At 62.0% G+C, this 55,721-nt stretch carries 53 protein-coding genes and 1 other RNA gene (2 of these 54 running past the window's edge); 24 read left to right on the top strand and 30 right to left on the bottom strand.

Going from position 1 to position 55,721, the window contains the following annotated elements; all coding sequences use genetic code 11:
* The 5 genes in view from LVD10_RS16655 to mnhG are tightly spaced (at most 19 nt apart) and all read left to right on the top strand, a layout consistent with a single transcriptional unit that may run on beyond the window.
* On the top strand, nt 1-190 hold the 3' portion of the coding sequence (locus LVD10_RS16655) for a Na+/H+ antiporter subunit C (RefSeq protein ID WP_237064356.1). Its footprint begins 179 nt before the window's first position; only the last 190 of its 369 coding nucleotides appear in the window; its start codon lies beyond the left edge, outside the window; the stop codon is at nt 188-190.
* A gap of 1 nt (nt 191) precedes the next feature.
* Complete coding sequence (locus tag LVD10_RS16650) at nt 192-1,697, top strand: Na+/H+ antiporter subunit D (RefSeq protein WP_233005833.1); 1,506 nt, start codon at nt 192-194, stop codon at nt 1,695-1,697.
* Nucleotides 1,698-1,716: 19 nt separating this feature from the next.
* Nucleotides 1,717-2,190: a Na+/H+ antiporter subunit E gene (locus tag LVD10_RS16645; protein WP_233005832.1), complete on the top strand. Its 474-nt coding sequence runs from the start codon at nt 1,717-1,719 to the stop codon at nt 2,188-2,190.
* Nucleotides 2,190-2,531: an MrpF/PhaF family protein gene (locus LVD10_RS16640; RefSeq protein WP_233005831.1), complete on the top strand. Its 342-nt coding sequence runs from the start codon at nt 2,190-2,192 to the stop codon at nt 2,529-2,531. The genes LVD10_RS16645 and LVD10_RS16640 overlap by 1 nt, the downstream gene beginning before the upstream one ends.
* A complete protein-coding gene (mnhG, locus tag LVD10_RS16635) occupies nt 2,518-2,865 on the top strand; it encodes a monovalent cation/H(+) antiporter subunit G (protein ID WP_233005830.1) in 348 nt (115 codons plus the stop codon). Before LVD10_RS16640 ends, mnhG begins: the two co-directional genes overlap by 14 nt.
* Before the next feature lie 36 nt (nt 2,866-2,901).
* On the opposite strand, the gene LVD10_RS16630 is transcribed toward mnhG, so the two are convergent.
* The 4 genes from LVD10_RS16630 to LVD10_RS16615 are packed head-to-tail and all read right to left on the bottom strand — an operon-like array spanning nt 2,902 to nt 5,692.
* Entirely contained in the window at nt 2,902-4,026 is a 1,125-nt protein-coding gene (locus LVD10_RS16630) for a 5-(carboxyamino)imidazole ribonucleotide synthase (protein ID WP_237064355.1), read from the bottom strand.
* Between the two features lie 2 nt (nt 4,027-4,028).
* Entirely contained in the window at nt 4,029-4,493 is a 465-nt protein-coding gene (gene purE, locus LVD10_RS16625) for a 5-(carboxyamino)imidazole ribonucleotide mutase (RefSeq protein ID WP_255774794.1), read from the bottom strand.
* A gap of 33 nt (nt 4,494-4,526) precedes the next feature.
* On the bottom strand, nt 4,527-5,477 hold the full coding sequence (locus tag LVD10_RS16620) for a sodium-dependent bicarbonate transport family permease (protein WP_237064353.1): 951 nt from the start codon (nt 5,475-5,477) through the stop codon (nt 4,527-4,529).
* Between the two features lie 2 nt (nt 5,478-5,479).
* Complete coding sequence (locus tag LVD10_RS16615) at nt 5,480-5,692, bottom strand: hypothetical protein (protein WP_233005826.1); 213 nt, start codon at nt 5,690-5,692, stop codon at nt 5,480-5,482.
* 112 nt (nt 5,693-5,804) lie between these two features.
* Here LVD10_RS16615 and LVD10_RS16610 point away from each other — a divergent pair, with 112 nt between their 5' ends.
* Entirely contained in the window at nt 5,805-6,752 is a 948-nt protein-coding gene (locus LVD10_RS16610) for a LysR family transcriptional regulator (RefSeq protein WP_237064351.1), read from the top strand.
* Between the two features lie 41 nt (nt 6,753-6,793).
* Here the strand turns inward: LVD10_RS16610 and LVD10_RS16605 are convergent, their stop codons facing one another.
* The 3 genes from LVD10_RS16605 to LVD10_RS16595 all read right to left on the bottom strand — a co-directional run bounded on the left by LVD10_RS16605 (nt 6,794) and on the right by LVD10_RS16595 (nt 8,234).
* On the bottom strand, nt 6,794-7,117 hold the full coding sequence (locus LVD10_RS16605) for a hypothetical protein (RefSeq protein WP_237064350.1): 324 nt from the start codon (nt 7,115-7,117) through the stop codon (nt 6,794-6,796).
* Nucleotides 7,118-7,359: 242 nt separating this feature from the next.
* Nucleotides 7,360-7,638 (bottom strand): PepSY domain-containing protein, encoded by a 279-nt coding sequence (locus LVD10_RS16600; protein WP_233005823.1) that lies wholly within the window; start codon nt 7,636-7,638, stop codon nt 7,360-7,362.
* Between the two features lie 89 nt (nt 7,639-7,727).
* Nucleotides 7,728-8,234, bottom strand: coding sequence for a hypothetical protein (locus LVD10_RS16595; protein ID WP_233005822.1), 507 nt, complete (start codon nt 8,232-8,234; stop codon nt 7,728-7,730).
* Nucleotides 8,235-8,431: 197 nt separating this feature from the next.
* Between LVD10_RS16595 and LVD10_RS16590 the strand changes: the two genes are divergently transcribed.
* Nucleotides 8,432-9,463: a Fe(3+) ABC transporter substrate-binding protein gene (locus LVD10_RS16590; protein ID WP_237064348.1), complete on the top strand. Its 1,032-nt coding sequence runs from the start codon at nt 8,432-8,434 to the stop codon at nt 9,461-9,463.
* A 94-nt stretch (nt 9,464-9,557) separates the two neighbouring features.
* Nucleotides 9,558-11,258, top strand: coding sequence for an ABC transporter permease (locus tag LVD10_RS16585; protein WP_233005820.1), 1,701 nt, complete (start codon nt 9,558-9,560; stop codon nt 11,256-11,258).
* Nucleotides 11,259-11,274: 16 nt separating this feature from the next.
* Here LVD10_RS16585 and LVD10_RS16580 read toward each other — a convergent pair whose 3' ends face one another.
* The 4 genes from LVD10_RS16580 to LVD10_RS16565 form a co-directional block, all read right to left on the bottom strand.
* Complete coding sequence (locus tag LVD10_RS16580) at nt 11,275-12,327, bottom strand: ABC transporter ATP-binding protein (RefSeq protein ID WP_237064347.1); 1,053 nt, start codon at nt 12,325-12,327, stop codon at nt 11,275-11,277.
* An 89-nt stretch (nt 12,328-12,416) separates the two neighbouring features.
* Nucleotides 12,417-13,691 carry an adenosylmethionine--8-amino-7-oxononanoate transaminase gene (bioA, locus tag LVD10_RS16575; RefSeq protein ID WP_237064346.1) on the bottom strand — a complete coding sequence of 425 codons (1,275 nt, stop codon included), beginning with the start codon at nt 13,689-13,691 and terminating at the stop codon, nt 12,417-12,419.
* Nucleotides 13,692-13,857: 166 nt separating this feature from the next.
* Nucleotides 13,858-16,323: an ABC transporter permease gene (locus tag LVD10_RS16570; RefSeq protein ID WP_237064345.1), complete on the bottom strand. Its 2,466-nt coding sequence runs from the start codon at nt 16,321-16,323 to the stop codon at nt 13,858-13,860.
* The gene (locus LVD10_RS16565; RefSeq protein WP_233005816.1) at nt 16,323-17,048 is read right to left on the bottom strand and encodes an ABC transporter ATP-binding protein; all 726 of its coding nucleotides are present in this window, start codon (nt 17,046-17,048) and stop codon (nt 16,323-16,325) included. Before LVD10_RS16565 ends, LVD10_RS16570 begins: the two co-directional genes overlap by 1 nt.
* A 79-nt stretch (nt 17,049-17,127) precedes the next feature.
* Here LVD10_RS16565 and LVD10_RS16560 point away from each other — a divergent pair, with 79 nt between their 5' ends.
* Together LVD10_RS16560 and ttcA are read left to right on the top strand one after the other, a co-directional pair.
* Nucleotides 17,128-17,802 (top strand): arylesterase, encoded by a 675-nt coding sequence (locus tag LVD10_RS16560; RefSeq protein ID WP_233005815.1) that lies wholly within the window; start codon nt 17,128-17,130, stop codon nt 17,800-17,802.
* Between the two features lie 122 nt (nt 17,803-17,924).
* Nucleotides 17,925-18,857, top strand: coding sequence for a tRNA 2-thiocytidine(32) synthetase TtcA (gene ttcA / locus LVD10_RS16555; RefSeq protein WP_233005814.1), 933 nt, complete (start codon nt 17,925-17,927; stop codon nt 18,855-18,857).
* Here ttcA and LVD10_RS16550 read toward each other — a convergent pair.
* Nucleotides 18,739-19,257, bottom strand: a complete 519-nt coding sequence (locus LVD10_RS16550; protein ID WP_233005813.1) for a hypothetical protein — start codon at nt 19,255-19,257, stop codon at nt 18,739-18,741. The two genes, ttcA and LVD10_RS16550, sit on opposite strands and share 119 nt — an antisense overlap.
* A 279-nt stretch (nt 19,258-19,536) precedes the next feature.
* Here LVD10_RS16550 and putP point away from each other — a divergent pair, with 279 nt between their 5' ends.
* The 3 genes from putP (at nt 19,537) to LVD10_RS16535 (ending at nt 22,259) form a co-directional block, all read left to right on the top strand.
* Nucleotides 19,537-21,006 (top strand): sodium/proline symporter PutP, encoded by a 1,470-nt coding sequence (gene putP, locus LVD10_RS16545; protein WP_233005812.1) that lies wholly within the window; start codon nt 19,537-19,539, stop codon nt 21,004-21,006.
* Between the two features lie 174 nt (nt 21,007-21,180).
* Nucleotides 21,181-21,693 (top strand): O-acetyl-ADP-ribose deacetylase, encoded by a 513-nt coding sequence (locus LVD10_RS16540; RefSeq protein WP_233005811.1) that lies wholly within the window; start codon nt 21,181-21,183, stop codon nt 21,691-21,693.
* A 101-nt stretch (nt 21,694-21,794) separates the two neighbouring features.
* On the top strand, nt 21,795-22,259 hold the full coding sequence (locus LVD10_RS16535; protein ID WP_233005810.1) for an Mpo1 family 2-hydroxy fatty acid dioxygenase: 465 nt from the start codon (nt 21,795-21,797) through the stop codon (nt 22,257-22,259).
* 70 nt (nt 22,260-22,329) lie between these two features.
* On the opposite strand, the gene LVD10_RS16530 is transcribed toward LVD10_RS16535, so the two are convergent.
* Entirely contained in the window at nt 22,330-22,815 is a 486-nt protein-coding gene (locus LVD10_RS16530; protein ID WP_233005809.1) for an Lrp/AsnC ligand binding domain-containing protein, read from the bottom strand.
* Between the two features lie 202 nt (nt 22,816-23,017).
* Here LVD10_RS16530 and ald point away from each other — a divergent pair, with 202 nt between their 5' ends.
* Nucleotides 23,018-24,163, top strand: a complete 1,146-nt coding sequence (gene ald, locus LVD10_RS16525) for an alanine dehydrogenase (RefSeq protein WP_233005808.1) — start codon at nt 23,018-23,020, stop codon at nt 24,161-24,163.
* 234 nt (nt 24,164-24,397) lie between these two features.
* On the opposite strand, the gene LVD10_RS16520 is transcribed toward ald, so the two are convergent.
* The gene (locus LVD10_RS16520) at nt 24,398-25,120 is read right to left on the bottom strand and encodes a 16S rRNA (uracil(1498)-N(3))-methyltransferase (RefSeq protein ID WP_237064344.1); all 723 of its coding nucleotides are present in this window, start codon (nt 25,118-25,120) and stop codon (nt 24,398-24,400) included.
* 46 nt (nt 25,121-25,166) lie between these two features.
* Nucleotides 25,167-26,012 (bottom strand): 6-carboxytetrahydropterin synthase, encoded by an 846-nt coding sequence (locus LVD10_RS16515; RefSeq protein WP_237064343.1) that lies wholly within the window; start codon nt 26,010-26,012, stop codon nt 25,167-25,169.
* A 143-nt stretch (nt 26,013-26,155) separates the two neighbouring features.
* Between LVD10_RS16515 and ffs the strand changes: the two genes are divergently transcribed.
* Both ffs and LVD10_RS16505 read left to right on the top strand, forming a co-directional pair.
* An RNA gene (ffs, locus tag LVD10_RS16510) (signal recognition particle sRNA small type) lies at nt 26,156-26,253 on the top strand.
* A 220-nt stretch (nt 26,254-26,473) separates the two neighbouring features.
* On the top strand, nt 26,474-28,393 hold the full coding sequence (locus LVD10_RS16505; RefSeq protein WP_237064342.1) for a M2 family metallopeptidase: 1,920 nt from the start codon (nt 26,474-26,476) through the stop codon (nt 28,391-28,393).
* Nucleotides 28,394-28,645: 252 nt separating this feature from the next.
* On the opposite strand, the gene LVD10_RS16500 is transcribed toward LVD10_RS16505, so the two are convergent.
* The 8 genes from LVD10_RS16500 to purM all read right to left on the bottom strand — a co-directional run bounded on the left by LVD10_RS16500 (nt 28,646) and on the right by purM (nt 38,292).
* Complete coding sequence (locus LVD10_RS16500; protein ID WP_237064341.1) at nt 28,646-29,869, bottom strand: alginate export family protein; 1,224 nt, start codon at nt 29,867-29,869, stop codon at nt 28,646-28,648.
* 141 nt (nt 29,870-30,010) lie between these two features.
* Nucleotides 30,011-30,889: an ABC transporter ATP-binding protein gene (locus LVD10_RS16495; protein ID WP_233005803.1), complete on the bottom strand. Its 879-nt coding sequence runs from the start codon at nt 30,887-30,889 to the stop codon at nt 30,011-30,013.
* Between the two features lie 65 nt (nt 30,890-30,954).
* On the bottom strand, nt 30,955-31,950 hold the full coding sequence (locus LVD10_RS16490; protein WP_233005802.1) for an ABC transporter permease: 996 nt from the start codon (nt 31,948-31,950) through the stop codon (nt 30,955-30,957).
* 71 nt (nt 31,951-32,021) lie between these two features.
* Entirely contained in the window at nt 32,022-33,341 is a 1,320-nt protein-coding gene (locus LVD10_RS16485; RefSeq protein ID WP_237064365.1) for a CmpA/NrtA family ABC transporter substrate-binding protein, read from the bottom strand.
* A 687-nt stretch (nt 33,342-34,028) separates the two neighbouring features.
* A complete protein-coding gene (locus LVD10_RS16480) occupies nt 34,029-35,480 on the bottom strand; it encodes an OmpP1/FadL family transporter (protein WP_233005801.1) in 1,452 nt (483 codons plus the stop codon).
* A 249-nt stretch (nt 35,481-35,729) separates the two neighbouring features.
* Entirely contained in the window at nt 35,730-36,428 is a 699-nt protein-coding gene (locus LVD10_RS16475) for a DUF3108 domain-containing protein (protein WP_237064339.1), read from the bottom strand.
* Between the two features lie 146 nt (nt 36,429-36,574).
* Nucleotides 36,575-37,246 (bottom strand): phosphoribosylglycinamide formyltransferase, encoded by a 672-nt coding sequence (purN, locus tag LVD10_RS16470; protein ID WP_233005799.1) that lies wholly within the window; start codon nt 37,244-37,246, stop codon nt 36,575-36,577.
* On the bottom strand, nt 37,246-38,292 hold the full coding sequence (gene purM / locus LVD10_RS16465; RefSeq protein WP_233005798.1) for a phosphoribosylformylglycinamidine cyclo-ligase: 1,047 nt from the start codon (nt 38,290-38,292) through the stop codon (nt 37,246-37,248). The genes purN and purM overlap by 1 nt, the downstream gene beginning before the upstream one ends.
* A gap of 226 nt (nt 38,293-38,518) precedes the next feature.
* Between purM and LVD10_RS16460 the strand changes: the two genes are divergently transcribed.
* The gene (locus LVD10_RS16460; RefSeq protein ID WP_233005797.1) at nt 38,519-39,622 is read left to right on the top strand and encodes a DUF2066 domain-containing protein; all 1,104 of its coding nucleotides are present in this window, start codon (nt 38,519-38,521) and stop codon (nt 39,620-39,622) included.
* A gap of 1 nt (nt 39,623) precedes the next feature.
* Nucleotides 39,624-40,349: a DnaA regulatory inactivator Hda gene (gene hda / locus LVD10_RS16455; protein ID WP_237064338.1), complete on the top strand. Its 726-nt coding sequence runs from the start codon at nt 39,624-39,626 to the stop codon at nt 40,347-40,349.
* A gap of 11 nt (nt 40,350-40,360) precedes the next feature.
* Here hda and LVD10_RS16450 read toward each other — a convergent pair whose 3' ends face one another.
* The 3 genes from LVD10_RS16450 to LVD10_RS16440 are packed head-to-tail and all read right to left on the bottom strand — an operon-like array spanning nt 40,361 to nt 44,162.
* Nucleotides 40,361-41,716: an MBL fold metallo-hydrolase RNA specificity domain-containing protein gene (locus tag LVD10_RS16450; RefSeq protein WP_233005795.1), complete on the bottom strand. Its 1,356-nt coding sequence runs from the start codon at nt 41,714-41,716 to the stop codon at nt 40,361-40,363.
* Nucleotides 41,713-42,642, bottom strand: coding sequence for a ribose-phosphate diphosphokinase (locus LVD10_RS16445; protein WP_233005794.1), 930 nt, complete (start codon nt 42,640-42,642; stop codon nt 41,713-41,715). Before LVD10_RS16445 ends, LVD10_RS16450 begins: the two co-directional genes overlap by 4 nt.
* Entirely contained in the window at nt 42,639-44,162 is a 1,524-nt protein-coding gene (locus LVD10_RS16440) for a thymidine phosphorylase family protein (protein WP_233005793.1), read from the bottom strand. The genes LVD10_RS16445 and LVD10_RS16440 overlap by 4 nt, the downstream gene beginning before the upstream one ends.
* Before the next feature lie 201 nt (nt 44,163-44,363).
* Between LVD10_RS16440 and LVD10_RS16435 the strand changes: the two genes are divergently transcribed.
* The gene (locus LVD10_RS16435; RefSeq protein WP_233005792.1) at nt 44,364-45,296 is read left to right on the top strand and encodes a universal stress protein; all 933 of its coding nucleotides are present in this window, start codon (nt 44,364-44,366) and stop codon (nt 45,294-45,296) included.
* Between the two features lie 96 nt (nt 45,297-45,392).
* Here LVD10_RS16435 and LVD10_RS16430 read toward each other — a convergent pair whose 3' ends face one another.
* Both LVD10_RS16430 and LVD10_RS16425 read right to left on the bottom strand, forming a co-directional pair.
* On the bottom strand, nt 45,393-47,312 hold the full coding sequence (locus LVD10_RS16430) for a DUF885 domain-containing protein (RefSeq protein WP_233005791.1): 1,920 nt from the start codon (nt 47,310-47,312) through the stop codon (nt 45,393-45,395).
* 118 nt (nt 47,313-47,430) lie between these two features.
* Entirely contained in the window at nt 47,431-48,012 is a 582-nt protein-coding gene (locus tag LVD10_RS16425) for a superoxide dismutase (protein ID WP_233005790.1), read from the bottom strand.
* A 263-nt stretch (nt 48,013-48,275) separates the two neighbouring features.
* Between LVD10_RS16425 and LVD10_RS16420 the strand changes: the two genes are divergently transcribed.
* Both LVD10_RS16420 and LVD10_RS16415 read left to right on the top strand, forming a co-directional pair.
* Nucleotides 48,276-49,040 (top strand): hypothetical protein, encoded by a 765-nt coding sequence (locus tag LVD10_RS16420; protein WP_237064337.1) that lies wholly within the window; start codon nt 48,276-48,278, stop codon nt 49,038-49,040.
* A gap of 153 nt (nt 49,041-49,193) precedes the next feature.
* Complete coding sequence (locus LVD10_RS16415; protein ID WP_233005788.1) at nt 49,194-50,702, top strand: fumarate hydratase; 1,509 nt, start codon at nt 49,194-49,196, stop codon at nt 50,700-50,702.
* A gap of 170 nt (nt 50,703-50,872) precedes the next feature.
* On the opposite strand, the gene LVD10_RS16410 is transcribed toward LVD10_RS16415, so the two are convergent.
* Nucleotides 50,873-52,708: a DUF885 domain-containing protein gene (locus LVD10_RS16410; RefSeq protein WP_237064336.1), complete on the bottom strand. Its 1,836-nt coding sequence runs from the start codon at nt 52,706-52,708 to the stop codon at nt 50,873-50,875.
* Between the two features lie 292 nt (nt 52,709-53,000).
* Here LVD10_RS16410 and LVD10_RS16405 point away from each other — a divergent pair, with 292 nt between their 5' ends.
* Both LVD10_RS16405 and LVD10_RS16400 read left to right on the top strand, forming a co-directional pair.
* Nucleotides 53,001-53,345: a 4a-hydroxytetrahydrobiopterin dehydratase gene (locus LVD10_RS16405; RefSeq protein WP_233005786.1), complete on the top strand. Its 345-nt coding sequence runs from the start codon at nt 53,001-53,003 to the stop codon at nt 53,343-53,345.
* 119 nt (nt 53,346-53,464) lie between these two features.
* Nucleotides 53,465-53,695: a DUF1272 domain-containing protein gene (locus LVD10_RS16400; protein ID WP_233005785.1), complete on the top strand. Its 231-nt coding sequence runs from the start codon at nt 53,465-53,467 to the stop codon at nt 53,693-53,695.
* 156 nt (nt 53,696-53,851) lie between these two features.
* On the opposite strand, the gene LVD10_RS16395 is transcribed toward LVD10_RS16400, so the two are convergent.
* The gene (locus LVD10_RS16395) at nt 53,852-54,613 is read right to left on the bottom strand and encodes a TlyA family RNA methyltransferase (RefSeq protein ID WP_233005784.1); all 762 of its coding nucleotides are present in this window, start codon (nt 54,611-54,613) and stop codon (nt 53,852-53,854) included.
* A gap of 108 nt (nt 54,614-54,721) precedes the next feature.
* On the opposite strand from LVD10_RS16395, the gene nhaA reads away from it, so the two are divergent.
* Nucleotides 54,722-55,721: the 5' portion of a Na+/H+ antiporter NhaA gene (nhaA, locus tag LVD10_RS16390; protein WP_233005783.1), read on the top strand. It continues 467 nt past the right edge of the window; the window shows 1,000 of its 1,467 coding nt (coding positions 1-1,000); its start codon is at nt 54,722-54,724; the stop codon falls past the right edge of the window.

Genomic DNA, 55,721 nt, shown 5'->3' with positions numbered 1-55,721 from the left:
CCTCGATGTCCCGCCCGTGCCGGTAGCCAACGCCCTGCCGCAGGCTATGATCCTCACGGCAATCGTGATCGGCTTTGGCCTGCTGGCCTTTACGCTGGCGTTGGTGGTCAGTTGCTACCGGCAGCTGGGCACATTGAATTCGGACACCATGCGCCTGGCGGAACCGCCCGCTGCGGGCGGGGAGCACTGACTTGGGCTGGTTGCTGGCGCTGCCATTCCTGTTGCCGATCGCCAGCGGACTGCTGGCTTTCGCAGCCAGGCGCAACACCGGGCTGGCTCGCGGTATCAGCCTGCTGGGTTGCGGCCTGCTGCTGCTTGTCACGGCCTGGATCTTTGCATCGGTTTCGCGGCAGGGGCCGCTCGTTGCCCAGATGGGTAACTGGCCTGCACCTTTCGGTATTACCCTGGTTGTGGACCGTCTCAGTGCGATCATGCTCCTGGTCACTGGCCTGGTGGGGCTGGCCGTGGGGGTATTTGCGCTCGCGGATATCGACCGGCGGCGCGAGCGCCTGGGTTTCCAGGGTTTTTTCCAGCTATTGCTGGCGGGTGTCTGTGGGAGTTTTGTCACCGGCGACCTGTTCAACCTTTATGTCTGGTTCGAGGTAATGCTGATAGCCTCGTTCGCACTGCTGGTGCTCGGGGGCGAGCGGCAGCAGGTCGATGGTGGCATAAAGTATGTGGCCCTGAACCTTGTTTCCACCCTGCTGATGCTGACTGCCATTGGCCTGGTCTACGGGCTTACCGGCACCCTCAACCTGGCCGACCTGCACCTGGCTATTGCAGCGCAGGGTGAGTCGGTGGCGGTGAACGCGCTAGCGGTATTGTTGATCGGTGCCTTCGGTATCAAGGCGGCACTGTTTCCGCTGTTTTTCTGGTTGCCGGCCTCTTATCACGTCCCCCCGGTAGCGGTGACGGCGGTCTTTGCCGGTTTACTCACCAAGGTAGGAGTCTACGCGCTGATTCGTACCTTTACCCTGGTGTTCCCTGCTGACCTCGAATTTGCCCACAACCTGCTGCTGGTAGCAGCGTTACTGACCATGCTCACAGGTGTTCTCGGGGCCGCAGCCCAGTATGAATTCCGTCGCATACTGGCGTTTCACATCATCAGCCAGATCGGTTTCCTGGTGCTGGGGCTGGCCCTTTTCACCCCGTTGGCCCTGGCTGGGGCGGTCTTTTACATGATTCATAACATCGTGGCCAAGACGAACCTGCTGCTGATCAGCGGCACAGTCAGGAGAATGGCCGGAAGCTTCGAGCTGGCACAGATCGGGGGGGTGTACCGGGCCAGCCCATTGATGGCGACGCTGTTTTTTATTGCCGCGTTCAGCCTTGCCGGTTTCCCACCACTGTCCGGGTTCTGGGCCAAACTGCTTCTGGTAACCGCCAGCCTGGAAGAGGCGTCTTATTGGGTGGCCGCGGTCCTGCTGGTCACCGGGGCGCTGACGTTATTCTCGATGAGCAAAATTTGGGCCGAGGCATTCTGGAAGGAACACCCGGGCGGTGGGGCGCTGGCACTGGCTGCGCTGGGCAGGCCTGAGCAGTGGCAGCGAGTGGTGCCATCCCTGTTGCTGGTCCTGGTAACAGTAGCGATGGGGATCTATCCGGAACCCCTGATTACATTTGCCAGGGATACGGCAGATGAACTTCTGAATCCGGCTGGCTATATCGATGCGGTTTTATCGCAGTCGCCTGACTGATATGCGGAGGTAGTGGGGTATGAAGCTCTTCCTTTTAAACATACTGTTGGCAATCAGCTGGTCAGCCCTGACTGGAAACGCTTCACTGCTGAATTTCCTGGCCGGTTTCGCCATCGGTTATGCAGCTCTGGCACTGTCCCCGCTTGAGACCGGGGGACGGGATTACTTTCGGCGATTGCCAAAGGCCCTGGGACTACTCATTTATTTCCTGCGCGAGCTGCTGGTGTCTGGATGGCGCACGGCACGGGAGGTGCTCTCGCCCGTCCGGCGCAGTCAGCCACGGGTAATCCGTGTGCCAGTTGAATTGCGGGAGCGCAACCAGGTGTTGCTGCTGTCGCAGCTGATATCACTGACTCCCGGTACCCTGGTCCTCGATGTCTCGCCCACGGCAAACGCCCTGTATGTGCACACCATGTTTGTCGGTGATCCAGAGCAGTTCCGGCGGGAGCTTCGCGAGGGGCTGGAGAAGCGGGTGAGGGAGGTACTCGACTGATGTTGGAAGTTATTGTGGAGGGTAGGTCGCCACTGCTGGCGCTGGCGGCCAATATTGCCTCGTGGCTGCTGCTGCTGGCGCTTGGCCTGTGTTTCTATCGCCTGGCCCGCGGGCCGTCACTGGCGGATCGCGTAGTCGCCCTGGACGTACTGAATATCCTCGCTGTGGCTTACTGCGCTTTGCTGGCGATCGCTTCCGGACGGGCGGTGTACCTCGATGCGGCAATCGCGCTGGCATTGGTGGCATTCCTGGTGACGGTGGCGTTTGCCCATTTCGTGGAGCGCAGTGTGTTGCGGGAGCAACCCGAAACTGACAGGGGGAAAAACGATGTGGATCACTGAATGGCTGATTGCGGCATTGATTCTCGGGGGCAGCTTCTTCGGCTTTACCGCTGCTCTCGGGCTGGTGCGTATGCCGGATATTTACATGCGTATGAGTACATCGGGCAAGGCTGCCACACTGTGCTGTGGCCTGCTGCTGGCGGGTGTTGCGATCCTTTTCCAGGATGCAAAGGTCACTGCGCGGGCAGTGGCAGCAATTCTGTTCCTGTTGCTTACGGTACCCGTCGGCGCCCATATGATTGCGCGGGCGGCATTCCGCACCCGCTCACCCATGTGGGAGGATACGGTCCTGGAAGACGATCCCCGGCCGGCGGCGCCGGCCGAGGATGGCTGAAGTTTTGGCCATACTGGGCTTGGATCTACCGCGTATTCAGGCGCTGGCCGCGAGCCGCGTCTGCCGCTCTGGGTACAGTTCCGCCAGTACCTGCTCCACCCGCCGGTCCAGGCGCGCACTGTCCTCGTCGAGCAGCAGGACGTGGCCCAGCTTGCGGCCCGGGCGCGGGGATTTTCCGTAAACCCACACACCCTCGTTGGGTGTCTCCGGAGCGGTATCAATGCCGAGCATATTGACCATGGCCGCCGGGCGATCGCAGTGGGTATCCCCCAGGGGCATATCCAGTATCGCCCGCAGGTGGTTGGCAAACTGGCTGGTGGCGGCGCCGCCCAGGCTCCAGTGGCCACTGTTGTGGACCCGCGGGGCCAGCTCGTTGACCAGCACACCGGAAGCGGTGACAAAGCATTCCATGGCGAGCACGCCCACATAGTCCCAGTCCCGCAGCAGTGTTTCCAGGTAGCGGTGTGCGGTATCCAGCTGTTCATCGTCCCGTTGTGGCGCCGGTGCCCGTGAGACCAGCAGGGTGCCGTTCACATGCAGGTTTTCGGCCATGGCGTAGGTGCGGGTCTCGCCGCTGGCGCTGCGTACGCCAATGATGGAAACCTCGCGCGTGAAGGGCACGCCTTTTTCCACCACGCAGGGCAGGTTGCCAATCTCGCCGCGAATTTTTTCCAGCTGCGCCGGACTATCGATACGCCACTGGTTCTTGCCGTCATAGCCGCTTTCGCAGGCCTTGATAAACGCCGGGTAGCCGAGGTAACGGATTGCCCGGCTGATTTCGTGGGCGTCCCCGGCGGGGAGAAATGGTGCGACGGGAATCCCGGATTCCAGCAGTGAGAGTTTTTCCCGCAGGCGGTGCTGGGTCTTGGCCACGGCATCCGGACGCGGGTAAACCGGACAGAAATCTTCCAGCGCGCGCAGCAGGTCGAGGGGCACATCCTCGCGCTCGGTGGTGATTACTTCCGGGGAGCCAAGGGCCTGGTACAGCGCCGCGGGATCGGGGGCTTCACCTGCCCGGACGATTTCCCCGAGGCCTTTCACACAGGTGACATTTTCCTTTCCCAGCGCAATGAAAGCGAATTCCAGCCCGAGTGCCTGGCCCTCCTGAGCCATCATCCGGGCCAGCTGTCCGCAACCGATAATCCCGACACGGTGGTTCATGATTATTCGACCTCCAGCGGTACCTGTGCGCTCTGCTTTTCCCGCCAGGCGACGAGACGCTCTGCCAGTTGCTGATCGGCAAGCGACAGCATCTGTGCGGCCATCAGCCCGGCATTGAACGCGCCAGAGTTCCCCACCGCCTGTGTGGCGACGGCGATGCCTTTTGGCATTTGCACGATGGACAGGAGGCTATCCATCCCGGTCATGAATTTGCTTTCCACCGGTACGGCAATCACCGGCAGCGGGCTGAGTGCGGCGATCATGCCGGGCAGGTGAGCCGAGCCACCGGCACCGGCGATGATGACCTGGGTGCCGGCATCCCGGGCACGCTCGGCAAATTCCACCATCCGGTGGGGCGTGCGGTGCGCGGACACGACAGCCGCAGCGTGGGGAACTTCCAGGTCGGTGAGTGGCAGGGTCGCATTCTTCATGGTGGGCCAGTCGGAACGGGAGCCCATCACGATCATGACCTTTTCAAAATTGATTATTTCCACGTTGCGTTAACTCCAGTGTTGGACCAGTGCCAGGTAGGCCGGGATGGCCACCAGCACGTTGAAGGGAAAAGTGATTGCCAGTGACAGGGTGATCGACAGGCTGGCGTTGGCCTGAGGCAGTGCCACCGCCATGGCTGCCGGCACGGCAATGTAGGAGGCGCTGCTGCCGAGCACCGCCAGCAGCACAATGCCGCCGGGGCTCAGGCCCAGCAGGCCGGCGAGGGCGGCCCCCCCGGCGGCGCCGAGCAGCGGCATCAGTACGCCGAAGCTGAGCAGGAAGGCGCCCTGCCGGCGGATAGTGGGCAGGCGCTCGGCTGCCACCCGGCCCATCTCCAGCAGGAACAGCGCCAGCACGCCGTGGAACAGGTCGCCGAAGAAGGGCATCACCGATACGGTGCGGTCGCCGGCCCAGGCGCCGATGGCGATGCCTCCGAGTAGCAGGAGCACACCCTGGTTGAGGAATATCTCACGGATGATCTTGCCCCAGTCCGCGCCCCGGCTGGCGCCGCCGGTACTGGTTGCAGCTGTCCCCGCCAGCAGGATGCCGATAATGATGGCCGGTACTTCCAGCAGGGCCACGAACAGCGGGAAGTAGGCCTCGTAGTCGACCCCGCGGCTCTCCAGCAGGGCAATCGCCACGGCATAGGTGGCGACGCTCACCGAGCCATAGTGCGCTGCGGTGGCGGCGGCATCGATCCGCGACCAGCGGCCGATATAGCGGAGGATCGGGAATGCCACCAGGGGCAGCAGGGCGCCAAAGGCCACCACCGCCATGGATTGCGGCAGCAGGGTTGTGATGGGTGACTTGCTGAGGGCGGCGCCGCCTTTCAGGCCGATGGCCAGCAACAGGAAGATCACGCAGGACTTGTAGAGACTCTCCGGCAGGCGCAGGTCGCTGCGCACCAGCTGGGCGAAGGCCCCCAGGATGAAGAAGCCGACAACGATATCCAGCTGCATGCTCAGGCCACCCCATCGCGGACGGTGGCCCCGGCCGGTGCCGCTGGCCGGGCGGCCCTGCGCTCCAGCGCCCAGTATGCGCTATTGACCAGCAGGACCAGCAGGCCGGTGCCTGCCAGGGCGTTACCGGTGATCTCGGCCGCATTGAGTGTGATTCCCAGTGCCGCCACGGCCGTGCCGACGGCCATACCAAACAGGAGTTGGGCTTTTGTCATGGTTCCCCCTTGTCACAGTGTCCGAATTGGCGCGCATTATCGACAAGGGCTTTAATAGATAAAAATAGATAATTAAAATACCTTCTATAGACTTTTGATTATAGGTGGCCAAATGGTCTCTCACCGCGTTCATGCCCATATCGGCACCGTGCGGCAGCTGGAAATCATCCTGGTGGTATTTGAGCACCGCAGTATCAGTGCCGCCGCGCGCCAGCTGCACCTGACCCAGCCCAGTGTCTCCATGCAGCTGGCCAAGCTGGCCGATGCAGTGGGCCTGCCACTCTACTATTCGGTGGGCAGGCAGTTGCGTTTTACCGAGGCGGGGCTGGCCCTGGTGGAGAGCGCCCGCGAGATACTGCGCTGCTATGAATACCTGGACCTGAAGCTGGCGAACCTGCGCGGGCTGGAGACGGGCAGCCTGCACCTGGCGGTGGTGACCACGGCGAAATACTTTATCCCCCACCTGATCGGTGAGTTTTACGACCAGCACCCGCAGCTGGATATCCGCTTTCGCGTGGGCAACCGGCGCCAGATCATCGCGCGGACCGCCGAGGACGAGGATGACTTCTATGTATTCAGCCATCCGCCGGATAACCCGGACCTGCAACTGGTGGAGTTCCTGCCCAACCGGCTGGTTGCCATCGCACCGGAAAACCATCCCCTGGCGGGCAAGAAGGATATCCCGCTGGCGGAGTTCGCCGGGCTCCCGTTCCTGCGCCGGGAGGAGGGCTCGGGTACCCGGCATGCGATCGAGCGATTCCTGGAGCGCGAGGGTGAGGAACTCAATGTGCGCATGACCATCGAGAGCAACGAAGCGATCAAGCACGCGGTCATGTCGGGACTCGGTGTGTCCATCCTGTCCGAACACACGCTGGCTTTTGGTGGCAGTGCGGGGCTGGCAGTGTTGGATGTGCAGCAATTGCCAATCGATACGCGCTGGTACCTGGCGCGGCGTCACTCGCGCCCTCTGTCCCCGGCGGCCCGGAGCTTCCTCGAGTATGCGCGGAACCTGGCCAGCAAGCCGTTTGACAGCGGGCTGGGGTTGTCACCGGCAGGCTGAGTAAAGGCGCCGATGTGATTGCGCGAGTTTCCTGTGACCGGTCAGCGCCCGTCGGCGGGCCGGTCAGACAGCACCCAGCCGGTATTGGGCTCCACCCGCAGGTGGCGGGCGCGATCGCCGCGATAGGCGATAACCGACCAGCGGCCGTTCTCGAATTCCATCGAGGTGATCGGGTGGTAACCCAGCGACCGCAGTCGCTGGCGCACGGTGGAAACTTCCAGTGCGATTACATCGGGTTCGTCCCCGTACAGGTCCTCGCTGTCATACAGGTTGATGTTGGGTTCGACCTGCGGATCCGGGGGGATGGGCATGGTGAGCCCCCCGGTGAGCAGGATGCTGGGCAGGATTCCGGACAACAGGCTCATAGCGCACTCCGAACCAACTGGAAAATATATGATTGGTAATGTGCGCCGCGGCGAATTCCAACAGGAATTTACCGGAAATATTATTTGGGGCTGACGCCTGTCTGCAGAGAGAAATTTACCAGCAATACCAGGTACGGCGAGGTATGCGCCGCAGGAGCTTAATCCTAGTGACCAGAGGCGTTGACCGGGGAGTGACGAGCAATCAGGGGGAGGGAGCCCGCCGCGAACGCGGCGGGAGGGTTTCAGTCAGCGGGCTTGTCGGAAAGAATTTCGCCGGAATTCGGGTCCACCTCAAGCTCACGTTTCTCGCCGGTTTTATAGGCCTCCACTTCCCAGCGCTCATCGCTGAGCGAGACTTCGATGATGGGAGTGTAGCCCTGCTGTTCCAGCTGTGTAAGCACTGTGGAAAGGGCCATGGCTCCGGGTGGTGGTTTTTCCTCATCTTCATCTGCGGCGAGTGCATGCGGCATTGAAGCCGAAGCAAAGAGAGCGGCCACCAGCAGGCTTCTCAACGGGTTCATGGAATCCTCCTGCGTGCAGGGGAGCCGGGGATGCGCAAGGCAACCCCGGCCGGGCAATGCCGGATCGCCCCGGGCGGGGCGGGCGTCTGTCAGTAGGAGTCCGGCATCTTGTCGAAGCGGCTCTCCATCATGCTACACCACTCATCGCTGCCGCCATCCGGGCCGTGGGCGCCATCGCCACCGGTGAGTTTGTCCATGGCCACGAACCATTCATCACTGCCGACTTCCGGCGGGCCGTCGGGGTGCATCTCGTCCAGTTTGGCTTTCTTGTCCGGCATGGCCATGACTTTCTGGTTCAGCCAGACAAACCATTGGTCGGTACAGACCTCCACCTCGGAGGTATCTCCCATTTGCGGGCCGGTGGTTTCCTGGTCGTCGGGCGAGGTGGCGTCACCGGGCATGTCCTGGGATTGGTCAGACTCGGGCATGCTGTCCATATCAGAGGTGCCGCCAGCATCCATGTCGGAAGTGCTTTCAGCCGGGGTTTCCCTCTCGAACTCAATGGTCTCGCTTTCGGTCTCGGCTTCCTCTTTGGGGCCACACCCGCCGAGGGCCAGGGGCAGTGCCAGAGCCAGCAGGGGCAAATAGCGGTTCATATCGTCTCCTCGGGTTCAGGGGTTAGCGTTCGGTGTTGTGATTCAAAGCATAGGTTGAAATATGCGACTTTGCAGGAAAATTTCCCGGCTCGCGGTGCCGGGGCAGGCGAAAGTTGACTTTGGTTTCATTAGAAATGAGAATCCTTCTCAAAGTGCAGTGCCGTCACTGTATCCACAAACAGTAAAAGGGACATTGGATGATCGCGCGTGTTTTCTGCCGTCTTACCACCGCAGCGGTGGCCCTGGGCGTTGCCATGGGCAGCGTTGCCGCCGAGCAGGTCAATATTTACTCATATCGCCAGCCGTTCCTGATCGAGCCGGTGCTGGACAGGTTCACCGAAGAGACCGGTATCGAAACCCGTGTGGTCTACGCCAGCAAGGGACTCAATGAGCGCCTGCAGCGCGAGGGGCGCAACAGCCCCGCGGACCTGGTGCTGACCTCCAATACCAGTAACCTGGTGGAGCTGGTGGACAAGGGGCTGACCCAGCCCGTTGAATCGGAAGTGCTGGAGGAGAATATACCGGCCCAGTTCCGGGACCCGGAGGACCACTGGTTCGGGCTGACCACCCGCGCGCGCCTGATTTATGCCTCCAAGGACCGGGTCAAGCCGGGGGAGATTACCCGCTACGAGGAACTGGCGGACCCGAAGTGGAAAGGCCGGATCTGTACTCGCAGTGGCAAGCACCCCTACAACCTGTCCCTGTTTGCCTCCATGATTGCCCACCATGGGGAGAAAGAGACCAAAAAATGGCTGGAGGGCCTCAAGGCGAACCTGGCGCGCAAGCCGCAGGGTAACGATCGCGCCCAGGTAAAGGCCATCAGTGAGGGTGTCTGTGACCTGTCGCTGGGCAACAGCTACTACTTCGGCAAGATGATCACCAACAAAGAGGAGCCGGAGCAGGTGGACTGGGCGAAGTCTGTCAACCTGGTGTTCCCCAACCAGGAAGACCGCGGTACCCATATGTTTATCTCCGGTGCGGCGCTGACCAAGTATGCGCCCAACCGCGACAATGCGGTCAAGCTGCTGGAATTCCTCTCCGGCGAGCAGGCCCAGTACCTGTATGCGGAGAAGAACTTCGAGTTCCCGGTGCGTCCGGGGACGCAGCGCTCCGACCTCATCAACCAGTATATGGGTGAGTTCAAGGAAGACGATATCAGCCTGACGGAAATCGGCTCCCATGTGCCCACCGCGTCAAAGTTGGTGGATGAAGTCGGTTTTGACTTTTAGTTTGGACAAGGTGCCGGTCCACGGGCCGGCGATATAAGCTGTCAGATGATGGAAGCGCGGCCCGGGCGGGTCGCGCTTTTTGCGTATGGTGAACATGCAGAATAATTTCTCCGCCGCCGGGGCCGATGCCTCTGGCCGGAGCTGGCTGGTGCTCGTGGCCGCGGTGGCGCTGCTGGTGGCACTTCCGGTGCTGGCGATATTCTGGCTGGCGTTTTTTCCCGAGGAGAATATCTGGCCGCACCTGCTGGAAACGGTGTTCTTCCACTATGTGTCCGAGACCCTGGTGTTGGCGGCGGGAGTGGGCTTCTTCACCCTGGTGACCGGGGTGGGCGCGGCCTGGCTGGTGACCATGTGCCGGTTTCCCGGGCGCGGCTTTTTCGAGTGGGCGTTACTGTTACCATTCGCCGTGCCCGCCTATGTTATTGCTTACGTGTACACCGACTTGCTGGAGTACGCCGGGCCGGTACAGGGGGCCCTGCGTGACTGGTTTGGCTGGCAGACGGCGCGGGACTACTGGTTCCCGGAGATCCGCAGCATGGGCGGCGCCATCGCCATGTTGTCACTGGTGCTCTATCCCTATGTCTACATGCTCGCGCGCGCGGCCTTCCTGGAACAGTGCGGCAGTATCCGCGCGGCCAGCCGGGCCCTCGGCTGTTCTCCCTGGCAGAGTTTCCTGCGGGTATCCCTGCCGATGGCGCGACCGGCCATCGCCGTGGGCCTGTCCCTGGTACTGATGGAAACCCTGAACGACTTCGGTACCGTGGACTTTTTTGCGGTGCGCACCCTGAGTGTGGGGATCTACGATACCTGGCTCAGCCGCGGCAACCTGGGCGGGGCGGCGCAGATTGCCTGCAGTACGCTGGTGTTTGTGGTGTTGCTGATCTCGCTGGAACGGCTCGGCCGGGCGCGCCAGCGGCACTATGTGCAATCGCCCGCGCGCAACGAAGATACCTATCGGCTGCGCGCAAGTGGCGCTTGGCTGGCGTGTGGTTTCTGCCTGCTGCTCCTTGTCGCCGGCTTCGGTGTGCCGCTGCTGGTGTTGGGCAGTTATGCCCTGGGGAATTTTGCCAGTTACTGGACGGATGATTTTATCGGCATCGCGGGCAACAGTTTTGCGCTGTCGGCCGGGGCCGCTGCCTGCACCGCCCTGCTGGGGCTTATACTGGCTTACGGCAAGCGCCTGTTTCCCACCCGCGCGGTCAGGGTACTGGTCAGCTTCGCGCGGCTGGGCTACGCCATGCCCGGCGCAGTGATGGCGATCGGGGTGCTGATTCCGCTGGGGGCTTTCGACAACACACTGGATGCGTTTATGCGCAGCCAGTTCGGGGTTTCCACGGGCCTGCTCCTGAGCGGCACGGTGTTCGCCATCCTGTTTGCCTACACGGCGCGCTTCCTCGCGGTCTCGGCCGGGGCGGCGGAAACCAGCCTGGAGAAAGTCACCCCGTCGATGGATCGGGCCGCCCGGGCCCTGGGCCGCAATAGCTGGCAGACCCTGTGGTATGTGCACCTGCCGCTGGTGCGCGCGGGACTGCTGAGCGGTGCATTGGTGGTGTTCGTCGACTGCATGAAAGAACTGCCGGCAACCCTGCTGCTGCGCCCGTTCGGCTTTGAGACCCTGGCTACCTATGTATACCAGTTCGCCTCTGACGAGATGCTGGAGCGCTCGGCATTGGGCGCGCTGATGATCGTGCTGGTGGGGCTGCTGCCGGTGATCCTGCTCAGCCGCTCAATGGGACGGAAGGGGCGGGCGGCCGGGCCGGAGTTGCTGCGGGAGACCGAGGCCCCGGCACTGTAGCGAGACTGGCCGGCGCTCAGGTGTGGCCGCGGCCCCGGGCAAATACCAGTGGGCCTTCCATGCGCAGGGCGATTTCCTGGCCCGGTGCAATGTCCACCGGGCTTTCCAGGTTGGCCTCAATGGTGCGACCGCCCGGCAGCCGGAAGCGATACAGGGCGCTGTCGCCGAGAAAGTGCTTTTCCACCACCTGTACCGTGACTGCGCGGTGGTGCTCGCCCGCGACCAGGTCGCCGCTGCGGGCGAAAATATCCACGTGGGAACCAGCGGGCCGGTCGGTATCACGGATCTCCACCTGTCCCAGTTCCGTATCCACCAGCCCTGGCTGCACCACCTTGCCCCGGAGCAGGTTGCCCTCGCCGACGATCCGCGCCACCCCGGTGGTGGCCGGTGTGCGGTAAACAGTTTCCGGTGTATCCCATTGCTGCAGGCGCCCATGGGTAATAACCCCGATCCGGTCCCCGGCAATAAACGCCTCGCTGCGGTCGTGGGTGACGATCAGTGCCGAGGTGCCGGTTTCGCGCAGGATATGGCGCACCTCCCTGGCAAGACTGCGCCGCAGCTCGGTATCCAGGTTGGAGAACGGCTCGTCCATCAACAGCAGCCGCGGGCGTGGTGCCAGGGCCCGGGCCAGTGCCACGCGCTGCTGCTGGCCACCGGACAGCTGGTGGGGGAAGTGGCCGGCGTATTCCTGCAGGTGCACAAGCTCCAGCATTTCCTCGACGCGGGCCCGCTGTTCCGCCCGGGGCATCCCCGCCAGTCCGAAAGCCAGGTTACCGGCGACGGACAGGTGCGGGAAGAGGGCGTAGTCCTGGAATACCACGCCCACCTGGCGTTTCTCCGGCGGCAGGGCCGCGGTGGGAGTGGAGATGACCTCTCCATCCAGGGAGATGCTGCCGTGGAAAATGGGCTGGAAGCCGGCAATGGCATGCAGCAGTGTGGTCTTGCCGCAGCCACTGGGGCCCAGCAGGCAGCCGATCTCCCCCTGGTGCAGGGTGAGGGAAACGGCTTCCAGGATCACCCGCTTTCCATAACGGCATTCCAGGTCGGCGATTTGTAATAGCGGCTGCACTCGGTTCACTCAATCAAACGAATCTTATTGCTGCAGGAGCCTGCTTCCAGGCTCCCGCGGGCGATTTGTAATATCGGGTTGCTGGACGATCAGGCCTGCTGCCGGCCCAGTACTTCCACCATCGCTGTGGTCAGCTGGCTGAGCTCCTCGCGCTCGATGATATATGGCGGCATGGCGTACACCATACGGCCGAACGGGCGTAGCCATACGCCGCGTTCGATCAGGGCCTCCTGTACCCGCTGCATGTCTACCGGCTCGCGCATTTCCACTACACCAATAGCGCCGAGGCTGCGCACGTCCTGGACGGCGCTGTTGTCGGCCAGCGGGGCCAGTTCGTCGCGCAGTTGGTTCTCGATTGCGCTGACCCGTTCCTGCCAGGGGCCGGCGAGCAGCAGGTCGATGCTGGCATTGGAGACCGCACAGGCCAGCGGGTTACCCATGAATGTGGGGCCGTGCATGAATACACCCGCCTCGCCGCGGCAGATCCCCTCGGCGACGCGGTCGGTGCACAGGGTGGCGGCGAGGGTCATGGTGCCGCCGGTCAGGGCCTTGCCCAGGGTAAGGATATCCGGGCTGATTCCGGCATGCTCACAGGCGAACAGTTTGCCGCTGCGGCCGAAACCGGTGGCGATTTCATCGGCGATCAGTAGCAGGTCGAACTCGTCGCAGAGTGCCCGCACGCGCCGGAGGTACTCCGGCGAATAAAACCGCATGCCGCCGGCGCCCTGGACAATCGGTTCCAGGATCAGTGCCGCCAGCTGGTGTTGGTTTTCCTCGATCACCTGGCGCAGTTCGGCGATATCCTCATCATTGCACGGTTCCTCGAATCGCGGACCCGGCGCCGGCGCGAACAGGTGCCCGGTGAGGTGACTGGCAAACAGGTGATGCATGCCGGTGACCGGGTCGCAGGTGGCCATGGCACCGAAGGTATCGCCGTGATAGCCATTGCGCAGGGCCAGCAGCCGGTTCTTTTCGCTCTTGCCCTGCGACTGCCAGTATTGCAGGGCCATCTTGATCGACACTTCCACGGATACCGAGCCGGAGTCGGCGAGGAAGACCCGCTGCAGTGGCTCGGGGGTGATGTCCACCAGCTTGCGGCACAGCTCGATCGCCGGCTCGTGGGTGAGGCCACCGAACATCACATGCGACATCTTCTCCATCTGCTCACGGGCGGCGCGGTTGAGTTCCGGCACGTTATAGCCGTGCAGGGCGCACCACCAGGACGACATGCCATCGATCAGGCCGCGACCGTCCTCCAGGTAGAAACGCACACCCTCGGCGCGGGCGACCGGATACACCGGCGGAGGGTCGATCAGTGAGGAGTAGGGGTGCCAGATATGCTTGCGATCGAAATCGAGATCCATAGAAACAGCAATGATTGTGGTGAGTGACAACCCCGTGGCGCGCCGGGGCAAAGGCGACATTGTACCGTTTTTGCGGGAGTAGCCCACGGCAGGGACCAGCGGCGCGACCGCGGCGGGAGCCGGTAAGGTCGCGTCGACAGGTCCCTGCCGCGGGGGAGGGCAGTTATCAGGCCAGCTCGCGCAGTACTTTCAGCGGCGGCTGGCTGACCGAGCTGCGGCAGGCCAGGGTGCCGGCGATGCCCACCAGCAGGGCGCCGGCAATGGGGCCGGCCAGCCACAACAGCGGGTGCAGGCTGAACGGCAACTCGAACACCCGCATCGCCAGTACCGCCAGCGTTGCCTCGGCGCCGATGGCGGCCAGCAGCCCGGCGGCGATGCCGAGGAGGCCGAACTCGATCACCAGGCTCTTCAGCAGCAGGCCGCGGCGGCCGCCGAGTGTGCGGATGATGGCCGCCTCCTGCAAGCGCTCGGCAATGCTGGAGCGCACACCGGAGATCAGCACCAGGACCCCGGCCACCAGCATCAGCGCCATCACCGACTCAATGGCCAGGGAGACCTGCCCGATGGTGTCGCGAATGCGCTCGATGATCTTGTCCAGCTCGATCAGGCTGACACTGGGGAAATTGCGTACCAGGTCGTTGACCAGCAGTTTCTGGTCTGCCGGTAGGTAAAAACTGGTGATATAGGTGGCCGGGAAATCATCCAGTGTTCCGGGAGCGAACAGCATGTAGAAATTGGGCCGCATACTGTTCCAGTCCAGCGAGCGCAGGCTGGCGATATGGGTCTCGACTTCCAGGCCGCCAATCGAGAAGCGCAGCTTGTCGCCCAGGGCCAGGTTCAGGCGCGCCGCCAGTTCCACCTCCACGGAGACGCCCTCATCAGCCCTGTCCCACCAATCACCGGCGACGATGCGGTTATCCGGCGCCAGGTTTTCGGTCCAGCTCAGGTTCAGTTCGCGGCGCAGGGCCCCGGCCTGCTCCTCGCGCTCTGTCGCCGGCACATCGTTGATGGCCACCAGGCGGCCGCGGACCATGGGATAGATTTCGGTGGCCGCGATGCCGTTCTCATCCAGCAATGCCTGCAGTCGCTCCACATCATGGGGAGCGATATTGAACATGAAATGGTTGGGGGCGTTCTCTGGCAACTGCATGCGCCACTCTTCGATCAGCGTGGTGCGGGCGAACACCAGGGCCAGCATCGCCAGCAGGCCGGTGCCAAATGCGGCGATCAGCAGGGTATTGAAGGCCGCGCGCCGCTGCAGGCTGCCCAGCGCGATCCGCCAGGCGCCGCCCAGGGAGGCCAGCTGGCCGCGCACCAGCAGCTGGTTCACCAGCGCGCTGCCACCCACCAGCAGGGCCATGCCGGCAAACAGGGCCAGGGTGATGGGCAGGCTGCCCGACAGCCACCAGATCAGCAGCAGCATACTGGTGGGCCCCATGACCATGCCCAGCCATTCGCGCCGGTCCGGATTGCTCCAGTCGCGGCGCAGGGTCTGCATGGGGTCGGTCCGGGCCAGCCGGAACAACGGCGGCAGGGCAAAACCGAAGGCGCAGGCAAATCCGGTAGCCAGGCCCACCAGCAGCGGGTTCCAGCTGCTGGGCGGCGGCTCCACCGGGAAGAAATCGGCCATCAGGCTGACCGCCTGGGCCTGGATCAGGCTCCCGATCAGCAGCCCGACGACAGTGGCACACAATGCCAGGGCGACCAGCTGGCCGATGTAGATCTGCAGCACCTTGGCGCGGCCCGCCCCCAGGCTTTTCATTACCGCCACATAGGCGGTGTGGCGCAGGCTGTAGCGGCGCGCCGCCAGGCCCACTGCCACGCTGGCGAGCAGCACGGCCAGGCTGCCAGCCAGGAACAGGAAGCTCTCGGCCCGGTCCAGCGCAGAGGCCACCCGCGGCTGGCCCTCGCGCAGGTCGATCACCCGCTGGTGCTCGGTCAGGCGCGGCTCCAGCCACTTGAAGTAACTCTCCAGTGCCGCGTCGTCGCCGGCGAACAGGTAGCGGTAGCGCACGCGGCTGCCGGGCTGGATGATGTTGGTGGCGGGCAGGTCGGCGATATTCATCATCACCCGCGCGCCCATGGAAAACAGGTTGTCGCTGCGGTCGGGTTCGTGGTCCAGCAGGCCGGTTACCAGCAGTTCCGCCTCGCCCACCTGCAGCCGGTCGCCCATCTGCAGTTCCAGCAGCGGCAGCAGGCGCGGTTCCAGCCATACCTCGCCAGTGCCGGGTCCCTGCGACACCACCTCCCTGGGGGCATCGGCGGCGGTGCGCATTTCCAGGTGGCCCACCAGCGGGTAACCGGCGCTGACCGCCTTGATGGCGGCAAACTGGAACTGCTCGCCGGCGGAGAGCATGGATGCGAAAGATACTGTTTCGGCCCGTTCCAGGCCGCGATCGCGGGCCTCGTCGGTCCATGCGGGATCGACCGGCTTGCTGCTGCGGACGACCCGTTCGGCCGCCAGGAAGGTCTGCGACTGGATATGCATGGCGCGGGTCAGGCGGTCACTGAAGTGCGCAATCGCCGTTACGCAGGCCACTGCCAGCACCAGTGCGGTGGCAATCAGGGCCAGTTCGCCACCGCGCCAGTCGCGGCCGAGCAGTTTCAGCGGCAGGGTGGGGGTCGCGGCCATCAGGCAGATACCTCCGACAGGTTGCCGCCATCCCTCGGTTGCAGGTCGGCGCCCTGGATCTCCCCGGCGGCCATGCGCAGGTGGGAATGGCAGCGCTCTGCCAGGCGCTGTTCGTGGGTGACCAGTACCAGGGTGGTGGCGGATTCGGCATTGAGCTCGAACAGCAGGTCGATCACCTTCTCGCCGTTGCCGGCATCCAGACTGCCGGTGGGTTCATCGGCAAACAGGATGCCATCGTTACCGGAGAAGCTGGCGAACGCGCGGGCAATGGCCACCCGCTGTTGCTCGCCCCCGGATAGCTGCCGGGGATAGTGGCCCAGGCGATGCTCCAGGCCTACGCGCCCGAGGAACTCGGCGGCGCGCCCGGCGGCGTTGCGGTCGCCCCGCAGTTCGCTGGGCAGCATCACATTTTCCTGGGCGGTAAGGCCCGGCAGTAGCTGGAATGTCTGGAACACAAAGCCCACGCAGCGGGCCCTGACCGCTGCCCGTTGCTCCTCGTCCATGGCTGTGATCTCATCGCCCGCCAGCCAGATCCTGCCTTCGGTGGGCCGGTCCAGTCCCGCCAGCAGGCCCAGTAGGGTGGACTTGCCGGAGCCGGACGCGCCGGTGATGGCCAGACTCTCGCCGCGGGCCAATTGCAGGGAAATATTATTTAATAGGGTCAGTGGGCCCTCACTGGTGGGTACCCGGTGAGAGAGGCTCTCGGCCCTCAACATAGCGGACATGCGACTTCCTTAACCTTGCGTACTGTCTGGGATACAGGGATTCTTGTGCTTATACGACGAAAGCAGTGGAGAGTATGACATGACGACAGAATTTTTCCGGCAGCGACTCTGGCAGCTCGGCGTATGCCTGCTGCTGTTGGTCCCGTTGGGCCAGGCGGACGCGCGCGCCGGGGAGAAGCTGCTGGTGTTGGGCGACAGCGTCAGCGCCGCATACGGCATGGATGAGTCCCAGGGCTGGGTCGAGCTGATGCGCACCCGGCTGCAGGAAGAGGGCCGTGACGTGGAAGTGGTCAACGCCAGCGTCAGCGGGGAAACCACCTCCGGTGGCCTGGCGCGCCTGCCCCGGCTGCTGGAAGAACACAGCCCCAGCTGGCTGATCGTGGAGCTGGGTGGCAACGATGGCCTGCGCGGCTACCCGCCGCGGGCCCTGCAGAATAACCTGCAACAGATGGTACAGATGGCCCGGGAGGAGGGCGCGGGTGTCCTGCTGCTGGGTATGCGCATGCCTCCGAATTATGGCGCCGCTTATACCAATGCCTTTGCGGCGGTTTACCCCGAGGTGGCGAAGGCGGAGGAGGTAGCGCTGGTGCCCTTTTTCCTGGAGCCGGTGGCGCTCGAGGAGGGCGGCATGCAGACCGATGGCATCCACCCGTCCGTGGCGGCACAGCCGGCGCTGCTGGAGCATATCTGGCCGTGTGTGGAATCGCTGATCGAGGGTGGGACCGTCGGGTCAGAGAAACTGTGCAAGCCCTGAGCGAAATGCGTACAATCGCGCACCTGAGCCGTGCGGGTGCATGGCCCTGACTTGTAGGGGCGGACCTGCTGTCCGCCCGGGGGCGTCCGCCCCTGGCTGAACCGGTCTGATAGAGAAGCACCATGTCCGAACTGGAAAACCGCCGCGAGCGGCTGGAATTCAACAAACTGCAAAAGCGCCTGCGCCGCCATGTGGGCCGTGCCATCGCCGACTTCAGCATGATTGAAGAGGGCGACAAGATCATGGTGTGCCTGTCCGGTGGCAAGGACTCCTATGCCATGCTGGATATCCTGCTTAATCTGCAGAAAACGGCGCCGGTGCGGTTCGAGCTGGTGGCAGTCAACATGGACCAGAAGCAGCCGGGCTTTCCCGAGCACGTACTGCCGGAGTACCTGGAATCACTCGGCGTCCCCTACCACATCGTGGAGAAAGACACCTATTCAGTGGTGAAGGAAGTGGTACCCGAGGGCAAGACCACCTGTGGCCTCTGCTCGCGCCTGCGTCGCGGCACCCTGTACGGGTTCGCCGAGGAGATCGGTGCCACCAAGGTGGCGCTGGGCCACCACAAGGACGATATCGTCGAGACCCTGTTCCTGAACATGTTCTATGGCGGGCGCCTCAAGGCCATGCCGCCCAAGCTGCGCGCCGACGATGGCCGCAATATCGTGATCCGCCCGCTGGCCTACTGCCGCGAGGAGGACATCGAGAAGTTCGCCGAACACAAGCAGTTCCCCATCATTCCCTGCAACCTGTGCGGCAGCCAGGAAAACCTCCAGCGCCAGGCCATCAAACAGATGCTGCGGGAGTGGGATCGCAAGTTCCCGGGACGCTCGGAGAATATCTTTGCCGCACTGACCCGGGTCTCCCCGTCGCAGCTGGCGGATACGGAGCTCTACGACTTCAACAGCCTGGAACTGGACCGCTCGCAGCCGGCCGCTAGCGAGCCGTCTGGGCGCTCAATTGAGCGGCAGGTGCACTCCTGGGTGCCTGGCGAGTGGGAGCCTGAGCCTGGGCAGGAAGAGGCGCCGCGCTATATTGACGCGCTGAATCTGTAGCGTCACCCAGAACCAGGCCGGTGTAGCTGCGCACATAGTCACGGGCGCTGGCGACTGGGCCGTGGTGGAAGTGGCGGTGCCACAGCTTGGCCATGGCGCGGATGTTGCCGTCTTCGACCCGCTCGACGCCGGCAGCGCGATAGATCAGCCAGGCGATTGCCGTTGCGTAGCGCAGGTTGGTGGTGAGTTCGCTGTGGGGGTGGTCAAGGAAGTCCCGCTGGCTGGCCAGTCCCCGAACCTTGGAGGCCAGGGCAGGGTAGTCAATCAGGAACTTGTCCCAGATTTCCCGGTGGGTATGGGGCTGGATCTGGTACAGCCCCAGGCCATGGCGCCGGCCGAGTTTCAGGTGGAAGCCGAGCTGTGATTCCTGCGCGGCCGTGCCCAGTAGCAGGTTTTCCATGCCGGCTGACCATGCCCGCAGATGCTTGAGTGTGGGACGAATGACCAGAAGCCGTAATTCGTCCAGACAAATGCCCATAATGTTGTCAGGTTTTTCCGTGTCTACCCCAATGTTTAGTTTGTGGTTTGAGTTGCCGCCAGCTAATGGGTAGATTTGCGCGCAATAAACACAAAAACCGGCCGCAGAACCTATCCGGAAGCTCGCTGGCGCAATAATTTGTATTCGTGCGTCGCGCCACGGGTCAGCTGCTGTGGTCACCAAGGATCAAGGAACCACCCTATGTCTGGACAATGGCTTATTGCGCTTACCTTTGTCGCCTACCTGGCGATGATCCTGGCCATCGGTGTCTACGCCTACCTGCGCACCCGTAACGCCAGTGACTACTTCCTCGGCGGTCGCTCGCTGCCGCCGGCGGTGGCGGCACTCAGTGCCGGTGCCTCGGACATGAGTGGCTGGCTGCTGCTAGGGCTGCCCGGGGCGGCCTATGCCAGTGGCCTGTCTTCGGCCTGGATTGCGCTGGGACTGTTTTCCGGCATTGTGCTGAGCTGGACCACCATGGCCCGGCGCCTGCGTATCTATACCTACGAACTGGACGACGCCCTGACTGTGCCGGCCTACCTGCACCGGCGGTTCAACCTGGGCCACCCCTACCTGCGCACGGTGTGTGCATTCTTTATCCTGCTGTTTTTCCTGTTTTACGTTGCCTCCGGCCTGATTGCCGGCGGCAAGCTGTTCGAGACAGTGTTTGGCTGGGACTACGAGTGGGCGGTGCTGATCGGTGCCGCGGCGGTGATCTCCTACACGCTGTTCGGTGGTTTCCTGGCCGTGTCCTGGACCGACGTGATTCAGGGCCTGCTGATGAGCCTGGCGCTGGTGGCGGTTCCACTGGTGGTGATCAATGATGAGGGCGGCTTTGCAGCCAGCTGGGGCCAGCTGCACGACAAGGTGCCGGAGCTGATGCACTGGATGCAGGACAACACCGGCCAGGCACTGGGTGTAGCGGCGGTGCTGAGTTCGCTGGCCTGGGGCCTGGGTTATTTCGGCCAGCCGCATATCGTGGCGCGGTTTATGGCGGTCCGCCGCCCGGAGGATGTGCCTGCGGCGGCCACCGTGGCGGCGATCTGGTCGCTGTTTGGTTTCCTCGGGGCCATGTCCGTGGGCCTGTTCGGCCACCTGGAACTGGCGCAGACACTGCCGGATGGCGAGCGCGTATTCATGGCGCTGGTGGAGGCCCTGTTCCACCCACTGGTAGCCGGTATCCTGCTGGCAGCGATCCTGTCGGCCATCATGAGTACCGCTGACTCGCAACTGCTGGTGAGCTCTGCCGCGCTGGCCGAGGATATCTACCATGTATGGTTCGGGCGCAAGACGACCCCGGAGGCGATGGTCAAGGTGGGCCGCTGGGCGGTGGTGGCGCTGTCCCTGATTGCCGTGGCGGTGGCCATGGACCCGGAATCCAAGGTGCTGGACGTGGTGGCTTATGCCTGGGCGGGCCTGGGCGCGGCGTTCGGCCCCGCCACACTGATCAGCCTGTTCTGGTCGCGTATGACTGGCGCCGGGGCGATTGCCGGCGTGATTGTCGGCGGCCTGACGGTGGTGGTCTGGCGCCAGCTGTCCGGTGGTATCTTCGACCTCTATGAACTGCTGCCGGGCTTCATTCTCTCTGCAGCTGCTATCGTGATAGTTAGTGCGGCGACGAAATGTCCCGCCGCGGTGGCAGCGCGCCACCGGCAGCTGTTGGGCTCCTGAGGGCGCCCGCCTGCCGTACGCGCTGCCGGGGCTGTCCGGACGGCGTGGGATACGCCTGTCCGGCAGCGTTCTCAGTGGCCGTCCCCGCCGTCGCATGCCGGCAGCGGGGCAGCTGTAGAGCGAAAAGGATGTCCATCCGCAGCGATTCGTTTAATAAGCGGTTGGAGATACTGAGTGATCGAAGTCCATGTCGGTGATATCACTCGATTGCAGGTTGATGTAATCGTCAATGCCGCCAACCAGCGGCTGGCCGGTGGTGGTGGCGTAGACGGCGCCATTCACCGGGCCGCGGGCCCGGAATTGTCCGAGGCCTGCCGCAAGTTAGGTGGCTGTCCTGTAGGTGAGGTACGTGCCACCCCCGCCTTCGAGATTCCTGTCAGGCGTATCTATCACACGGTCGGGCCGGTCTGGCGCGGCGGTAACCTGGGGGAACCGGAGTTGCTGGCGAGTTGCTACCGGCACTGCCTGGCCCTGGCCCGTCGTGAACATATCCGCTCGATTGCTTTCCCCGCCATCAGTTGTGGTGTCTACGATTACCCGCCGGAGCAGGCCGTGGAAATCGCCGTGGAAGAGGTGCAGTCGCACCTGGAGCGGGATACTGCACCGGGGCGAATCGTATTCTGCTGTTTCGATGAATCCATGGCAGAGCTCTACCGGTTGCAGCTGGATGCGGTGGTGCGGCGCTAGCCCGCCGCGTTGCGTGCGGACCCGGGGATATTGATTCCCGGGCGCCGCTGCCCGATGATTGGGACCTCCAGAAGAGAACGATAACAATACGAGGTGAGAGCATGCGCACGGCAGAGCAGTGGTTCGCGGAATATGGTGAGAGCCACCAGAACCCGGTAAACAAGGCGATTCACTGGCTGGCGGTGCCGGCCATCTACGCGACTGTAGTGGGGCTGCTGTGGGAGATCCCACAGCCCGGCTTTATGGCAGCCATATCCTGGCTGAACTGGGCCGTGGTGGCCCTGGTCCCCACGCTGGCCTTCTACCTGATGTTGTCTTTTCCCGTGGCGCTGGGCATGGCCGCTCTGAGTGCGGTGTGTTTCTGGGGCTGGGGCGTGGCCGACCGGATCGGTATTCCGGTATGGCAGACGGCGCTGGGAATCTTTGTGGTGATGTGGGTGCTGCAGTTTGTCGGCCACCATGTCGAGGGCAAAAAACCGTCTTTCTTCAAGGACCTCCAGTTCCTGCTGATCGGCCCCGCGTGGGTGATCGGTTTCGTCTATCGCGCGCTCGGCATCCGCTACTGAGCCAGTCACCGGCCGGGCAACAACGGGCCCGGCCACACCGTTCTACCCGGTACCGGCAGTGCGGGCCGCGCTAGCGGTTGTAGTGCACCGGAACCTCCAGGGTTTCCTTTACTTCCTCCATCACCACGTAACTGGTGCATTCCTGCACCTCCGGCAGGGTCAGCAGTGTCTCGCCGTAGAACCGTCGGTAGGCGCTCATGTCGGCCACCCGCGCCTTGATCAGGTAGTCGAAGTTCCCCGACACCAGGTAGCACTCCTGTACCTCCGGCAGCTCTGCCACTGCGTTGCGGAATTCCTCGAATGCGTCCTGGGCCGAGCGATTCAGGCGGATCTGCACGAACACCACCAGCGCGGCATCGAGGAACTCCGGGTTGATCAGGGTGGTATAGCCCTGGATCACCCCGTCGCTTTCCAGGCGCTTGACCCGTTCTACGCAGGGAGTCGCGGTAAGGCCTACCTGGCGCGCCAGTTCGGCGTAGCTGGTGCGGCCATTCTTTTGCAGGACCCGCAGGATATTGCGGTCGATGGTGCTGAGTTCACTGGCGCGTTTGCGCATCTGGGGGCTCCGGGTTGGTCAGTTTGCTTAAAAAGCGGCCTTTTGAGTGCCATAAATAGTGGATTCCACTAGTTAAGCAGAAAATCTTACATAAATACACTTACTGGCTGTTCTTATACTGGGTGAAATCACAGAGACAGGGTGCTGAACCCGTCACCTGACTAAAACCGGCGCATCAGCCAGAACACTGGGAGAGATAACAATGTTGATCGGTGTACCGAAAGAGATTAAGAACCACGAATACCGCATTGGCCTGACGCCGGCGAGTGTTCGTGAACTCATCAGCCACGGTCACGAGGTGATCGTGCAGAAAGATGGTGGTTCTGCCATCGGCTTTACTGACGAGATGTACGAGCAGGCTGGTGCCAAGATCATCGACACGCCGGAAGAGATCTTCGCCAGCGCCGACATGATCGTCAAGGTCAAAGAGCCGCAGCCGCACGAGTGCGAAATGCTGCGCCCCGGCCAGCTGCTGTACACCTACCTGCACCTGGCCCCGGATCCCAAGCAGACCGAGCTGCTGGTGAAGTCCGGTGCCACCTGCATCGCCTACGAGACCGTCACCGACCGCACCGGCGGCCTGCCGCTGCTGGCGCCGATGTCCGAGGTTGCCGGTCGCATGTCCGTACAGTGTGGCGCCCACCACCTGGAAAAAGCCCAGGGCGGCCTGGGTGTACTGCTGGGCGGTGTGCCCGGTGTTGCCCCGGCCAAGGTGCTGATCATCGGCGGTGGTGTCGTGGGCACCAACGCGGCCAAGATGGCGCTGGGTATGGGTGCTGACGTCACTATCCTGGACCGCTCCCTGCCGCGCCTGCGCCAGCTGGACGATATCTTCGGCGGCGCCGTGCGCACCGAGTATTCCACCAACGACGCGATCGAGCAGCATGCGCTGGAAGCGGACATGGTTGTCGGAGCAGTACTGATCCCGGGTGCCGCTGCACCCAAGCTGCTGACCCGCGACATGATCAGCCGCATGAAGAAAGGTGCCGTGGTTGTGGACGTGGCCATCGACCAGGGCGGTTGCTTCGAAACCTCCAAGGCGACCACCCACCAGGAGCCGACCTACGTTGTCGACGGTGTGGTGCACTACTGCGTGGCCAACATGCCGGGCGGCGTTGCGCGCACCTCCACCATGGCCCTGAACAACGCCACCCTGCCGTACGCTGTGGCGCTGGCCAACAAGGGCGCCAAGCAGGCACTGCTGGACGACGCCAACCTGCTGGAGGGCCTCAACGTCCACGCCGGCATGGTTACCTACCAGGCGGTTGCCGATGTGCTGGGCTACGAGTATGTGGACCCGAAACTGGCGCTGCAGAAAGATGCAGCGGCGGAAGGTGCGGCGGCCTGAGCCCCGCACCGCAAGAGTTAACGCGAACTGACGTTGCTTGTGATGCTGCCGGGCACTTTCCGGCAGCTTAGGGAGTTTCTCCCCGGGGGCAGGGTATGCCCCCACTCTGTGAGACCCGGTGGCTCAAACCACCAGTTTAGTGCCGCGTTTTTACGCGGCTTTTTTATGTCCGGAAATCGGGGAAAACGGGAGCACAGGGGAGGATCGTGAGGTTTTCGAGGGGCGGGCTGGTCCTCAGCGACCGGGGTACAGCCTTGACAGCAGTACCGGTAGGGCGGTCTCAACCCGCAATATGCGCGGGCCCAGGTGGACGGGGGCAAATCCCTGCTGCTGCAGTTTTTCCACTTCATACGGGATGAATCCGCCCTCGGGCCCCACTGCCAGGGTCAACGGGTGTTGCACATCGACGGGGCAGGGCCCGGCGGATACCGGGTGGGCCACCAGGGCCTCGGTGCCGGCGATGATGCCCGGAAGTTCATCCTCCACAAACGGCTTGAAGCGCTTGCGCAGCTCGATGCGGGGCATCACCGTATCCACGGCCTGTTCCAGCCCCAGCAGGCACTGTTCCCGCAGTTTCTCCGCTTCCAGCCACGGGGTCTGCCAGTAGGACTTCTCCACCCGGTAGGCGTTAACCAGGTAGATTTCCTTGGCGCCCATCGCCGTGGCGTGCTGGATGATGCGCTTGAGCATTTTCGGGCGCGGGAGCGCCAGTACCAGCTTCAGGGGCAGTGCTGAGGGTGGTTGCCGGGCATCACTGAAGGAGACCTCCAGTTCGACCTGTTCGTCATCCAGTGCCGTCACTTCTGCGGTGCCGATGTGGCCATTCAGCAGGCCTACACGCAGCTGCTCCCCGGGGGCTGCGCGGTGGACGGTGCGGATATGCCCGGCGCGGCGGTCACGGAGCCGGGCGCGCTCCGGGGAGATAAAGTCTTCCGGGTGCAGGAGGATCAGGTTCACGGCGGGCAGTCTCTGGCTTCGCGGCAGGGGAAGGATACTGGGCGTGTCAGCGGCGGGCGCTCGCCACCGCGCCCTTGCCCAGTCCCTCGAAGGCCCGCACACGCACCTCGTGCCCGGGTTCGTCGGCGGCAATGGTGTTGGCGATATACATGGCCAGCTGCTCCACCGTGGTGTCGCAGTCGACCAGCTCGCAGCAGTCAGCAGGGATTTCCAGTGCAAACTCTCCCTGTTGTGCGCGATAGGCGAAGTTCAGCGGGTCGCCATTGCCATCCGGAACCAGGTCTTCCCGCGTGCCCAGGTAGATGTCCCGCCAGCGTTCGGCCCACTTCTCTTCCCAGCGGGCACTGCGCTCGCCGTTGACGAACACCTGGATACGGGAGCGATGGCCGTGGGCAATGCGCTGGCAATTGCCGCCGTGCTTTTTCAGGCCGTGGCTGTAGTGGTAGAAAGCATCGTTGATCTCTTCACAGCTGAAGGACAGCTTCAACTGCTCCACGCTGGTGGGGAAGGCGCTGGCCAGCTGGGCAACACTCCAGGCTGCCACACTGTCCATATCGATAATGTCTGCCTCGACCAGGGCGAAGGCCTGGCGGGGCCCGCTGACCTTTATATGCCTGCCACTGTCGAGCCGCCAGTCCACCGAGACGCGGTCACCGTTCTCTTCGAGCACCAGGTGGGGTGAGCCGGTCGGGACCAGCAGGCGGTGGTCCAGCTCCTCGTCCAGCCAGTGGCGCAGGGTCTTCTTGACGACACCGAAGTCACACACCATGCCCTGTTCATCCAGTGCGCCGTCCAGCGCGGCGTTCGCCAGCCAGGTCTCGCCCACCAGGCCACGGTGATGGTCCAGGTAGCTGAAATCGATGTTGATCAGGTTGTCGACAAAGAGGTGCATGAGGTTCCTCAGGCGTTGAAACTTCCGGGTTTACTGCGGTGCACAGTATAACCTGAATAGGGGGGTGGAACTCGCGCCTGTGAGTCTCTATAATCGCGCCCTCTTCGGCAGTGAAGCATTGTCGAAGCTTGCAGTGGCGGCCCTTCCGGTCCCCTCGCAATGAACAGCTGTGAACTCCGCCAGGCCCGGAAGGGAGCAACGGTAGCAGTGACGTCATGTGCCGAGGGTGTTGCTGGTTGGGCTGCCTCCATTTCTGCCCCCTCCTTTTGTTTTCGCCCGACCGGGCACCGACTCCCGATGTTGACGCTGAATCCCGGATTCACAGGATTTTTGTTGTTTCTATGCCGTGTTGGGGGAATTTCATGCCGATGTGCGCTCGTTATGGCGGCTGCAGCCCGCCCGGTGTCGCGCTTATGCTATAAAACGTCGTCAAATATAACTGAAAAGCAGAGAGGGAGCTGATGAAAAAGATTGCCCTGGCCGCCGCTGTGGCGGTGGTATTGGCTGGCTGTGACAACCGCCAGGCAGAGCCTGAAGATGCCGCGACAGACAGTGCTATGGCGAATGTGGCCGCAGAGAGTGCCGGCGCCGGGACAGCTGAGTCCGCCACCCAAACCGGTACCGGCGAGTCCGCCAATGGCCCGGTGACCGCCGAGGATGCCAAGGCCTTCCTCGAGCAGGCACAGCAGCGCCTGGCCAAGATGGCGGAGGAAGGCGCACACGCATCCTGGCTTGCAGCCACCTACATTAACGTGGATTCCCAGTACACCGAGGCGCTGGCCTCGGAGCGCTTTACCTCCCTGGCGGTCGAGCTGGCCAACGAGGCAGCCCGCTTCGATGACCTGGAGCTCGACCCTGAAACCCGTCGCCAGCTCACCATGCTCAAGCAGGGCCTGGTACTGCCAGCGCCGCAGGATCCGGAACTGACCGCCGAGCTGGCCCAGATCGGCTCCAAGCTGCAGGGCATGTATGGCTCCGGCAAGTACTGCTCCGGCGAGGGCGACAAGGAAAAATGCTACGGCCTCACTGAGATGGGCCGCCTGATGGCGGAGAGCCGCGATCCGGACCTGCTGAAGGAGCTCTGGGTTGGCTGGCGCAAGGTAGCGCCGCCCATGAAGCCGCTCTACGAGCGCCAGGTGGAGATCGCCAATGCCGGTGCCCGGGAGCTGGGCTACAAGGACCTGAGTGAGATGTGGCGCTCCAAGTACGACATGGAGGCGGATGCTTTTTCCGCGGACATGGATGCACAGTGGAGCAAGGTAAAGCCCCTGTATGAAGCCCTGCACTGCCATGTACGGGCCAGGCTGAACGAGCGCTACGGCGACGACGTGGTGCCGCCCAACGGCAAGATCCCGGCGCACCTGCTGGGCAATATGTGGGCGCAGGAGTGGGGCAACGTCTATGACGTGGTCAAGGACGAGGATATGCAGGCCCCCTACGACCTGACCCAGCTGGTGGTTGATTCCGGCATGGATGAAAAGGAAATGGTCAAGGTCGGCGAGCGGTTCTTTACCTCGCTGGGCTTCAAGCCACTGCCGGAAACTTTCTGGGAGCGTTCCCAGTTCACCAAGCCCCGTGATCGCGACGTCGTCTGCCATGCCAGTGCCTGGAACCTGGATAACAAGGACGACATCCGTATCAAGATGTGTATCCAGAAGACCGCGGATGACTTCATTACCATCCATCACGAACTGGGCCACAACTTTTACCAGCGTATCTACAACGACCAGCCGTTCCTGTACCAGGAGGGTGCCAATGATGGTTTCCACGAGGCGGTGGGTGATGCCATTGCGCTTTCCATCACGCCAAAGTACCTGAAACAGATTGGCCTGATGGACGAGGTGCCGGACGAGAGCAAGGATATCGGCTTCCTGATGCGCCAGGCACTGGACAAGATCGCCTTCCTGCCGTTCGGGCTGCTGGTGGACAAGTGGCGCTGGCAGGTGTTCAGCGGTGAGGTGGACCCCAGCGATTACAATAAGGCCTGGTGGGAATTGCGCGAGGATTACCAGGGCATCCAGCCGCCGGTAAGCCGCAGCGAGGCCAATTTTGATCCGGGCGCCAAGTACCATATCCCGGGCAACACGCCCTATGCGCGTTACTTCCTGGCTCGTATCCAGCAGTTCCAGTTCCACCGCGCCCTGTGTGAGGCGGCGGGCCACGAGGGACCACTGCATCGCTGCTCGATTTACAACAACGCGGCCGCCGGTGAGAAACTCCGCAATATGCTTGCAATGGGTGCCAGCAAGCCGTGGCCGGATGCGATGGAAGCCCTGACCGGCCAGCGCGAGCTGGACTCCTCGGCCATCATCGATTACTTCCAGCCGCTGATGGCGTACCTGGAAGAGCAAAACCAAGACCGCCAGTGCGGTTGGGAATAATCAAGCGCATAGCGAGCACTGCTCGCTGCTTGATTATTCGACCGGCCAGTGCAGGTTTTTGCTCCATGCAAAACCTGCATTCCCGCCATCCATGGCGGTCAGATAGCCGGGCCGGAGCCTGAACAAAGGCTTGCTCAGGGCGCTGCCGCGAGCAGTTCTAGCGACGTGAATAACCCGTAATAGAAAGCCCGGCAACGCCGGGCTTTTTTGTGTTGGCGATGATTCGGTGCCAATTCGCCAGTGTGCGGGCCTTCAGAACTCGGCCTGGGCCGTCAGCCACAGCTTGTCCGTATCCACACTGAACTCATCGGCCTGGTACTGGCTGTACTTGAGGCTCATGCCCACCACGCCGAGCTTGCCGGCGACCAGGAAGCCGTACTCGCTGCCAAGCTTATCCATGCCGGACACGTCCGGGTCATCTGAACCCAGCTGATGATAATTCACTGCAAGTTTGACTCCGGCGAGTGTCGTCCCCACTGAAAGATAGGTGTCCTCGATACCACCGGGAATATTGCCGGTACCGCCGCCGAGGAATTTATCGTTCCAGCCCTGGAACTTGTGCAGCGTCGCCAGCGGGGTAATAAACTGGCCGTCGCTGCCATCCGCACCCAGGAGCTCATATCCCGCGGCAAGCCTGACGGGGCCCAGCTTGTAGCCAGCGTCAACCAATACGTAGTCTGCGGAATATGAGGCAGGGCTGTCGCCGGCCTCGGTCTGGGTGGCATATTCCAGCTGGTAGCCCAGGTTGCCGGCGGCACCGGCAAAGCGCAGGCCGTAGGTGTCGGTGGAAAAAAGTGGGGCCGTCTCGTTGTCGATCAGGTAGGCATAGGCGGACAGGGCACCCACGGAAAACCCTTCGTAACGGGCATTGAACAGGTAGGTATCGTTCTCATGATCGCCGAGCGGGCTGTCCTCGCCGAAGATCCGGTTGACGTTGTCGATATGGGCGAGGAAGACAGTTGTATCTTCCAGGCTGGTGTTGCTCAGGCTGAAGCCATCGTAGGTCTGCTCATTCTGGCGAAAGCCCACCCCCCCGACAAAGCGCTGGTTGTCCAGCAGTATGCGCTGTCGACCATACTTGAGGGTCGTGCTTCCTTTTGAGTAAGCGAGCATATACCGGTTGACCTCGGTACCTTCGGGGTCCGCAATCCCTCCTTCAAACTCGGTTACATGGGTCACGTCATCCATTTCCAGCAGCACGCTGAAGCCCTGGTATTCTGCCGAGGACAGGGTCAGTCGCGTCTTCAGGCTCAGCAGGTCGACAGAGTCACTGCCTTCAATGTCCACGGTTTCACTGCGGGCCCGGAAGTTCACGGTGGCATCCCCCTGTTGCAATGCCTGGGCAAAGTTCGTCACCGCGGGGGGCTGTTCCAGCGGTGCGTCCTGGGCGAAGGCGTTGTGGGAATATGCCGTTGCCACGGCAACTGCCAGCAGGCCCCGGCGAGTGATTCGGATGGGTCCATTCATCTGTGTCATTTTTTGTCTCCAGGTTTTCTCGGTAAATCTTTTTATTCCAGGCACAAGCCGGGCATCGTCACCGATTACAGGCAATGGCGGAAGGGTAGGGAAGTTATGAACCCCGTGGGTAAAGGGTTTCTTTCTAAAATGAGAACCAGGTCAGGCTGCGTCGACCACCTCCCCGGTATCGCGGGTGCAAGCCCGCGCTGATTCGCCGGGTGCTACAGCGGCTCGGCCCAGAGCCGGGTCAGCACCGACTTTGTCATGTCTTTCGTGCAGGAATTTCAGTACGCGGGCACGATAGTGGTTGTAGTGGCTGTCGCCCGCCAGGTCCAATCGATGGCGGGGGCGCTCGAGCTCTACATCCAGCACTTCGCCGATGGTGGCCGCGGGACCGTTGGTCATCATCACAATCCGATCTGATAGCAGCACAGCTTCATCGACGTCGTGGGTAATCATGATGACGGTGTTTTTCAGGTCCGCCTGGATCTCCATCAGGGAATCCTGCATGTGTGCGCGGGTGAGTGCATCCAGCGCACCAAAAGGTTCATCCATCAGCAGGACCTTGGGTTGCATGGCCAGTGCGCGGGCAATACCCACTCGCTGTTTCATACCCCCGGAGATTTCCCCGGGCCGTTTGTGCGCAGCATGGGCCATGTGTACCAGCTCGAGATTGTGATCGATCCATTCCCGTATTGCGCTGCGGGACATCTTCCTGCCGAATACCTGGCTCACTGCCAGCTCGACATTCTCGTAGGCGGTCAACCAGGGCAGCAGGGAGTGATTCTGGAATACCACCGCCCGCTCGGGGCCGGGCTCAGTGACCTCACGTCCATCCAGAATCACCCCGCCGGAGCTTGCCTGGTGCAGCCCGGCGACAATATTGAGAACCGTGGACTTGCCGCAGCCGGAGTGGCCGATCAGGGAGACGAACTCGCCCTGGCGGATTTTCAGGTTGATATCCCGCAGGGCCGTGAACGGACCATTAGGCGTGGGGAACTGCATACCTACCTGGCTGATATCGAGAAGCGTGTTCATGGAAACCTCGTTCAGTGTTGCTGGCAAATGTAGGCCGGCGAGTTTGTCCGGCGGCATTGTTTCATTCAGTGGGTGGTTATTTCCTTGTCCCAGGAAAAGAACCGCTGTAACTGCAGCATGCAACGGTCAAGCAGGAAGCCAATAAAGCCGATCACGAGCACTGCGGCCATAATGCGGGCCAGCGAGTCGGAGCTGCCGTTCTGGAACTCGTCCCAGACGAACTTGCCCAGCCCGGGATTCTGGGCGAGCATTTCGGCCGCAATCAGTACCATCCAGGCGACGCCCAGGGACAGGCGCATGCCGGTGAATATCATTGGCACCGAAGCTGGCAACACGATACGTCGTACATGCTTCAGCGCCGGCAGGCGCAGGACCTTGCTGACGTTTAACAGGTCGCGATCAATCGAGGCGACACCCACAGCCGTGTTGATCACCATCGGCCAGAGGCAGCAAAGCGTTACCGTGATCATGGAGTTGATAAATGACTTGGCGATCATCGGGTCCGGGGTGGCGTACAGGGCGCTCACAACCATGGTCACCAGGGGTAACCATGCCAGTGGGGAGACCGGCTTGAATACCTGGATAATCGGGTTACAGGCGGCATTGAGTGCGGGGCTGAGCCCGATGGCGATACCCAGGGGAACGGCAATCAGTGCCGCGAGCAGGAAACCGCTCATGACCGTGACCAGGCTGGTGCGGATCTGGTCGATAAAGGTTTCCTTGCCAGTGTAATCCCGTATTTTCGGTTCGTAGCCCGGATCCTCGGCGACCCGCCTGGCATTACGCTCCCGTTGCCGCTCATAAAAGGCGGCCTCTTTCTCCCGGGAGCGCTGGTGCTCACTGTAGAGGGCGCCGAACTGCTCCCAGACCGCCACCGGTCCCGGGAAAGTCCCCAGTGATGTATCGATATTGCGGGCGCTCACCGACCACAGCAGGAGAAAAACCAGTATCCCGGTTGCAGGCAGGGCGAGCAGGGCCGCGGTGCGCAGGAGCAGTCCTCCATCGGCCCGGGGCAGGCGCCAGTTTAATATCTTGCCGGAAGTCAAGGTGCTGCTAGTCATAGTGCGTTATCTCGTTTGCATCACTTTTCAGGGCGGCGTCCATGGCCGCCCGGCAATTCCACGGTTTACTTTCAGAGTTTCTCGCCACTTTTCAGGCCGATGGGAAACTTGTCGATATAGGCATTGGGTGTCCTGCCGTTGTATACAATCCCGTCGATAAAGTGGGTCTGGGGCTCGCGGAAGCCGTCCTCGGTGTCAAAATCCGGGAACTGGTCCGCCTTGGCCAGGCCTTCTGCGATCAGTGATTTCGCGGCGGCCTCATAGATGTCCGGGCGGTATACCTTTTGTGCAAGATCCTTGTACCAGTCATCACTCTTGTCTTCCGGGATCTGGCCCCAGCGCCGCATCTGGGTCAGGTACCAGATGGCATCCGAGTAATAGGGGTAGGTGGCGTTGTAGCGGAAGAAAACATTGAAGTCCGGCACTGAGCGCTTGTCCCCTTTCTCGTACTCGAAGGTGCCGGTCATGCTGTTGGCAATTACTTCATAGTCGGCTCCCACATAGTGGGATTTCGAGAGGATCTCCACCGCTTCCGTGCGGTTGGCATTGTTGTTTTCGTCCAGCCACATAGCCGCTCGAATCAGCGCGCGGGTCAGGCGGATTGTGGTGTTGGGGTATTTTTCCGCAAACTCCCTGGTGATACCGAAGACCTTTTCCGGATTGTCCTTCCAGATCTCGTAGTCGGTAACCACCGGCACACCAATGCCCTTGAATACCGCCTGCTGGTTCCAGGGTTCACCGACGCAGTAGCCGTAGATGGTGCCGGACTCGAGCGTGGCGGGCATTTGCGGCGGGGGCGTCACTGACAGCAGGGCATCCGCATTGATCTGGCCCGAGATATCCCCCTTGTGCGGGGCATAAAAGCCCGGGTGGATGCCGCCGGCGGCAAGCCAGTAACGCAGTTCATAATTGTGGGTGGAAACCGGGAAAACCATGCCCATGTTGAATGGTTTGCCGTCGTCCTTGTAAGCCTCAACCACCGGCTTCAGGGCATCCGACTTGATCGGGTGCACGGGCAAGCCATCTTCCCGCTTGGGAATATTGGGTTTCATCTGTTCCCAGATTTCGTTCGAGACGGTAATGCCGTTGCCATTCAGGTCCATCGAGAAAGGGGTGATGATGTCGGCCCGGGTGCCAAAGCCCATGGTGGCGGCAATCGGCTGGCCCGCCAGCATATGGGCACCATCCAGCCGGCCATCAATCACGCCGTCGAGTAGCACCTTCCAGTTGGCCTGCGCCTCGATGGTGACGTAAAGGCCCTCATCCTCGAAGAAACCCTTTTCATAGGCGACGGCAATTGGCGCCATGTCGGTCAGCTTGATAAAGCCAAACGTCAGCTCCTCTTTTTCCGGGTAGCCGAGCTTTTCCGCCCGGGCGGGTGCCGTGCCCATTGCTATTGTGGCCACTAGCATGGCGGCGACTGCCCATGCCCCGAATGATTTGTTCCAGTTCATCTGGCTTTCTCCTGTGCGGGTTTCCTGTACTTTTCCGGGCCAAAAAAAAACGCTCATTGATCGGTGCCTTTGGCACGGGTCAATGAGCGTCTTTGCTCGGCAGCTGGCAGGCTTGTGCCTGCCGTCAGTGTTCAGTTGTTGTTGCCCCTGTTTCCTATACTCCCGAATTCCGGTGTCTTGCCGGGTGTTGCCTTTCAGTTCACACCGCAAAAATCAGGGGGCATTGATTGGTGTGGCCAGGGCAGCAAAATTCATTCTTCACCGAAGCAAATTGCACAGATCGTGCCAAGGCTGCGGCCACTGCATGTTGAAGATGGGCTGGGACAGGCTCCTGAGGCTGGCCCCAGGTTGTTATATGGGCGCGGGAGCACGGGATTTCATGTGTTCCGGGGATGCTGCTGGTTGTGACAATGCCGCGTGCGGCAATCGTTGCAATGCATCGCGATGATATGGTCCCGGTGTACTGCGTTGCGGCCGCAAGCCTTAAGGTAGTGCGGAAGCGGGGGGCGCTGCCCGCTGATGGGGCATTGTGTGCCGGAGGGAAGGTGGGAATATCGCTGGCAACAAAACCAAAAAGGGCCGGACATCGCTGTCCGGCCCTTATGCTGGCTTCCGATCGGGGGATCAGAAGTTGTAGTTTACAGAAACACCAGCCAGCCAGGCTTCGATATTGGTGGTGCCGCCATCGAAGTAAGTAACCAGGGCTGTACCCGGGCCGACCAGTGAATCGGTCGGGATCACGCTGCCTTCCTGGATGGTTTCGTCGTCACCCCACAGGTAGGCAAAGCCGCCGTCAACCGACAACTGGTCGCTGAACTTGTAAGTGCCGCCGAAAGTCACCCACTGGCGATCGGTGTCCGGGATGGACAGGGTGCGCCAGGTGATCGGGCGGCCAAAGCTGGCGGTTTCCTCGTCAAACAGGCCGTCGCGTGCAGCGCCCTCGTCGTAGGCGTAGCCGATGCGCCAGGTGACTTCCTCACACGGGTAGTATTCGCCGGCGATGCTGTAACGCATGCCACTCTCGAAGTTCTCTTCCTTGATCAGCAGCGGATTGTAGGGCTCGGGGTCCACGCCGAACTTCTGGCCGGGGATGAAGCCCTCAAGGCGTTCGAAGTCATCCCAGTCGGTCCACATGGCACCCAGCGCCAGGCCCCACTGGCTGTTGAAGCGATGGTAGAAACCCAGCTCCAGGGTGTCGGGCAGGTCCAGGGTCAGGTTGGCGGATGCATTCCGCAGGCCGATACCACCCATATTGTTGGGCAGGGCCTGGGAATTGACATCACCTTCCAGCTCCGGGTCCAGCTCGGAGTGATAGGAGATACCGAAGCGGGATTGTTCATTGATCTGCCACAGGGCGCCCAGGGACCAGCCCACATCCCAGTCGTCACCCTCGAGGTCGAGGATGGTCAGTTCGGGGATACCGGACCCGTCGGGCAGGAAGAGCCCGGTCTGCTGGCTCAGGTTGCGCGGCACCTTGGTTTTCAGGGTGGCGTCGGCGTAGAGGAAGTTTACTGCAAGGCCGATACTGAACTGGTCGTTGAAGTTGTACGCCACCGAGGGTGCAATATTAACCGTCAGCAGTTCAGTTTTATCGGCAATATGGGTCACCAGCCAGTCCGGGTCGAAGTCGGTTTCCAGGCCGTAGTCGGTAAACATGCCCAGGCCGAAAGACCAGCAGTCATCAAAAGGAACTGCCAGGGCGAAGTCGGGGACAAAAGCATCGCTGGCGTAGTCGCTGGCAGTGTCGCGGAACGGGCCTACCTGGGCGAGCGGCACCGGCTGGCCGGTAACCGGGTTGGTGCCTACAACGGAAAAGTCGACCTCACCGGCGGCGTCAATTTCCGGGTTGACGTAGGTGACGCCCGCGGACAGTGAAATCCGGTCAAACAGAGCAGAACCGGCCGGGTTGCGGTTCAGGATGGCGGCATTGTCACCGATGGTGTTTTCCGCCGCGAACGCGCGGCCAAGGCCAGAAGGGTTGGTCTCCTGCAGGTAAAAACCCGCAGCCATGGTACCGCTGGAAGCGGTGCTGATTGCTGCAGCCAGAACTGCACGACGCAGAAGTTTCTTTTTCATGAGGTCCCACTCTGTTTTTAAATCGCGGATCACAAATGCATCACGCGACGACTGCGTGGCAGTTTCCGGCGCGCGATGGAGAACCCTGTTCAGGTTCCCGGGTTTGCAATTGATTCCCTGACCCGAAAATTCTAGCAGTGCCAGAATATTGTTTCAGGGGAGGCGGGCGACTTTATAAAGACAAAGAGGCGAAAAATCTATCATTTCGCGCCACTTTTTCTTTATTTTTACGAGTTGTTCGAAACTTTTTTATTGTTGGCGGGAAGAGTCTCTATGGGTGGAAAATTTGGTCAAGGAAATCTGGTAGGTTTCGCCATCTTCTTCCTGCATCAGTTTAACCAGCGCGTGATTCCACTCCGGGGCGAACCAGATATAAGTCGTGCGATCTGCACCTTCTTCGCGCACGCGTTCCACCTTGACCGTGTCCACGGGACCCAGTGGCGTCTGCAGCTTCTCGGTACCGGCAACGGCAAAACGATATGTGCGCACTCGCTTGCCATCGGCTACCTGATAGACGAGATCTTCCTTGCCGGCAGCCACATCCAGTGCCAGCTGCAGCTGGTAACTGATTTTGTCGTGGATATCCTTCGGGACATTCTCGAGCGTGCGGTCCGGCTTTGACACATTGACGACCCGGCCGTTTTCAAAATTCAGGGATGTGTGGCGATTGCGCCCGAGTCCGGTACGACGGTACTCATAGTGCCGGGGGGTAATGCTGGCATCGGCCAGGGAAAAGCGGGAGTGCTCGCGGATGTCGGCGAGGAAAGAATCCGCCCGGAAATCCAGCCGCCAGTTGTCTCCGGCGCCGGAGAGCTCGCGCCTGGCTTCTACCTTGATGCCGTTGTAACTGGCAGAGTAGGTGGCGGAGAAGGGCTCCAGGCCCTGGGCGCTGGCGGCCAGGGCCTGGCAGCTGAAAACGAGAAAAAGTACAAACTGTCGAACGGGCACGGCGATCTCCCTTTTCCTGGTGGCGTTCGCTGGGGCGGGGCATATCCGGTGGGCAAAACCTTGCCTGCCGGTGCCTGGGCCCTACGATAGCTTTGACCGCTGCCGGCTGCAAAAAGTGCCCGGGAGAGTCCCGGGCACGCAATCGCTCAGGTCCTGACCACGTTTCCTGTGGGGGGCAGGCGTTCGCCATCGAGTTCCGAATGGTCACCGACCATGCGCAGGCGCCCTTCGGCAAACCAGCTTACTGCGAGCGGGTAGATAACATGCTCCTGAGCCTGTACCCGTTGGGCCAGGCTCTGCGCGGTATCACCGGACTCGACGGGAATCACCGCCTGTACGATGGGTGGGCCGCCGTCCAGTTCCTCGGTGACAAAGTGCACGGTAACCCCGTGTTCGGCGTCGCCGGCGTCCAGAGCCCGCTGGTGGGTGTGCAGGCCCTGGTACTTGGGCAGGAGGGAAGGGTGGATATTCAGCAGGCGGCCGCTGTAATGGCGGACAAACGCCGGGGTGAGGATACGCATGAACCCGGCCAGCACCACCAGCTCGGCGCCATAACTGTCGATACTGTCGATCAGGGCGCGATCGAATGATTCCCGGTCTTCATAGTCCCGGTGGTTGACCACCGCCGCGGGAATGCCCGCCTCGCGGGCGCGGGTCAGGCCATAGGCCTCCGCCTTGTTACTGATCACCGCGCACAGCTCAAAGCTGGCATCGGTCGTTGCCGCCGCGTCGATCAGGGCCTGCAGGTTGGTGCCGCTGCCGGAAATCAGCACGGCCACCCGACATTTCTCCCGCGCCATCGGAGCCTTCTGCGTCATTAGAGCCCCGAGAGTTCCACGGCCTCGTCACCGGAGGCGGATTCGATGCTGCCAATAATGAAGGCTTCCTCGCCCGACTGGCGCAGGATCCCCAGGGCCTCGTCGGCCCGGTCGGCGGGGACACAGACCACCATGCCCACACCGCAGTTGAATGTGCGGTACATCTCGCGGCGGTCGATATTGCCGTTTTTGCGCAGCCACTCGAATACCGGGGGCATTTCCCAGCTGTTGGTATCGATGTGGGCGCAGGTGCCTTCCGGCAGCACGCGCGGCAGGTTTTCCAGCAAACCGCCGCCGGTGATGTGGCTCAGGGCGTTCACCTGCGATTTAGCGATCAGCTCGAGGAGGTTCTTGACGTAAATTCGGGTCGGGGCCATCAGCGCCTCGGCCAGCGTCACCCCGCCCATGTCCTGCTGCAGGTCGGCGCCGCTGACTTCCAGCACCTTGCGCACCAGGGAGTAGCCGTTGGAGTGGGGGCCGCTGGAGGCCAGGCCGATCAGCTTGTCGCCGGCAGCCACTTTGCTGCCATCGATGATGCCGGACTTCTCCACCACACCCACGCAGAAGCCTGCCAGGTCGTAGTCGTCGCCTTCGTACATCCCGGGCATCTCTGCGGTCTCACCGCCCACCAGGGCACAGCCGGCCAGCTCACAGCCACGGCCGATGCCATTGACAACCTCGGCCGCGATATCCACATTCAGCTTGCCGGTGGCGTAGTAATCCAGGAACAGCAGGGGCTCGGCACCGGCTACCACCAGGTCGTTCACGCACATGGCCACCAGGTCGATGCCGATGGTGTCGTGAATCCCCAGGTCCATCGCCAGGCGCAGCTTGGTGCCTACACCGTCGGTGCCCGATACCAGTACCGGCTCCTTATAGCCCTTGGGCAGCTCACACAGCGCCCCGAAACCGCCCAGGCCGCCCATCACTTCCGGGCGCTGGGTCCGCTTGGCGACATGCTTGATGCGGTCGACCAGGGCGTTGCCCGCGTCGATGTCGACACCGGCATCTTTATAACTGAGGGATTGGGGCTTGGAATCGCTCATGATTCTTCCTGCAATGGGCTTTCGAAGGGCGCGTATTCTAGAGGAATTTCGCCCAAATGTGCGAACTCGGGGCTGGGAGAAAAAACCGACACTGATACAATAGCCCCTCTGGCCCGGTTTGACCCGGGATCGATTCCGGCCCGCAGCCGTGCCGGCGCCCCTTTCCCGGGCCCGGTAGAGCGCGCTGGCCGGTCAACCGAATAAGTGGTTTGGGGGAGTTTGAGAGATGCAGATGCTGGTCCGGCGCGGTGTGGCAACAGCAGCGAAGTTGCTGGCCCTTGCCCTGTGCCTAACGATGTTGCCGGCGCAGGCTCGGGTGATTGCAGACCTTTACGAGGTGGCGGAGCCCGTTCCCAGCCGCAGTGCGAGTGACCGTGCGGCCGCGGCCAGCCGTGGCCTCGAGCAGGTTTTCGTGCGGGTTACCGGCGAGCCCTCAATTGCCGGTAGCGGCGTGTTGAGCCCGGTACTGCGGGAGGCGCAGTCCTTTATGCAGGGTTACCGCTATGTCACCGAGGAGGACGAGCTGTACGTGCAGCTGACCTTCGATCCCCAGGCGGTGGCGGCCAAGGTGCACGAACTGCAGCTGCCCATGTGGCCCAATAACCGTCCCGGCACGCTGGTGTGGCTGGCTGTGGACACCCTCGGGGAGGGACGCAGCTATCTGAGCGAGACCGAGTCGCCGGAAGTCTTTTCCGCCCTGGATGCCGCCGCTATCGCCCGCGGCCTGCCGCTGGAATTCCCCGCACTCGACAGTACTGACCGGCGCGCCATGCCGCTGGGCAATCTCTGGGCCCAGGACGAGCGGGCGGCTAAAAGTGCCGCGGCGCGTTACCAGCCCGATGCGAGCCTGATGGGGCGCGTGCTGCAGCTGTCCCAGGGGCGTTGGCAGGGCAACTGGCTGCTGATCCACGGCGGCCGCAGCTATGCTTTTGACGCCACCGGGGATTCCCTGGAAACCGTGGCCCAGCAGGGGGTCAATGAGGCCGCCAACCTGCTGGCCCAGCGCTACGCGGTGCGCCCGGACGCCGGCGGTGGTGAATCCAGCTCCGTGGTCCTGGAGCTGGTGGGCGTGTCCACGTTTGCGGATTACAACGAGGCCTCGGCTTACCTTCGGGGCCTGGCCCAGGTCAGCCGGGCAGACCTGCTGCAGGTGGATGGCGACCGTATGCGTTTCGCCCTCAGTACCGGCGTGCCCATGCGGAACCTGCGCGATGCCCTGGCACTGAACCGCAAACTGCGGGCCGAGGCGGAACAGGACCCGATCGACCTCAATGGCTATCGCGCGCCCGCGGGCAGCGCGGAGAATCCCCTGCGTTATCGCTGGCAGTGAGATGAACAAGCAAAGCGGTGTGCCGCAGCAGCTGCCCCTGGGGGTATCGCTGCGCGATGACGCCACCTTCGACAATTTTTACCTGTCGCCGGAGGATCCCAACCGCCAGGTTGTGGCCGCCCTGCAGGGCTTTGCCGCCGGCAGCCTGCCGGAGCAGTTGATTTACCTCTGGGGTGAAGAGGGCTCCGGTGTCAGCCACCTGTTGCAGTCCGCCTGCCAGAGTGCTGAGGACAGCGGCCGGAGTTTCCAGTACCTGCCGCTGGGGGAACTCCTGCCGATGGATCCTGCCGTCATCCTCGATGGCCTGGAGGAAGTGGAGCTGCTGTGTATTGACGGTATGCACCTGCTGGAAGGGCAACCGCAGTGGCAGACGGCGCTGTTTCACCTGTTCAACCGGGTGCGCGATGCCGGCGGCCAGATGCTGCTGGGGGCACGGCGCTCGCCCCGTGGCCTTGAGCTGGAACTGGCTGACCTGGCCTCAAGGCTCCAGTGGGGGCTTACCTTCCAGCTGCAGCCCCTGAACGACAATGACAAGCTGGCGGCCCTGCGCCAGCGCAGCCGCCGGCGTGGCTTTGACCTCCCGGAAGATGTGGCGTTGTATATCCTGCACCGGGCACCACGCCACACCGGTGCCCTGTTTACCTGCCTGGAACAGCTGGACCGGGCCTCGCTGATGGCCAAGCGCAAAATCACCATTCCCTTTGTGAAGGAAGTCCTGAAGATCTGAGGGCCCCGGGGTTACAGGCGCAGGATCTGGCGATACTGTGCCACTTCAACCTCGAAGCGGGTGTGATCCTGCAGGTAGAGGCGCAGGCAGTCGGCGGCATCCGGCTCCCCGTGCACCAGCTGGATGGCGGTGCCTGGTTGCAGCTGTGAGGAGTGGAGCCAGCGACCCAGGTCCCGGTAGTCAGCATGTGCCGATAGTCCCTCTAGCATTTCCACCTGCGCCCGGCAGGGAATGTATTCCCCGTGAATCTTTACCGTACTGCTGCCGGCCATCAGCCGGGCACCCCGTGTACCGCCCGCCTGGTAACCGGCAAACAGGACCGTGGTGCGATGGTTGGGCAGCAGGCGCTTGAGGTGGTGCAGTACCCGGCCACCGGAGGCCATGCCGCTGCCGGCAATGATGATGTGGGGATACTGGATATTATCCAGTGCCTTGGATTCCTCGATTTCGCGGGTGTAGGTGACTCCCTCGCTCATGCGCCGGCACTCGGCCTTCGTCAGCCGGTGCAGTTCCGGGTAGCGGTTATAGATATGGGAGGCATCGATGGCCATGGGGCTGTCGAGAAAGATCGGCAGGCGCGGGATATCACCGGCCTCCATCGCCCGGACCAGCATATGTTGCAGTGTCTGCGCCCGACCCACGGCAAAGCTGGGAATCACCAGCACTCCCCCGCGACCCACAACCTCATTCACCACCCGGTTGAGCTCCTCCTGTATGTCCAGGTCCGGGTGGCGGCGGTCGCCGTAGGTGGATTCCAGCAACAGCAGGTCCAGGGCCGGCAGGGGATCGGGCGGGTACATCAGGACATCGTCGGGCCGGCCCACATCGCCGGAAAAGCCCACCCGCTTGCCGCCGGCCTCGAGGATGCCGCTGCCGGCGCCGAGGATATGGCCGGCGCTCTGCAGCCTGGCAGTGATCTCTCCAATGCGCACCGACTCGCCGAATGCGATCGGCTGGAACAGCTCCAGGCTGCGCTCGGCGGTCTCGCCATCGTAGAGGGGCTCCGGGTGGGCATGCTTGCCGAGCCGGTGGCGGGCATAGAAACGGGCATCTTCCTCCTGGATATGCCCGGCGTCCGGTAACAGGATGCTGCACAGGTCCACGGTGGCCGGATGGCAGAACACCGGGCCGCGGTAACCGAGCTGGTACAGTCGCGGGATATAGCCCGAGTGGTCCAGATGCGCATGGGTGAGCAGGATGCCGTCCAGGCCATGGATATCGAAGGCCGGTGGCTGCCAGTTCCGCTGCCGCAGCCACTTGTAGCCCTGGAACAGGCCGCAGTCGACCAGCAGACGGGTGTTGCCGTGCTCCACCAGGAATTTGGAACCGGTGACCGTCTGGGTGGCACCGAGAAAAAGCAGGTTCATGGGTTCGACTCCCGGTTACGGCCGGTAGCGGGATGTGACCCGGCCAGCAGTTCGTGCAGCGGCCCGGCGATTACTGGGGCCAGGTCGAAAGTGCAGTGGGGGCCCGGGATGCTGTTGCTGGTGTACAGCTGGTGTATCCCGCTTGCCTGCAGCTGCGCTTCGCAGTCACCGGCAAAAATCCCATGTACCGCGGCGCAGTGGATCTGGTCGATGCCGGCGTGCTGCAATGCCGCGGCCGTTTCCATCAATGTGTGGCCACTGGAGATGACATCGTCCACCAGCAGCGCCGGCCGGTTGCGGTAACCTGATACGTCGGGTACCTCCACTGATACCGCGCGATCACCGGTCCGGGTCTTTTCACAAACGACAAACGGCAGCCCGGTCTGCCCGGCCAGTGTGCTGACCCACTGGCGGCTCTCACTGTCCGGACCCACCAGTAAATAAGAGGACTCCTGTTGCTGCACCCAGTCGCCGATCGTACTGACGGCCGAGAGGGCGAATGCCGGGATGGAATAGATTTCGTCGAGGTGGTCATAGCGGTGCAGGTGAGGATCCACGGTAACCAGCCAATCCACCCGGGCGGAAATTTCCCGGGCAAAAACTCTTGAGGTGATGGCCTCGCCCTCCCGGAATCGCCGGTCCTGCCGCATGTAGCTGAGGTAGGGCGCCACCAGGCCGATCGTTGCCGCGCCCAGTTCACGGAGCGTGGCGGCGAGGAAAACCAGTGCCAGGTAACCGGGGTCCGGGTCACACAGGTTGGCGAGGATGATGCAGTCGCGGTTCTTTGGCGGCGTGTCCACCCGCAGGTAGGTTTCACCGTCGGGAAAGCGCCGTCGTGCCAGTTGAGCTGGTTCCGCGCCCAGTTGTGCGCACAGCGGGGCTGCGAGCGGCAGTCCTTCCTCGAGTGCGAATAGCAGTGGTTTCATGCTCCCTTCTCCGCGACCTCCGCGACGTAAAACAGTTTGTGGTTACGGCGGTAGTATTCCTGCGCGTAAGCCAGTTCCCCGGGAGAGTCGGCGAGCAAAGTGGCCATGGGTTGGCCTTCGGTTACGGGCTCGCCGATCTTTACGTGCAGCCGCAGCCCTGCCGCCGGGGAGGACGGGGCCCCGGCAAGTTTCGCCAGCTGCGCGAGGCGCCTGTTATCCATCGCTGCCAGTACCCCCGAGCGCCCGGCCCTGAGCGGGGCCCGGTGGCGGGCCTCACGAAACTCTTTCATTCCCCCCTGGGCGGCGCAGATCCGCTCAAATTGCCGCAGTGCCCGGCCGGATTCCAGTAGCTCGCGGGCTCGCAATTCGCAGCCCTGGTCGTCCTCGCCAGTAGCCATGGCCAGCAGTCGGGAGGCCAGCAAGACCGAGCGGTCCACCAGGTCCCCTGGCGCCTCTGCCCGGTTGTGTAGCACCGCCAGCACATCCCGCGCTTCCTCCACCGGGCCAATACCATAGCCAATTGGCTGGGTGCCGTCGGTGATGATGCAACGGAGATGCAGGCCCAGGTCTTCGGCCACTTCGGAGAAAAGTAGGGAAAGGCGTTGAGCCTGCTCCTGGTCACGCAGCTTGACCGTTGGCCCCACGGGCATATCAATCAGCACGTGGGTGGAACCGGCGGCCACTTTCTTGGACAGCACCGATGCCACCAGCTGTCCCTCACTGTCCAGGTTCAGTGCCCGCTCTATCCGGATCAGGATGTCGTCAGTCGGGCTCAGGCCAACCCGTCCACCCGCGGCCAGGCATGCCCCGGTATCAATGACTACCTGCTGCAGCTGGCGCAGGGACAGGTCCACTTCGGTCAGCACGGCCATGGTGTCCGCGGTGCCGGCGGGCGAGGTAATGGCGTGGGAAGAGGTCTTGGGAATTACCAGGCCGGCGGCACTGGCGATGGAAATCACGATCGGGGTGGTGCGGTTACCGGGCAGTCCGCCGATACAGTGTTTGTCGAAAATGCGTGGGAATTCCGGCCACTGCAGGCGGTTTCCGCTGCGGACCATGGCGTTGGTGAGGGCGCTGGTTTCCCGCCGGCTCACACCACCGGTGGCGCATGCGGTGAGGAAGGCGGCAATTTCGATATCGGAATACAACCGGTTACTGATGTCACGAATGATGCCACTGATTTCCGTCGCGTTCAGTTCGTTGCCATAAATTTTCTTGCGCAGGGCACTGAGTGAGTGGACCAGGGGCGCATGGCGGACCTCGACCTCCTGTCCGGGGGTAAGCCCGAGGAACTCCCAGGCGCCGTCAGAGAAGCCGATGACGCCTCCCGGCAGCACTTCGGCACTGACGGTATGGAGGGTGGCAATCAGGTTGCGACCGGCCGTTCGTACCTGCAGGCGCGTATTGGCCGTGAACCCCTCAGCCCGGCAGATAGCGCAGTCATCGCGCATGAACACAATCGGTTCCTCATGGGTGTTGATCCCCATCAGGTGCGCACGCAGGTACTGGTCACGTGCCATAGGCTGGATCCATGTCGCTGCTGTCTCCCCTGTTTGATGCCGCTGGCGCGCGCCACCGCGCAACCGCCTCCATACTGTCCGATACGGCTGGGAAATCCGGCCGCCCGGCCCTTTAATTGTGGCACCGGGAATTGTGGCGTCGGGCAAGAATCCGGCGCTCATGCGTATTTATTCAGTTTTCTGATCTTCTGGTTCTCCAATATGCAGAATCTTCATAAAGTGCTATTTGTAAGCCACGCGGTCGACGAGCCCAATGAAGGGCTCCACCAGGCCGTCAGTCTCGTCAGGAGTAGTGGTGCGGAGCTACATATCATGGCGGTGTGTCCGGCGCTGCCGGAGGCGTTCGGTGACTATGCCGACGCTTATGGGGACGGCCTGGCGGCCCGCGTGAAATCCTCCCTGGATTCGGTGCTGGCGGATGAGGGCCTGGCTGCTGACGACCTCCCCGTTTCCCTGCAGGTAGAGTGCGGCAGCACGCCGGCCGAGCGGGTGATCCACCGGGTGATAGATGAAGACTTCGACATGGTGATCAAGAATGTCGAGGGGCGCAGCCAGCGCAAGGGTTTCAAGGCCATGGACATGGAGTTACTGCGCAAATGTCCCTGCCCGGTCTGGTTGTGCCGGCCGGTACACCACGGTCGCAGCGATATCCGGGTACTGGTGGCAATAGACCCGGAGTGCGAGCAGGGGCATGCCTATGACCTGGCCATCCGCCTGCTGCGGCTGTCACGCGCACTGGCCGATTCCTGGGAGGGCACCTTACATATCGTTTCGTGCTGGGATTACGATGTGGATGCTTACTTGCGCCAGAACTTCCCGCTTGACCTGCCGGATGCGGAGATAGACCGGGTGGTGGAACAGGCCGGCGCCAAACACCGTGCCAAGCTGGATGTACTGATCCGTGCGGCCGGGATCGGTGGCCCGATGGAAATACATCACACCATCGCCAATCCGGCGCGTTTTATCCCGTTGCTGGTGGAGGAGAAAAAATTCGACCTGCTGGTGATGGGTACCGTAGCCCGCACAGGCATCCCCGGTTTTATCATGGGCAATACGGCGGAAAACATCCTGCAGAAAATCAGCTGTTCCCTGCTGGCACTGAAGCCGGGGGATTTCAAGTCACCGGTGCACTGAAAGCTGCGGGGAAATCCGCCGTGGAAAGTCTTTGGGAGCAATAGCAATAAAAAAGGCGGGCCCGGGGGCCCGCCTTTTGTTCACCGCTCTAAGGTGTTACGACTGTGCCTTTACTTCTGCGACCCACTCGTCCACCAGCTCCTCGAGCACATCGAGGGGCACGGCGCCGTTGGCCAGTACCGTGTCATGGAAGCCGCGGATATCGAACTGGTCACCGAGTTCCCGCCTGGCCTTTTCACGCAGCTCGATAATCTTCAGCATGCCAATCTTGTAGGCAGTGGCCTGTCCGGGCATCACGATGTAGCGCTCGATCGCCTTGACCTGGTCTCCCTTGGGGTTGGGGGTGTTCTCTCCCAGGTACTCGATTGCCTCTTCGCGGGTCCACTTCTTGCTGTGGATGCCAGTGTCCACCACCAGGCGCGCGGCGCGCCACAGCTCCATGGCCAGGCGGCCAAAGTCGGAGTAGGGATCCTTGTAGAGGCCGATCTCCTTCGGCACCAGCTCGGAGTAGAGGCCCCAGCCCTCGGTGTAGGCGGTATAGCCACCGAACTTGCGGAACTTGGGAATGCCCTCCAGTTCCTGGGCGATGGACAGCTGCATGTGGTGGCCCGGGATACCTTCGTGATAGGCCAGCGCCTCCATCTGGTAGGTGGGCATGTCCGCAGTGTTGTATAGGTTGGCGTAGTAGATGCCCGGGCGCGAGCCGTCCGGTGCCGGGCGCTGGTAGAACGCCTTGCCCGCCGATTTCTCGCGGAAGGGTTCCACGGCCTTGACGACCAGGTCCGCTTCCGGCTTGGTGATGAACAATTCGTCCAGGCGGCCCTTCATGTTGTCGATGATTGCCGTGGCTTCCTTGAGGTAGCGCTTTTTCCCTTCCTCGGTATTCGGGTAGTAAAACTGCTCATCGGTGCGCATGAATTCGAAGAATTCCTGCAGGGTTCCGTCGAATTCCACCTGCTCCATGATCTCGCGCATTTCACCGTGAATACGCTCGACTTCGTCCAGGCCTTTCTGGTGGATTTCGTCGGCGGTCATGTCAGTGGTGGTATACACGTTCAGGCGATGTGCGTAGAAGTCATCGCCGTCCGGCAGTTTCCAGGCGCCGTCGTCTTTGGTGGCTTTTTTCTCCAGTTTACCCAGGTGGGCGATCAGCTTTTCATAAGCCGGCTGGGCGCTCTCCAGCAGGGCAGTTTGCGCCTGCTCCACCAGTGCCTGTTTCTTTTCTTCCGGAATTTCCAGCTTCTCAACCTTGCCCTTGAAGTCCTCAAACAGCGTGCTGTCTTCCCCGTCGGTGAAGGGGGCGCCGCTGATCAGGTTCTTGCCGTCGCTGATAACGTAGGGGAAAACGAACTTGGGTGGGATAACGCCGGCCTCGGCGCGTTCTTCCAGGTTGGCGATCAGCTGGTCAAAGTGACCGGGCAACGCGTTGAGGCGGGAGATGTAGGCCTCGGCATCCTCGACATCGTCGATACGGTGCTGGTTGATCAACAGGGATGCGACACCGGTGTGCACGGCATACATCTGGTTGACCGGGTAAGTGTGCAGTCGCCACTGGAAGCCCTCGATTTCCTCTTCCTTGTTGCGGACAGCCAGTTTCAGGCTCAGCGCGGTGGCATCGTCCAGTTGGCTGGAATCGATCTGTTTCAGTTCTTCCAGCTGGCGCTTCTGGATCTCCATGGTTTCCCGCTCGAATTCCGGCGAGAGATTGTCCCACTTGCCATAATCCTCATCATCGGTCTTGCCAAGGAAGGTCTTGAATTCCGGGCTGCGCTCCAGCAGCTCCTGGAAGTGGTCCTCAAACAGCTGGTTGGCCTTGGTTACCATCTCCTGGTTGACAGAAGAGTCGCTGGCGGATTCTGCTGCCGCGTCCGCAGTGTTGCCGTTGGGATTTGCGGTGCTGCTTTCGGCGGCTACCTCGGTTTCAGTGGTGGTGGGCTGGTTGTTTTCAGCCCGGTCACAGCCTGCCATTACCAGCGTGCTGATGGCAGCGGCAATCAGGGTCTTGTTGAACTGCATGTTTCGCATTCCCGTCCGATTGAAATAGTTATGGGGTTGAGCGGGGGACCGTTATGGGGTTTCCGGTCTCCAGAAAGTAAAAAAGCGGGCCGCCAGCCCGCTTTCTCGATCTCCCGGATCAGGCGAAGTTCTGGTTGACGAAGTCCCAGTTCACCAGGCTCCAGAACGCCTCCATGTACTTCGGACGGGCGTTGCGGTAGTCGATGTAGTAGGCGTGCTCCCAGACGTCACAAGTCAGCAGCGGGGTCTGGTCGGCCTCGGTCAGCGGGGTACCGGCATTGGAAGTGTTAACGATGGCCACGGAGCCGTCGCCTTTCTTCACCAGCCAGGTCCAGCCGGAGCCGAAGTTGTTCACAGCGCTGTTGGTGAACTCTTCCTTGAACTTGTCGAAGGAACCAAATGCCTTGTCGATGGCCTCAGCTACGGCACCGGAGGCGGCACCGCCACCGTTGGGGCTCAGGCAGTTCCAGTAGAAGGTGTGGTTCCAGATCTGCGCGGCATTATTGAACACGCCGCCGGAAGAGGACTTGATCACGTCTTCCAGGGATTTCTCTGCGTCGGCAGTGCCTTCCAGCAGGCCGTTCAGCTTGTCCACGTAGGTCTTGTGGTGCTTGCCGTAGTGATACTCCAGGGTTTCCTGGGAGATATGCGGTTCCAGGGCATCCATCGCGTAGGGGAGTTCGGGGAGAACGTGAGCCATGATTTCTTCCTTCCTTATGTCTCGGTTTGTGGATGAAGGCATTCTACACGCGCCGGATTGCAGAATTAACCCGGCATGTGGCTGACTACAGCGTATGGGGGCAAATACGGCGAAGACAAGTGGGTCAGCTAATCTTAAGCGGTAAACGCTTACTTTTTCGTCAATTTTTGGTATAACTGCCGCTGAAATCGACCAATCAATCCTCGTGTACGGGCCACTGGCCAGGTGCGCGAGCCAAACGCACGAATCGGGTATATCTAACGATGCAACGCAGAGAGCCGACCCTGGATGGCCGCGGTCCCGCCATAGACCCGGCAATGGACAACAAACCGATCGGTGGCGCCCCCCGTGGCAGCGCCCCGCAGCCGCCCGCTGACGATGAGGGTGGCTCCGGTGGCTCCTCAGTCCTGGCTGTTGTGGCCCTGATCCTGGCTCTCGCCGGCGTCGGCGGTGCGGGCTTCCTCTACACCCAGTGGCAGGACACCCGCTCGCAACTGGTGAGCGCGGAAGAGCGAATCGTGGAACTCGAGAAGCGTTTCGAAATGTCGGACGAGGAGTCAACGGCGTCCGTGGAGGTCCTGAATGCCCGGGTGAAGGAGAATTCCTCCGAGATCCGCAAGCTGTGGGGTGTTTCCCACGATACCAACCGCAAAAACATCGCCGCCAACAAGGCAGCGGCCGCCGCTGCCGCAAAGGACGCTGCTGCGGCCAAGAAGCAGGCCGCGCAGCTGGCCGGCAAGGTCAGTGGCCTGAGCGACAGCGTGAAGAAAATTGCTTCCGTGGAATTCGCCCTGTCCGAGCTGCGTGAGACCACTACCAGCAGCCAGCGCGACCTCAAGGACAAGCTCGCCAGCCTGGAGCGCCAGCTCAACTCGGTGCGCAGTGACCTGGGCGGCCGGGTGAGCGCCAACGAGGAGGCTGTTGAGTCCATCGACGCCTACCGCCGCTCCGTGAACAAGGACCTGGTACAGCTGCGCGACGCCATCCGCAGCCTGCAGTCTGGTGGCAGCACCGCCGGCATCCAGTAAGGCTTTGCCCCTCGCCGCGGCCCGGATTCCCCGGGCCGCGACTTCCCTGCTTTCCACTATTGCCGGCCATATCCTGTCCCCACGCCCCAATCGGGGAATTTGCCCGCAATTCGTGTAAAATCGCCCGCCTTGAGACGTAAACCGGAGACGGCTATGACCACTATCCGCCAGGATGACCTGATCGACAGCGTCGCGGATGCGCTGCAGTTTATTTCCTACTACCACCCGCAGGACTTTATCCAGGCCCTGAACCAGGCCTACGAGAAGGAGGCCAACCCGGCGGCGAAGGACGCCATGGCCCAGATCCTGATCAATTCCCGTATGTGTGCCCAGGGGCACCGCCCCATCTGCCAGGACACGGGTATCGTGACCGTAAAGCTGAAAGTGGGCATGAATGTGCAATGGGATGCGGACATGAGCGTGACCGACATGGTCAACGAGGGTGTGCGTCGAGCGTATAACAACCCGGACAACGTGCTGCGTGCCTCCATCCTCGAGGACCCGGACGGCGCCCGCAAGAATACCGGGGACAATACCCCGGCGGTGATCCATTACGAGATCGTTCCCGGCGATACCGTGGAAGTCTATGTGGCCGCCAAGGGTGGTGGCAGCGAGGCGAAGAGCAAGTTCGCCATGCTGAACCCGTCTGACTCGGTGGTCGACTGGGTGCTCAAGATGGTGCCGCAGATGGGTGCGGGCTGGTGCCCGCCGGGTATGCTCGGCATCGGTGTCGGCGGAACCGCCGAGAAAGCCATGCTGCTGGCCAAGGAGTCACTGCTGGATCCGATCGATATCCAGGACCTGCAGGAGCGGGGCGCTGCCAATCGCGCCGAGGAGCTGCGCCTCGAACTGTTCGACAAGGTCAACAAGCTGGGTATCGGTGCCCAGGGCCTGGGCGGCCTGACCACGGTGCTGGACGTGAAGGTAAAGGACTATCCCACCCACGCCGCCAACAAGGCGGTGGCAATCATCCCCAACTGCGCTGCCACCCGCCACGCCCATTTCACCCTGGATGGTTCCGGCGCAGCGCGGCAGGCCCCGCCGAAGCTGGAAGACTGGCCGGAGATCACCCGTGAGGCCGGCAGCAATACCCGCCGGGTCAACCTGGACGAGGTTACCCGCGAGGACGTGTTGAGCTGGCAGCCGGGCGAGACCCTGCTGCTGAACGGTAAGATGCTGACCGGCCGCGATGCGGCCCACAAGAAAATGGTCGATATCCTGGCAAAGGGTGAGTCCCTGCCGGTGGACCTGGCTGGTCGCTTCATCTATTACGTGGGCCCGGTGGACCCGGTGCGCGAGGAGGTAGTGGGTCCGGCTGGCCCCACCACGGCCACCCGTATGGACAAGTTCACCCGTACCATGCTGGAAGAGACCGGCTTGCTGGGCATGATCGGCAAGGCCGAGCGCGGCCCGACCGCCATCGAGGCCATCCGCGACAACAAGGCGGTTTACCTGATGGCCGTCGGTGGCGCCGCCTACCTGGTGGCCCAGGCGATCAAGGACGCGAAGGTGGTGGCCTTCCCGGAACTGGGTATGGAAGCGATCTACGAGTTCGAAGTGGAAGATATGCCTGTGACCGTGGCCGTGGACAGCCAGGGCGAGTCGGTGCACAACACCGGGCCGCTGGTCTGGAAGGCCAAGATCGAGGAGGGCGTGGTTTAATACTGCCCTGAGAGAACAAAGGCCGGGCCCCGCGAGGTGCCCGGCCTTTTTTGTTTGTGTAGCCGGCTTCCTGCCTGGCTATCCCCGGGCGCACACGAGGTGCGCCCCTGCGGTAAACTGGGGACGTGGCGGGATCCTTGTTATCGCCCGGCCCCGCACGGAATTCCCGCTCAGCTTTGCTGGTCCAGCTCGGCCAGCATCAGCTCCCGGATCACCGGCACTGGTGCATTGCCATAGCTGAGGAATTTCTCGTGAAATTCCTTGAGGTTGAAGTCGTCCCCGAGTTTCTCCTTCATTTCCTCGCGCAGGGCGAGGATGTCTGCATAGCCGGCGAAGTAGCTGGTGAGCTGCACCTGGCTCAGGGTTGCACGGCGCCACTTGCCCTTGGCCTCGGCTTTCTGCTGGAAGCCCTGGCGTACCAGTAGGTCCATGGCCCGTTCCTCGTCGATGCCCTTCACCTGGATCTCGTAGTCCAGGATGGTGTTGATGACCACGCGCAGGTTCCACTTGTAATACATCATCCACAGCTCCGGCGAGAAATCCCCGTAGCCGGCATCGAGCATCATGCGCTCTGTGTAAACGGCCCAGCCCTCGATCATGGCACCGTTGGCGAGAATGCTTTTGACCAGGCTGGGGGACTGGTTGGCATAGACCAGCTGGGTGTAGTGCCCGGGAATGGCCTCGTGGATATTGAGGATCTGCATCATGTAGGTGTTGTACTCGCGCAGGAAGCTCTCTGCTGCGTCATCCTCTAACTCCTCGATGGGCATGACGTTGTAGTAGGTATTGGCTTCCTTGTCGTAGGGTCCTGGCGCGTTGATGGAAGCCACGGAAAAACCGCGCATATACGGTGGGGTGGTGCGCACCACCAGCGGCTTGCTCTCGTCCAGGGTGAGCAGGTCTTTGTCCTTGACGAAGGCAACCAGTTCAGGGATCTGCTTCTCCACCTCGGCCTTGAAGGTCTCCTTGGTGGCGTGGTGTTGGGACAGCTCTTCCAGTACCGCGCGGATCTTTTCCAGGCGGTCCTCTGGCGGCTGCTGGCCGGGGAAATATTTTGGCCACAGCTCGTCGGCCAGTTCCGCCATCTTGTTGTGCAGCCGGTCCTTCTCTGCCAGGGCCCGCTGGTAGAGTTCGCTGGCAGTCATGCCGATCTGGATATCGTAAGCGAACTTCTGCTCGTAGAGTTCCTCGCCAATGCGGAAGTCCCTGTAGTCCTGGGTTTTCTCCAGTTCCGCGTGCAGGGTCTGCAGGTGGGTAATATAGCCCTCGATGGCCTCCCGGGCGGCTTCTGCTCGCTGGCGCAGCTCTTCTTTTTCTGCCTGTGCCAGGCCGCTTTCGGCAATTTTCTCCTCCAGTTCTTCAGCGAAAATTCCCTTGGCGCCCTCGTTCTGCTGGATGGCCAGCACCAGTTGCGGTGATGCCGGCTTATCCAGTGATGCCTCTGCTGCCTCGTAATAGGCCGGTACTTTCTCCAGCCGCTTGCTGAAGGTGCGCAGGCGCTCGTCCAGCGGGGCGTAATCGGTATTCAGGATCAGCGAGAACGCGTGGGAAACGTTGTAGTTGGCCGGGTTCCACTGGTGTGATTTGAACTCGGTTATCTCCCATACCAGTTTGTCGAGGAAGTTCTGGATTAATGCCAGGTCGCTGCGGGCACCGGGATCCAGCGCCTGGGTATCTATTTCAGCGAGCCGGGCCTGGTAGCTCTCGGCAAATTCCAGCAGGCGCTGGCGTTGCTGGTCGTCGGGAATAGCCAGCTGGTCCGCAACCGCATAGTAGCCCTCGCGCACAGCCCAGGATGGGTACAGCTGCCACAGCTGTTCAATCATTTTGTTCGATAAATCCGCAAATGCCTTATCGGCTGTGACCTGATCCTGCGTCGCGGTCTGCTGATGTTCGCCGGCTGTGGTCGCGGTGGCAGATTCGCTGCCATCGTTCTGTTCAGCTTTGTCCGGTGTACACCCGCTGAACATCGCCAGCAGTGCCAGGGTGGTGAGTGAGCGTTTCATGGTCCCTCTCTTGGTCAAAGTATGCTTGGCAGGGAAATTAGCATATCTGCATCGGCATTTGTGCCCGAATGCCGGGGGGCATTAATCGTTTTTATTTGGATTAGTGGCGGGTGGATGCACCCGGCCTGTGGCGGCTGATTGCTCATTTTTTAGGACTCTGTCCCATCTGTGCGGGCAAAAACCACATACAATCCGGTTTTTTCCGGCGAGCTTGTCTAGGTCGGGGGCGGCGAGTAGAGTGGGATGCAATTCCAAGCATAACCAAAAAATTGAATCAGCAGAGGAACTCCCCATGACCGAACTTGCCGAACAGAAGTGTGAAGCCTGCCGTGCCGACGCACCCCTGGTAAGTGACGAGGAACTTGCACAACTGATACGCGAAATTCCCGACTGGACGCCTGTCACCCGTGACGGCGTGATGCAGCTGGAGCGTGTATTCAAGTTTCGCAATTTCAAGCAGGCCCTGGCCTTTACCAACCGCGTTGGCGAGATCGCGGAAGAGGTGGGGCATCATCCGGCACTGCTCACCGAGTGGGGCAAGGTGACCGTGACCTGGTGGAGCCACGAGGCCGGTGGCTTGCACAAGAATGATTTTATTATGGCCGCACGCACCGATAAGCAGCTCGAGACAGAGTAAGCGCCACCCGACTGGCGGTCTCCAGCGCCGGCAGGTGGATTCATACGCGGATACGTCCGCGTGGGAGCGACCTGCCCGGTGGCCTGCGGTGTTTGTAAATGCAAGGATCTGGAACCGCCATGTTGAAAATGAAGCAGAGTTGCGAGCGCTGTGGTGCATCGCTGGGACTGACCGATCGGGCCTATATCTGCTCTTTTGAGTGCACTTACTGCCCCGATTGCTACGAGCAGCTGGGCCACACCTGTGTGAACTGCCAGGGTGTACTCACCGCGCGCCCGCCGCGCAAATCCTCCCCTACGGAAGCCGCATCCCCGCGGTTCAAGGCCAAGCTCGAGAAGATCCTGGGCTAGTGGGTCGCACGCAAAGTCCGGCAACAGGTCGCCTCGCCGACTCGCCCGGCTATGTGTTGAAAAAGCTTTAAATAACGCTGCTATTCCAGCGCTTTCTCGCCTTGAGCTGATCGATTTGGCTGTGCTTCTTTGTTGCCGGGCTTCACCAGCGGCCCACTAGCCAGTTGCTCGCTGGGCCCAGAGTAAAAACTCCCGGTTGCCGTCGCCGCCCCTGATGGGACTCTCGATATAGTCGCGGACCTGCAGCCCCAGTGTTTCGCAGAGGTTAGTGATTTTCTCCTGCACCCGCGGGTACAGGGACGGATCCTTTACCAGGCCCCCCTTGCCGATATTGTCGGCACCAACCTCGAACTGCGGCTTGACCAGGCTGAGCAGTTGCCCGCCGGGGCGGAGCAGTGGTGGCAGGCGGGGCAGGATCAGGGCTTGGGAAATAAAGGAAACATCCATTACCACCGCGTCAAACCCGGTCTCGCCGTATGGCGCCAGTTGGCCCGGTTCCAGGTGCCGGGCATTGATGCCCTCGAACAGCTTCATGCGCGGCTCCTCCCGCAGGCGCTGTGCCAGCTGGTCGCGCCCCACGTCTACTCCCACCACCAGGTCTGCGCCCCGCTGCAGCAGGCAGTCGCTGAAACCGCCAGTGGAGCACCCTACGTCCAGTGCCCGCCAGCCCTTTGGGTCGAGGCCGGTATGGTCGAGGATCGCAGCCAGCTTCAGGCCTGCGCGGGACACATAGCGGTCCTCGGGCAGGGGTTCCACCTGCAGTCGCTGGTCCTCCGGGACCGACTGGCCGGCCTTCTGCGCCGGGCGCCATCCCTGTCCTGTATCCAGTAGCACCCTGCCGCTGTCGATGAGTTTCTTGGCGTGGGTGCGGGAATTGGCCAGCTTCAGCTGTACGAGTAACTGATCCAGACGGGTCATGAATGGCACTATAGTTCTTTCTGTAGTGGATGACGTAGGCGTCATGCTACTCTCTGCGCCCGTTGTGTAGAAGCTCTATGCTTAAAAGATGAAGGAGACCACCGGCTGATGGCGAAAAGCGTTCTGGGCAAGTTCAGGGTTCGTAAGGGCAAGGTTTTTGAGGCGCCGCTCGAGAGCGCCTTCGGACGCCTGGTCACGCCCTTTGAGGAGTTTATCCACCGCCAGAGCAGCAGTGGCCTGCTCCTGATCACCTGCGCGATTATCGCCCTGATTATCGCGAACTCCCCGCTGCAGGAGGCTTACAAGCATATCCTGCACATGCCCGTCAGTATCAACGCAGGTGACTGGAGTTTCTCCCTCAGTGTGCACCACTGGATCAACGAAGGCCTGATGACGATCTTCTTTTTCCTGGTGGGGCTGGAGCTCAAGCGGGAGTTCCTTGTCGGTGAGCTGTCGGAGCTGAAGCAGGCGGTGCTGCCAGTCCTGGCCGCCATTGGTGGCATGGTGGTGCCGGCGCTGATCTACGCCTCCCTGAACAGTGGGACCGAGGGCGCGCGGGGCTGGGGTATCCCCATGGCCACGGATATCGCCTTTGCCGTGGGCTGTATTGCCCTGCTGGGCAATCGGGTGCCGCGCTCGGTGGTGACTTTCCTGGTGGCCCTGGCCATCGTCGACGACCTGGGCGCCATCCTGGTGATCGCCATCTGGTATACCGAGAGCGTCAATATGACCGCCCTGATGGCCTCGGGCCTGCTGGTGGTGATCATGTGGTTGCTGAAGTTTGCCGGGGTACGGCGCTCGCCGGCCTACATTTTCGTGGGGGTACTGCTCTGGTACGAGCTGTATGTCACCGGCGTGCACGCGACCCTGGCGGGGGTGATTACGGCGATGGCACTGCCGGCAAAGCCCAAGTATGACCCGGTGGCGTTCAGTACCTTCGTCAAGGACATCATTCGAAGCTTTGACCGCTGCTTCCGGCCCGGTGACAAGATTATCGCCAACGATGCCCTGCGGGCCCGGGTCATGGCTCTGGGTAATGGCGTCAACCTGGCCCAGTCGCCGCTGCAGCGGATGGAGACCCGCCTGCACACCCCGGTGGCTTTCCTGG

Source organism: Microbulbifer zhoushanensis, assembly GCF_021729055.1.
Lineage (GTDB): Bacteria > Pseudomonadota > Gammaproteobacteria > Pseudomonadales > Cellvibrionaceae > Microbulbifer > Microbulbifer zhoushanensis.
Note: the sequence above shows the minus strand (reverse complement) of the source record. Positions and strands in the feature narration are given on the sequence as shown.

Coding starts and splice junctions, on each gene's coding strand:
- LVD10_RS16645 (WP_233005832.1), top strand. CDS start 1,717: ATGAAGCTCTTCCTTTTAAACATACTGTTGGCAATCAGCTGGTCAGCC.
- LVD10_RS16640 (WP_233005831.1), top strand. CDS start 2,190: ATGTTGGAAGTTATTGTGGAGGGTAGGTCGCCACTGCTGGCGCTGGCG.
- mnhG (WP_233005830.1), top strand. CDS start 2,518: ATGTGGATCACTGAATGGCTGATTGCGGCATTGATTCTCGGGGGCAGC.
- LVD10_RS16630 (WP_237064355.1), bottom strand. CDS start 4,026: ATGAACCACCGTGTCGGGATTATCGGTTGCGGACAGCTGGCCCGGATG.
- purE (WP_255774794.1), bottom strand. CDS start 4,493: ATGATCGTGATGGGCTCCCGTTCCGACTGGCCCACCATGAAGAATGCG.
- LVD10_RS16620 (WP_237064353.1), bottom strand. CDS start 5,477: ATGCAGCTGGATATCGTTGTCGGCTTCTTCATCCTGGGGGCCTTCGCC.
- LVD10_RS16615 (WP_233005826.1), bottom strand. CDS start 5,692: ATGACAAAAGCCCAACTCCTGTTTGGTATGGCCGTCGGCACGGCCGTG.
- LVD10_RS16610 (WP_237064351.1), top strand. CDS start 5,805: ATGGTCTCTCACCGCGTTCATGCCCATATCGGCACCGTGCGGCAGCTG.
- LVD10_RS16605 (WP_237064350.1), bottom strand. CDS start 7,117: ATGAGCCTGTTGTCCGGAATCCTGCCCAGCATCCTGCTCACCGGGGGG.
- LVD10_RS16600 (WP_233005823.1), bottom strand. CDS start 7,638: ATGAACCCGTTGAGAAGCCTGCTGGTGGCCGCTCTCTTTGCTTCGGCT.
- LVD10_RS16595 (WP_233005822.1), bottom strand. CDS start 8,234: ATGAACCGCTATTTGCCCCTGCTGGCTCTGGCACTGCCCCTGGCCCTC.
- LVD10_RS16590 (WP_237064348.1), top strand. CDS start 8,432: ATGATCGCGCGTGTTTTCTGCCGTCTTACCACCGCAGCGGTGGCCCTG.
- LVD10_RS16585 (WP_233005820.1), top strand. CDS start 9,558: ATGCAGAATAATTTCTCCGCCGCCGGGGCCGATGCCTCTGGCCGGAGC.
- bioA (WP_237064346.1), bottom strand. CDS start 13,691: ATGGATCTCGATTTCGATCGCAAGCATATCTGGCACCCCTACTCCTCA.
- LVD10_RS16570 (WP_237064345.1), bottom strand. CDS start 16,323: ATGGCCGCGACCCCCACCCTGCCGCTGAAACTGCTCGGCCGCGACTGG.
- LVD10_RS16565 (WP_233005816.1), bottom strand. CDS start 17,048: ATGTCCGCTATGTTGAGGGCCGAGAGCCTCTCTCACCGGGTACCCACC.
- LVD10_RS16560 (WP_233005815.1), top strand. CDS start 17,128: ATGACGACAGAATTTTTCCGGCAGCGACTCTGGCAGCTCGGCGTATGC.
- ttcA (WP_233005814.1), top strand. CDS start 17,925: ATGTCCGAACTGGAAAACCGCCGCGAGCGGCTGGAATTCAACAAACTG.
- LVD10_RS16550 (WP_233005813.1), bottom strand. CDS start 19,257: ATGGAAAACCTGCTACTGGGCACGGCCGCGCAGGAATCACAGCTCGGC.
- putP (WP_233005812.1), top strand. CDS start 19,537: ATGTCTGGACAATGGCTTATTGCGCTTACCTTTGTCGCCTACCTGGCG.
- LVD10_RS16535 (WP_233005810.1), top strand. CDS start 21,795: ATGCGCACGGCAGAGCAGTGGTTCGCGGAATATGGTGAGAGCCACCAG.
- LVD10_RS16530 (WP_233005809.1), bottom strand. CDS start 22,815: ATGCGCAAACGCGCCAGTGAACTCAGCACCATCGACCGCAATATCCTG.
- ald (WP_233005808.1), top strand. CDS start 23,018: ATGTTGATCGGTGTACCGAAAGAGATTAAGAACCACGAATACCGCATT.
- LVD10_RS16515 (WP_237064343.1), bottom strand. CDS start 26,012: ATGCACCTCTTTGTCGACAACCTGATCAACATCGATTTCAGCTACCTG.
- LVD10_RS16505 (WP_237064342.1), top strand. CDS start 26,474: ATGAAAAAGATTGCCCTGGCCGCCGCTGTGGCGGTGGTATTGGCTGGC.
- LVD10_RS16500 (WP_237064341.1), bottom strand. CDS start 29,869: ATGACACAGATGAATGGACCCATCCGAATCACTCGCCGGGGCCTGCTG.
- LVD10_RS16495 (WP_233005803.1), bottom strand. CDS start 30,889: ATGAACACGCTTCTCGATATCAGCCAGGTAGGTATGCAGTTCCCCACG.
- LVD10_RS16490 (WP_233005802.1), bottom strand. CDS start 31,950: ATGACTAGCAGCACCTTGACTTCCGGCAAGATATTAAACTGGCGCCTG.
- LVD10_RS16485 (WP_237064365.1), bottom strand. CDS start 33,341: ATGGGCACGGCACCCGCCCGGGCGGAAAAGCTCGGCTACCCGGAAAAA.
- LVD10_RS16480 (WP_233005801.1), bottom strand. CDS start 35,480: ATGAAAAAGAAACTTCTGCGTCGTGCAGTTCTGGCTGCAGCAATCAGC.
- purN (WP_233005799.1), bottom strand. CDS start 37,246: ATGACGCAGAAGGCTCCGATGGCGCGGGAGAAATGTCGGGTGGCCGTG.
- purM (WP_233005798.1), bottom strand. CDS start 38,292: ATGAGCGATTCCAAGCCCCAATCCCTCAGTTATAAAGATGCCGGTGTC.
- LVD10_RS16460 (WP_233005797.1), top strand. CDS start 38,519: ATGCAGATGCTGGTCCGGCGCGGTGTGGCAACAGCAGCGAAGTTGCTG.
- hda (WP_237064338.1), top strand. CDS start 39,624: ATGAACAAGCAAAGCGGTGTGCCGCAGCAGCTGCCCCTGGGGGTATCG.
- LVD10_RS16450 (WP_233005795.1), bottom strand. CDS start 41,716: ATGAACCTGCTTTTTCTCGGTGCCACCCAGACGGTCACCGGTTCCAAA.
- LVD10_RS16445 (WP_233005794.1), bottom strand. CDS start 42,642: ATGAAACCACTGCTATTCGCACTCGAGGAAGGACTGCCGCTCGCAGCC.
- LVD10_RS16440 (WP_233005793.1), bottom strand. CDS start 44,162: ATGGCACGTGACCAGTACCTGCGTGCGCACCTGATGGGGATCAACACC.
- LVD10_RS16435 (WP_233005792.1), top strand. CDS start 44,364: ATGCAGAATCTTCATAAAGTGCTATTTGTAAGCCACGCGGTCGACGAG.
- LVD10_RS16430 (WP_233005791.1), bottom strand. CDS start 47,312: ATGCAGTTCAACAAGACCCTGATTGCCGCTGCCATCAGCACGCTGGTA.
- LVD10_RS16425 (WP_233005790.1), bottom strand. CDS start 48,012: ATGGCTCACGTTCTCCCCGAACTCCCCTACGCGATGGATGCCCTGGAA.
- LVD10_RS16420 (WP_237064337.1), top strand. CDS start 48,276: ATGCAACGCAGAGAGCCGACCCTGGATGGCCGCGGTCCCGCCATAGAC.
- LVD10_RS16415 (WP_233005788.1), top strand. CDS start 49,194: ATGACCACTATCCGCCAGGATGACCTGATCGACAGCGTCGCGGATGCG.
- LVD10_RS16410 (WP_237064336.1), bottom strand. CDS start 52,708: ATGAAACGCTCACTCACCACCCTGGCACTGCTGGCGATGTTCAGCGGG.
- LVD10_RS16405 (WP_233005786.1), top strand. CDS start 53,001: ATGACCGAACTTGCCGAACAGAAGTGTGAAGCCTGCCGTGCCGACGCA.
- LVD10_RS16400 (WP_233005785.1), top strand. CDS start 53,465: ATGTTGAAAATGAAGCAGAGTTGCGAGCGCTGTGGTGCATCGCTGGGA.
- LVD10_RS16395 (WP_233005784.1), bottom strand. CDS start 54,613: ATGACCCGTCTGGATCAGTTACTCGTACAGCTGAAGCTGGCCAATTCC.